The sequence below is a fragment of the Amycolatopsis jejuensis genome (assembly GCF_000717335.1).
Lineage (GTDB): Bacteria > Actinomycetota > Actinomycetes > Mycobacteriales > Pseudonocardiaceae > Amycolatopsis > Amycolatopsis jejuensis.
Map to the genome: position 1 here is coordinate 397,229 of NZ_JNYZ01000012.1, position 56,353 is coordinate 453,581.

Genomic DNA, 56,353 nt, shown 5'->3' on the forward strand with positions numbered 1-56,353 from the left:
CTCGACATCTACCGCAAGCTGCGCCCCGGCGAGCCGCCCACGAAGGAGAGCGCGCAGACGCTGCTGGAGAACCTGTTCTTCAAGCCGAAGCGCTACGACCTCGCCAAGGTCGGCCGCTACAAGGTCAACAAGAAGCTCGGCCTCGACACCCCGTACGAGACCGGCACGCTCACCGAAGAGGACATCGTCTCGGCCATCGAGTACCTGGTCCGGCTGCACGCCGGCGAGGACAAGATGACCAGCGTCTCGAACGTCGAGGTGCCGGTCGAGACCGACGACATCGACCACTTCGGCAACCGCCGCCTGCGCACGGTCGGCGAGCTGATCCAGAACCAGATCCGGGTCGGCCTCTCCCGCACCGAGCGTGTCGTGCGGGAGCGCATGACCACGCAGGACGTCGAGGCGATCACGCCGCAGACCCTGATCAACATCCGCCCGATCGGCGCGGCGATCAAGGAGTTCTTCGGCACCTCGCAGCTGTCGCAGTTCATGGACCAGAACAACCCGCTGTCGGGGCTCACCCACAAGCGCCGCCTGTCGGCGCTGGGCCCGGGTGGTCTGTCCCGTGAGCGCGCCGGCATGGAGGTCCGCGACGTCCACCCGAGCCACTACGGCCGGATGTGCCCGATCGAGACGCCGGAAGGCCCGAACATCGGCCTGATCGGCTCGCTGTGCTCCTACGCGCGGGTCAACCCGTTCGGCTTCATCGAGACGCCGTACCGCAAGGTCGTCGAGGGCCAGGTCACCGACCAGGTCGACTACCTCACCGCGGACGAGGAAGACCGTTACGTCAAGGCGCAGGCCAACGCGCCGCTCACGGACGACGGGCACTTCGAGGAGAACAAGGTCCTCGGTCGCCGCAAGGGCGGCGAGGTCGAGCTGATCGACCCGCTCGAGATCGACTACATGGACGTGTCGCCGCGGCAGATGGTCTCCGTCGCCACCGCGATGATCCCGTTCCTGGAGCACGACGACGCGAACCGCGCGCTGATGGGCGCGAACATGCAGCGCCAGGCCGTCCCGCTGCTGCGCAACCAGGCGCCGTACGTGGGCACCGGCGTGGAGCTGCGTGCCGCGGTCGACGCCGGGGACGTCCTGGTGGCCGAGCAGGCAGGCGTGGTCGAGGAGCTGTCCGCGGACATCATCACGATCATGCACGACGACGGCACGCGGAAGAGCTACGGACTGTACAAGTTCCGCCGCTCCAACCACGGCACGTGCTTCAACCACCGGCCGATCGTCAACGAGGGCGACCGGGTCGAGCAGGGCCAGGTCATCGCCGACGGGCCGTCCACCGAGAACGGTGAGATGGCGCTCGGCAAGAACCTGCTCGTGGCGGTCATGCCGTGGGAAGGCCACAACTACGAGGACGCGATCATCCTCTCCGAGCGCCTGGTGCAGGACGACGTGCTCACGTCGATCCACATCGAGGAGCACGAGATCGACGCCCGCGACACGAAGCTGGGCGCCGAGGAGATCACCCGGGACATCCCGAACGTCTCCGAGGAGGTGCTCGCCGACCTCGACGAGCGCGGCATCATCCGGATCGGTGCCGAGGTCCGCGACGGCGACATCCTGGTCGGCAAGGTCACGCCGAAGGGCGAGACCGAGCTGACCCCGGAGGAGCGCCTGCTCCGCGCGATCTTCGGCGAGAAGGCGCGCGAGGTCCGCGACACCTCGCTGAAGGTGCCGCACGGCGAGACCGGCAAGGTCATCGGCATCCGGGTGTTCTCCCGCGAGGACGACGACGAGCTGCCGCCCGGCGTCAACGAGCTGGTCCGCGTCTACGTGGCCCAGAAGCGCAAGATCCAGCCGGGCGACAAGCTCGCCGGACGGCACGGCAACAAGGGTGTCATCGGCAAGATCCTGCCGGTCGAGGACATGCCGTTCATGGAGGACGGCTCCCCGGTCGACATCATCCTGAACACCCACGGTGTCCCGCGCCGGATGAACATCGGCCAGATCCTCGAGCTGCACCTCGGCTGGCTGGCCTCGCAGGGCTGGACGATCGAGGGCAACCCGGACTGGGCGAAGAACCTGTCCGAAGAGCTCTACGACGTCGCGCCCGGCACGAACACCGCCACCCCGGTGTTCGACGGCGCGAAGGAAGAGGAGCTCACCGGGCTGCTCGGGGCGACCAAGCCGAACCGCGACGGCGAGCGCATGGTCAAGGAGAACGGCAAGGCCACGCTGTTCGACGGCCGCTCCGGCGAGCCGTACCCGTACCCGGTGTCGGTCGGCTACATGTACATCCTGAAGCTGCACCACCTGGTCGACGACAAGATCCACGCCCGCTCCACCGGCCCGTACTCGATGATCACGCAGCAGCCGCTGGGTGGTAAGGCGCAGTTCGGCGGCCAGCGCTTCGGCGAGATGGAGTGCTGGGCGATGCAGGCCTACGGCGCGGCGTACACGCTGCAGGAGCTGCTCACGATCAAGTCGGACGACGTGGTCGGCCGCGTCAAGGTGTACGAGGCGATCGTGAAGGGGGAGAACATCCCCGAGCCGGGTATCCCGGAGTCGTTCAAGGTGCTCCTGAAGGAGCTCCAGTCGCTGTGCCTCAACGTCGAGGTGCTCTCCAGCGACGGTGCGGCCATCGAGATGCGCGACTCCGACGACGAGGACCTCGAGCGCGCCGCCGCGAACCTCGGCATCAACCTGTCCCGCAACGAGTCGCCCTCGGTGGACGACGTCGTGCACTGACCCGCGATGAGGCGGGGCTCCCCTCCCGCGAGCCCCGCCTCACCGCCACCCCCTCTAGCCGAAACAACCCCAAGGGGAACAAGACGTGCTGGACGTCAACTTTTTTGATGAACTTCGGATTGGCCTTGCGACTGCCGACGACATCCGTCAGTGGTCCTTCGGTGAGGTGAAGAAGCCGGAGACCATCAACTACCGCACCCTCAAGCCGGAGAAGGACGGGCTCTTCTGCGAGAAGATCTTCGGCCCCACCCGGGACTGGGAGTGCTACTGCGGCAAGTACAAGCGGGTCCGCTTCAAGGGCATCATCTGCGAGCGCTGTGGCGTCGAGGTCACCCGCGCCAAGGTGCGCCGTGAGCGGATGGGCCACATCGAGCTGGCCGCGCCGGTCACCCACATCTGGTACTTCAAGGGTGTCCCGTCGCGTCTCGGCTACCTGCTGGACCTGGCGCCCAAGGACCTCGAGAAGATCATCTACTTCGCCGCGTACGTCATCACCGGCGTGAACACCGAGCTGCGGCACAACGACCTGCCGACGCTCGAGAACGAGATCGGGGTCGAGCGCAAGAACCTCGAGACCAAGCGCGACGCCGACATCGAGACCCGCGCGCAGAAGCTGGAAGCCGACCTGGCCGAGCTGGAGGCGGAGGGCGCGAAGTCCGACGTGCGCCGCAAGGTCAAGGAGGGCGGCGAGCGCGAGATGCGGCAGCTGCGCGACCGCGCCGGCCGCGAGCTCGACCGTCTCGAAGAGGTCTGGACCACCTTCACCAAGCTCGAGCCGCGGCAGCTGATCGCCGACGAGCTGCTGTACCGCGAGCTGATCGACCGCTACGGCGAGTACTTCACCGGCGGCATGGGCGCGGAGGCCATCCAGAAGCTGGCCACCGAGTTCGACGTCGCCGCGGAGGCCGACAGCCTGCGCGACACCATCCGCAACGGCAAGGGGCAGAAGAAGCTCCGTGCGCTCAAGCGGCTCAAGGTCGTCGCCGCGTTCCAGGCGACCGGCAACGACCCGCGCGGCATGGTGCTCGACGCCGTCCCGGTCATCCCGCCGGACCTGCGCCCGATGGTGCAGCTCGACGGTGGCCGGTTCGCCACGTCGGACCTGAACGACCTGTACCGCCGCGTGATCAACCGGAACAACCGGCTCAAGCGGCTGATCGACCTCGGCGCGCCCGAGATCATCGTCAACAACGAGAAGCGGATGCTGCAGGAGGCCGTCGACGCGCTGTTCGACAACGGCCGCCGCGGGCGTCCGGTCACCGGACCGGGCAACCGGCCGCTGAAGTCGCTGTCCGACCTGCTGAAGGGCAAGCAGGGCCGGTTCCGCCAGAACCTGCTCGGCAAGCGCGTCGACTACTCCGGTCGTTCGGTGATCATCGTCGGTCCGCAGCTGAAGCTGCACCAGTGCGGCCTGCCGAAGGACATGGCGCTGGAGCTCTTCAAGCCGTTCGTGATGAAGCGGCTGGTCGACCTCAACCACGCGCAGAACATCAAGTCCGCCAAGCGGATGGTGGAACGTTCGCGCCCGCAGGTGTGGGACGTGCTCGAAGAGGTCATCACCGGCCACCCGGTGATGCTGAACCGCGCACCGACCCTGCACCGCCTCGGCATCCAGGCCTTCGAGCCGCAGCTGGTGGAAGGCAAGGCCATCCAGCTGCACCCGCTGGTCTGCGAGGCGTTCAACGCGGACTTCGACGGTGACCAGATGGCGGTGCACCTGCCGCTGTCGGCCGAGGCGCAGGCCGAGGCACGGATCCTGATGCTGTCGGCGAACAACATCCTGTCGCCTGCGTCGGGCCGTCCGCTCGCCATGCCGCGGCTGGACATGGTCACCGGCCTCTTCCACCTCACCCGGCTCAGCGAGAACGCCGACGGTGCGGGCAACGCGTACTCCTCGCCCGCCGAAGCGATCATGGCGTTCGACCTCAAGGCGCTGAGCCTGCACGCCCCGGTCAAGATCCGCATCACCGACCGTCAGCCTGCCAAGGCCGACGAGCCGCGGCTGGCCGAGGCGGGCTGGGAGCCGGGCAGGGCGTGGCTGGCCGAGACCACCCTTGGCCGCGTGCTGTTCAACGACCTGCTGCCGGCGGACTACCCGTTCATCAACGAGCCGATGCCGAAGAAGCGGCAGGCCGCGATCGTGAACGACCTCGCCGAGCGGTACTCCATGACGCAGGTCGCGCAGACGCTCGACAAGCTCAAGGACGCCGGGTTCTACTGGGCGACCCGCTCGGGCGTCACGGTGGCGATCTCGGACGTGCTGACCCCGGTCGGCAAGAAGGCCATCCTCGACGAGTACGAGGGCAAGGCCGACCAGGTCGAGAAGCGGTACCAGCGTGGTCAGCTGTCGCACGCCGAGCGCAACAACGAGCTCGTCAAGGTGTGGACGCAGGCCACCGAAGAGGTCCACAAGATCATGGAGACGGCGCTGCCGGACGACAACCCGATCGCGATGATCGTGAAGTCGGGCGCGGCGGGCAACATGACGCAGGTCCGGTCGCTGGCCGGGATGCGTGGCCTGGTGTCGAACCCGAAGGGTGAGTACATCCCGCGTCCGATCAAGGCCAACTTCCGTGAGGGCCTGTCGGTGGCGGAGTACTTCATCGCGACGCACGGTGCCCGGAAGGGCCTGGCGGACACGGCGCTGCGGACCGCGGACTCGGGTTACCTGACCCGGCGTCTGGTGGACGTGTCGCAGGACGTCATCGTCCGAGAGGTCGACTGCGGCACCACGCGCGGCATCATGATGCCGATCGGCGAGGACGTCGGCGACGGCAAGGTCGTCCGTGACCAGCACGTCGAGACCAGCGTGTACGCGCGCAACCTCGCGACGGACGCGGTGGACGCCAAGGGCAACGTCGTGCTCAACGCGGGCGACGACATCGGCGACCCGGCGCTGGACCGCCTCATCTCCAGCGGTATCACCAAGGTCAAGGTCCGTTCGGTGCTCACCTGCGAGTCGGCGGTCGGCGTGTGTGCGACCTGCTACGGCCGTTCGATGGCGACGGGCGAACTCGTCGACGTCGGCGAGGCCGTCGGTATCGTCGCGGCCCAGTCGATCGGTGAGCCGGGTACGCAGCTGACGATGCGTACGTTCCACCAGGGTGGCGTCGCCGGTGACGACATCACGACCGGTCTGCCCCGCGTCACCGAGCTTTTCGAGGCTCGGGTGCCGAAGGGCAAGGCGCCGATCGCGGACGTCGACGGCCGCGTGCGGATCGAGGAGAGCGAGCGGTTCTGGAAGATCACCCTGATCCCGGACGACGGGTCGGAGGAGATCGTCTTCGACAAGCTGTCCAAGCGGCAGCGGCTCGCCAACACCCCGAACGGCCCGCTGGGCGACGGCGACCGCGTCAACGTCGGCCAGCAGCTGCTCGAGGGCACGCCGGACCCGCACGAGGTCCTGCGGGTCATGGGTCCGCGCGAGGCGCAGATGCACCTCACCGACGAGGTCCAGAAGGTGTACCGGGCGCAGGGTGTGTCGATCCACGACAAGCACATCGAGGTCATCGTGCGGCAGATGCTGCGCCGCGTGACGATCATCGACTCCGGCGCCACGGACTTCCTGCCGGGCGAGCTGCCCGAGCGGACGAAGTTCGAGGCGAAGAACCGGGCCTCGGTCGCCGAAGGCGGCGAGCCCGCTTCGGGCCGTCCGGTGCTGATGGGCATCACGAAGGCGTCGCTCACCACGGACTCGTGGCTGTCGGCGGCGTCGTTCCAGGAGACCACGCGAGTCCTCACCGACGCGGCGATCAACGGCCGCTCGGACAAGCTCGTGGGCCTCAAGGAGAACGTGATCATCGGTAAGCTGATCCCGGCCGGTACCGGCATCAACAAGTACCGGAACATCCAGGTGCAGCCCACCGAGGAAGCCCGGGTCGCGGCATACGCGATCCCGTCCTACGACGACGGCTACTACACCCCGGACGTGTTCGGTTCGGGTACCGGTGCCGCAGTTCCGCTGGACGACTACGACTTCGGTCGCGATTTCCGCTGAGCGTAAGCAAAAACGCCCCCTGCCTTTCCGGCGGGGGGCGTTTTGCGTTGGTGGCTAAGCGGTGGCGAGGGTCTTGCGCATCTTGCGGACCCGCCGGGGTGGGCGGGGCAGGTAGGTTCGCTTCGCGAGGTACAGGCCCACCAGCGGCCAGATCAGGCCGATCAGCAAGTCGAGGGCGGCGTAGGACCGGATGCCGCTCTGGTAACCCGGGTGCCCCCACAGCGGGCCGACCGCCAGCTCGACCACGTCCCCTCGGCTGGGCAGGTCCCCGAGCCAATCCGCGGAGATCTCCCGGGTGCCGCCGTCCTCTTCATAGGTTCCCCGGATGCTCGCCCGGTCCACCGAACAGGAGAACCCGCCGGTGGTGTTGATGCAGTGCCGGGTACCGCCTGCGCCGATCCCGGTGACTTTCACCTGAACCTGCGGCGCCAACCCGGTGAGGGCGGCTGCCGAGTTGCCCACCGCCCCGAACCCCAGCGCGATCAGGCCGAGCGCGATCAGCGACCGCATGGTCAGCGAAATCGACGTCACCGGCTGCCGGTCCGCGGCTTCCCGGCGGCGGTTCACCGGGGTCCGGATGAAGCCGCCGCGCTTGCCGAACCAGGCGTCGTAGCTCGGGTCGGACCGGGTGGTCAGGTCGTGGAAATCCCGGTCCCCGCCCCAGACTTCCCACACCGGCGCCGGAACCGCGGCGGCCAGCATGGCGAGGCGGCGGGAGTTGCCGAACATCCGGTCCTCGGTCAGGCCGCCGGTGTCCGTGGTCCAGATCGCCGTGCCGTGGAAGGCGACCTCGTGCACGCGGAACCACAGGTCGTTCATGATCATCTCGCGGCAGGCGCCGGTGAGCACGGCCGCGGCGAACTCCGGGTCGGACGTCATGACGGTGAACCGGCGGTCGAAATCCGGGTCGATCTCGACGCTGTCGACCGCGGTGTCCGGGCGCAGCCAGCCGAAGTGGTTACGGGTGATCCGCGCGTCCTCGAACGGGGTGAAGAACTCCGGTTCGAACGCGCCCTGCTTCGGCGAAATCCACAGCGCGGGGACTGCCGGGATCCGCAGTTCGACCACCGCGTTGACCGAGTCGATCTCCTCGGCGACCTTCGCGACCCCGGCGAACGATTCGCCTTCGCGCGGCGGATTGGACGAGTATTCGATGCCCAGGAGCCAGTGGCCCTGGTGCGTGAACTCGACGGTCGTGCGCCGCGGTCCGGGATCGGGATGGTCCAGCGGCACCGCGCGACCCCGGTGCGGCAGGAAGCCGAACGTCGGCTCACTGCCCGCGCCGAGACGGTTGACCCAGCTTCGCTGATGCCACCCACGCCACGCGATCAGCGCGGTGATTACGAGCGGGAACGCGATCCAGACCAGCTGCGGGAGGTCGCTTCCGGTGCCGGCGGCGAGCCAGTACAGCGTGGTCTCGGAGACCGCGATTCCGCACAGCGCATAGCAAACTGCCGAAACGGTCGGGTTTCTGCGTTCGGCCCACCCGGCAAGCCAGAGCAGGGCGAAGCTGAGCAGATACCCGCCGACGATGAACCAGGGGCCGAGCAGGTCGTCCATCCGGCGACCCTACTGGTCCATGTCGAGGTTCTCGTGGGTCTCCTTCTCGGTGCGGTGGCCGGACTCGTCGCCCGCCGCACCAGCCTTGCCGAAGTCCTTCGTGTTGTCGTAGGCCTTCCCGGCCATGTCCACCACGGCTTTGCCGGTGTAGGCCGAACCTTTCATGAAATCTGCCGGACCCGCGCCCATCACCGACTTGAACGCCTCGTTACCGCCGTTCTTGAGCGCTTCCACGGCGCCCTCGCCGGTCGCCTTCAACCGGGTGCCGACGCTTTCGGACTTGCCGAGGATGCCGGTGATCGCCTTCTGCTCGCCCGGCATGAGCCGGGTGCCGCCCGCGGTGAGCTTCGAACCCTGCTTGACGAGGTCGTCGGTCCACTTCAGGAGGAAGCCCATGAACTTGTCGAGCAGCTTGCCGAGCTTGCCGAGGTGCTTGGTGATCTTGCTCATCACGCTCGCGGCCTTCGCCACCGACGCCGCCATCGCGCCGGCGACCGACGAGCCGAGGCTCACGATCGACGCGGCGAGCGCGGGCAGCCACAGGTAGATCAGCCAGCTGACCAGCTCGGTGATGATGGCCTTGATGACGTCCTCGATCACCTGCATGACCATGGACCACATCTGGAGCGTCTCGGCCACCGAACCCGCGCTGGAGCCGATGCCCTTGATGCCGTCGGAGAACTGCGCCAGCGCCTTCTTGGCCGCCTCGCCGCCCTCGCCGGTCCACTCCTTGAGCGAATCGTCGCCGGTCTTCACGAAATCGTCGGCCAGCTTGACGAAACCCACACCGATCGAGCTGAAGTTGCCTGCCGCGTCCTTGAGCGCCGGACCGTCTCCGGTCACGAAGTGCAGCGCGTCCTGCAACGGCTGGATCAGCTCCAGCAGCATGTTGAGGCCGTTGCTGACGAGCCAGCCGACCGGGTCGAGCGCGAAGCTCGCCATGTCCATGCCCGCGCTGGCGACGAACCCAGCGCCGTCCTTGATCAGGTCGGTTCCGGCGAGCGCGACGTCACCGGCATTCTTCGCCGAACCGAGGTTCTCGGTGAGGTTCGCGATCGTCTTGACGCCCTTGCCGACCACCGGGGCCTGCTCGGCCACCTTCAGTGCGCGCGGCTTGTCGTCCTTCTTGAGCTTGATGTCGTCGGCGACGCTGTCCTGTCCCATGCTGTCCCCCTGCTCAGAGCGGTCCGTCGATCTTCGCCTGGAACTTGCCGAAGGTCATCACGGTGTCTTTCTCGTGCCCGTCGTAGATCTCTGCCGCCTTGTTGAGCTTGGTCTGCAGTGCCTCGACGCCGGTCTTCATCTCCTCGAGCAGCTGCTTGAGGTCGTCGAGCTTGCTCGTGTACGTCTGCTTCACCGCGAGGCCGATCACGCCCCACGACTTGTCGCCGACGTCGGCCTGGCCCACGAGGTTGCCGAACTTGGCCGCCTCGCCCTTGTAGTGGTCGAGTGCGGTGGAGTACTTGGTGATCGCGGTGGTGACGACGGTGTGGCTCACCGGTGGTCCTCCTCGTCGTTGAACAAGTTCTTGAGGAACTGGTCACCCGCCGACGCCGCGGGTGGCGTCGCGGTGGCCGGGGCCGGTTTGTCGTCCGCCCGCAGCAGGTTGTCGTTCGCGAAGTCCTCGTCGTCGCTGCGGCGGGCGGCCCGCTGCGGCTGCTCCTCCGGAAGCTTGGACTGCAGTTCCTCCGCCGTGGTTCCCATCGCTTCGGCCTGTGCTTCGAGCACCTGGTCGGACACGTTGATCCCGAACGCCTGCCCGACGTGTGCGTCGACGATCCCGGCCTGCTTGCGCGCCGCCTCGGCGACCGCCTGGTGCAGGGTCGACATGATCGTGGCGGCCAGCTGCTGCGGCTGCTGCCGGAGCGCGTCCGGGGTGAGCCGGAGGTCCTTGACCGACCCGCTCGGTCCGGCGATCACCGTGACGGCCCGGTCGGGCGACACCACCTCCGCCTCGAGCGCGGTCAGCTCCTGCTGCATGTCGCCGACCTTCGCGAACTGGGTCTCGGCCTGCTTGAGCTTCGTCTGGAACTTCTCGAACTCCGCGACGAGACGGTCCATCTCTGCCGACACGGCGGTCACACCTTCCCCTGCACGTCACCTGATGTGCGGATTATGCCGCTTCCGTCACCTTCGCGCTGCGGGGTCGGCAAATCCGCGGTGGGAGATTCGCCGGAACCCGTCGGACCACCGGGTGGGAGAGTTCCCGGCTGCTGGTCACGAAATGGTCACGAACATATCGGGCAAACGGGCGGCTGCCGGACGCCATTGTGTGGTGCGCGCCTGCGGCCGAATGGAGTAACGCAGGTCAGCGGCACCTTTTCGGCCGGGACGCTGGGCGGGAGCGGGCAACTCGGCCCAGTTGGTGAGATATTCACTCATTCGGGGCACGTTCCCACGGTTGATCACCGCATTGACAGTCCGTCCGGTTCGCCAGAGTATTTCGCGCATGTCCTCTCCTGTCGCCTTGGTATGGCGCCGGCACGTCGATCTGCGCCAGCAGGCCAGCGCGCTGTGTAGGAATTCCTGAGCTTGTCCTCGGTCACCGTTCGGTGGCTGGATTTTCTTGCCCCGTAACGGGTTCCGTGGCCCGCGGGGGTTGATGCTTCCCCTGTTTCGCGCGGGTTTCGTGCTGCCCGGAAAACGGGGGGAGAAGTGCCTTCGCGGCGCTTCACGTGAATAGAAACAGGGAGACACAATGCGATTCAGCTCCTCCTCGGGAGCGCCGCCCCGATGGCGGAAAGCGCTGACGTTCGCGGGCGCCTTGGCGCTCTCGATCGGTGCGGTGACCTACACCGGGTCCACCACGAGCGCCTACGCCGACGTACAGGTGGTCACCGACGCGAAGACCGCGTCCGACGGCAAGCAGTACTGGGTGCAGAACCACCTGGTCAGCAAGGATGTCGCCCGTTCGGCGAACGGCACGCCGAAGAAGTGGCTGCTGGTGTGGGCCGGTGACGAGAACATCGCCGACACCGCGGTCAAGGACATCAAGAACCTGCCGGGTTCGCTCGGCGGCGGGCTGAACAAGGTCAAAAATGCGTTGCCCGGCCCCGATTTCCTCGCGGTGGTCGACGCGACGCAGGGGTCGCCGACGTACGGCAAGGTGGTGAACACCGCGACCGTCGGACCGCTCGTCGAGAACGAGCCGCACCACATGCAGTACGTGTGGCACAAGGGCGACACGATCTACGCGGGCGCGTTGTTCGCCGCGGCGACGTACGCGTTCGACGTGAGCGCGCTGCCGCAGCTGAAGCTCAAGGGCATCAGCCTGCCGACGCAGACGCTCGGTGGCTCCGTACCCGACGCGTACTGGGTGCTGAAGGACGGCACCGCGTACGGCACGTACATGGGCGGTCCGGTCGTGCCGGGTCCGCACGCGTACCAGGACGGTTCCACGCAGATCGGCAACGGCTTCGCCGGCAGCCCCGGTGAGGTCGTGCGCTTCGACCAGAACGCGCAGGTGCTGTCGGAAAGCCCGGCGGCGACTCCGCAGGGCGACAACGCGAAGCTGTGCGACAACCTTCCGCAGCTGGGTAAACCGTCGTGCGCGAACCCGCACGGCATCCAGGCGCGCGAGGACCTCAACACGCTGGTCACCAGTGACTACGCCGAACCGCGCAACATCATCCTCGACCCGGTGAAGCAGCCGTCGCCGTACCTGCGCCGGCCGACGATCCGCACGTGGGACATCTCCGACCGCAACCACCCGAAGCTGAAGGCGGTGTCGTACCTGCCGGACGGGCCGCGGGCGAACCCGGCGGACCCGCTGCACTCGGAAAGCCGCGCGGTCATGGAGACCACGGTGACGAACCTGCCCGGGCACAAGGGCGCGTTCGCCGAGACGATGCAGGGCGGGGCGATCTTCTACACGCCGGACATCACGGCGAAGGAACCGCACTGGATCGAGGTGTTCGACGACGGCACCGCGGGCAAGCCGATCTACGCGCAGAACGACTCGAACGGGGCCAGCTCCAACGGCGGCTGGATCCAGACCAGCCCGGACGACCGGTTCCTGTACCACGCGGTGCAGGGGCGGCAGAAGGGCGCGCTCGGGCCGGACGACCCGGGTACGACCGGCGGCGTGTACGTGCTCGACATCCAGAAGCTGGTGAACGCCGGCGACAAGGTCGAGGACATCAAGGGTCGCGTCGACACCAAGGAGAAGGCACAGCAGGGCGGCGGGGGAGACCTGCCGACGGTGGTCGGGTCCGCGCCGATCAACCCGGGCGTGCCGGGTGCCGGTCCGCACTGGGGCGCGTACGACAACTTCGTGCTCGGCCCGGACGGGCTCTACCACGAAACCCAGCAGCCGCAGCACATCGCGGTGTCGAACTACTTCGTCGCCCGGTCCGGTTTGGACGGTGACCACAAGGTCAACCTGCTGAACCTTTCGCCGGACGGGAAGCTCGCGGTCGACCAGAACTTCCGGGACGAGTTCACCGGGCAGGTCGGCCTCAACTTCAACCGCAAATCGTGGCCGCACGGGGACTTCGGCAATGCCAAGCCGCACTCCGAGCTCTTCGTGGTCGCGGACGCCGACGTGAAGTAACCCTCTTTGCCCAGTTGTCCGTGAAGGGAACCATCACGGAATCTGATTCCCTCATGGTTCCCTTCACGGACTTCGGGCGAGTCTTGCGAAAGGTCGGAAATGGATCACCACATCGCCCCGGTGGCCACCGGTTCGTCCGGGGTGGACAGTGCCGCCCTGGTCCTGCGGCTCGTGTTGCTGCTCGCGACTGCATTCCTTGCCGGGACCGGGGTGTTGCGCCCGCTCGTCGGCGTACTGCCCCGTAAGTTGTGGCTCACCACCGGTGCGCTGGGCCTGGTTTCGGCGGTGCTGGCGGCGGTTTCCGCGGCGACGGTGGACGTCAACCTCGTCGCGCTGATCATCCACGTCGTGCTCGCGCTGGCGGTGCCGGTGCTGCTGCGCTGGCCGACGGCGGGGCGATGGGCGTCGCTGGCGCTGGTGGTGCTCGTGGTGCTGGAGACGTCGGTCGGCGGCTCGGGGATCTCGTTCGCCATTGACACCGTGTACGTCGCCGCGGCCGCGTTGTGGTTCGGCGTCACGCTGCTGTCGGCGTGGGTGCCGGTGGAGCAGTGGCGGTCGACGCCGTTGCGCGTCGGGCCGTTGTCGGTGACGCTCGGCGGATTGCTGACGCTGGCCGGGGTCGTACAGCTCGGCGTGTCCGGCATTGCTTTAGACCGGCGGCTGTACGGGACGCTGTTCGGGATCTCGTTGCTGGTGGTGGTTTTGCTGCCCGCGGTGGTCACCGTGGTGTCGGCGATCTTGTTGTCCCGTAACGTTTCTCTCCGGTCTTATCGCTACGGTGTTGCCGGTGTCGCGCTTGGTTTTGTTGCCTGGAGCGCGCTTGCCGCGGTGCCGCAGCCTGCGCCGTTGCCGGTTCCAGGCGTTCCGTTGCTGACGGACGCTGCTGTCGGCGGCGCGACCGTGCCGGTTCTTGTGAGCCCGCAACGGCCTGGCCGCAACCTCGTGCACTTCCCGGCGAGTGCGGGTACGGACCTGTCCGCCGGGGTCGAGGGCGGGATCGTCTCGTCCGCGGTGGCGCGGGGCGGTGCCGAGGGTAGCTGGGCCGAGGTCGACCTCCCGGCCGGGCGCAGCACTCTCGTGGTACGCAAGGGCGCCGCGACGGTGTCGCTGGACGTGGATGCCGGTACCGACCCGGGTCCGGCCATCTCCGACGCCGACGCGCCGGAATGCGCCGAAGCCGCGCTGGGCAGTTTGGTGGCGCAAAAGCCTGCGGTGCTGACCAGCTGCCCGGCGGACGCGTTGTCGCCGGAGGACCGCGGTTCGCTGGTGAAGCTGGTCGAATTCCTGGCCGGACGGAAGCCGTCCGCGATCACGCTGGTCGAAGACCGTTCGCCGCGCGGGGTACAGGCCGCGCAGCTCGTCCGCGAGACGGCGGCGCGCAACGGCCTGCCGGTACGCCCCGATGCGGCGGCTGACACGGCGCTGGTGGTCGTCTCGGGTTGGAGCGACGGGTACGTCGCGATGAGCCGAGCGGCCGAATCGCAACGGCTGAAGCCGACGCACCAGTACGGCCTCTATCTCGCGCCGTGGTTGCTGAACGGACCCATCGTGAACGCCGTGGCCAGCGCGGCAATGCCACTGCGGTTCGACCCGCGGGACCAGCTGGCTGTGTCGTATGCAGTCGCGGTCGGCAATGCCTTCGGCGGCGAAAGCCCTTCGCTGGGCGGATTCCGCACGTGGCTGGGTCCACAGTGGACGTCGGTGAACGGCGAGGTGCAGCTGTACGCGGCCGCGCAGGTGAATGCGATGCCGATGTACCCGAACGAACCGCATGCGCCGGGAATGCAGGCCGCCCGCGACTACGCAGGCCAGTGGATCCCGGACGGAACGATTGTCCCGATCAGCGGTGTCCTCCGCTGATTTTCTCCCCGAGGAAAGGAAACCCATGAAACGCATTGCCGCCCGGATCCTGCTGCCCCTGACCGCGGCGGGAGCATTCGCCGCGTTGGCAGGCGGTGTGGCGGATGCCGCGGTACCGGGCCTGCCTGCGGTACCTGGTGTGCCTGCTTTGCCGACCGGTGGCCTGCCTGCCTTGCCGACGGGTGGTTTGCCTGCTTTGCCGACCGGCGGTTTGCCCGCGTTGCCGACGGGTGGCTTGCCTGCTTTGCCGCCCGGCGGGCTGCCCACCGGTGGCCTGCCTGCCTTGCCGACCGGCGGACTTCCCGCGGTGCCCGGCCTTCCCGCGGCGGGGGTGCCCTCCGTGCCGGGCTTGCCCGCTCTCCCGGGAGTTCCCGGTGCACCGGGGCAGCCCACCGGTGGCACAGCGCCGATCTGGGTTGTGCCCGGGCTGGACGTCGGCGGCGTCCTCGCGCCGACCACCCAGCTTCCCCAGCAGGCGCTCGCGCCGGTGGTCAACCTCGTCACCCCGCTGTCCTGACCCCCGATTTCCCGATCAGCGAAGGAGAAACCCATGAAGAAGACCGTCATCCGGGCCGTTGCGGCCACCCTGCTCGCCGGGGCCGCCGTGCTCGGGGCCGCTGCGCCCGCGCTGGCTGCGGCGCAGGACGGGGTCGTCGTAGTCGACGAGCCGGACACCACGAACCTGACCAACATCTGGACGTTCGCGCCGCTCGGCGTGCCCGTGCTGGGTGCGATCCAGTCGCTCAACGGCGTGCCCGGACGGATTCTGCCCGCCGGCTGACCGCGTCCGCCGGTGGTTCCCACGGGAGCCACCGGCGGGTGGCCCGGAAAGAACGAAGGACATGGACAGACAGCTGATCGGCCGGCTCGCGATCGCCGGTATCGCCGTGGCCGCAGTGGCCGCGACCGTGGTGATCCTCGGCACCGGCGACGACCCCGCTCCCGTCGCCGTCGCCGCCCCGGCACCCACCTCCGCACCCCCGCAACGCGCCCCCGACCGCACGGTCACGAGCACCCTGCCCCCGACGACGTCGGTCGCGCCCGCGCCGTCGGGCCTGCAGATCACGTACGAACTCACCGGCTCCGGCACCGCCACCGTGGTCTACGACGACAACGGGCTCGGCCTGGTGCATCAGGAACTGTCCGTACCGCTGCCCTGGCGCAAGGACCTGACCTGGCCGAAGACGTCCGTCCCGCCGACCGTGCAGCTCATGGGCCAGTCGACCGGCCCGCTCGAATGCCACGTTCTGGTGAACGGCGTGGAGGTCCGCACGGCGAAAGCCGCCGCCGGAGAGGTCGCGACCTGCACGGGACGGCTCACCTGACTTCTCGGCCGGTGGATTCCGCGGGCAGGTAGCGTGCGGAACCGCAGGGAAACCGATTCGAGGAGTGCGTCATGGACGGCGACGAGACCGCCCAGCCGAAGGACAAGAAGGCCGAGGGAAGCCACGCCGCGCCGGAGGGGGCCGGGGTGCACCCGCTGATCGACCTGTCGAGGGACCCGAACCCGGGCCACCCCGACCACGCCAAACCGGACGAGGACTGACCGCGCCCCATCCCCGAGCCGGGGTGGGGACCGAGTCGCCTCGACCCCGGCTCATCCAGGCAGTTGAACGGCCCGGTCCCGCCAAACCGGGCGGGCCGTGGCCGCCTCGACCCCGCTGGGCCAGGTTGGGACGAGCAGCCCTGACCAGGCGAAGCCGGGCAGGACGGACCGCTCTCTCACACTGCACCGGGGCCGGACGACCGCCCCGCCCACATCCGGCTGGGGTGCGTCGGCCCTGCGCGGCCGAGCGGGATGCAGCCGTCCGGCTCGGGTCGAGCCGGTGGGGACACCCCGACCACGCGCAGCCGAGCGGGGTGCAGCCGCCCGGCTCAGGTCGAAGACGGGCCGCCCCGGCCATGCGCTGCCGAGCGGGGCACAGCCGCCCGACTCGGGTCGAGCCGGTGGATACACCCCGGCTGAGCGGGGTGCAGCCGCCCTACTCGGGTCGAGCCGGTGGAAACACCCCAGCCGAACAGGGCACTGCCACCCGACTCACGTCGAGCCGGTAGAAACCCCAACCACGCGAACCGGGCAGGGAACGCCAGCCCCTCACCCCGTCGCAAGGGCGGAAACCGGCCCACCCCAACCACCCGACCCCCGGCGCCGCCAACCCCGCACCCCCGACCCAGCCCAGGGGGAATAGCCGCCTCCCGCACCGCGTTCCCCATCCCGGGAGTCCAGCGCGGCACCTGTGCGCGGCCTCGATCTGGGGTTACGATGGCCGGTCGGTGACCGTCAACGACCCCCCGCCCGGACCACCCCGTGAGTGGACGGGTATCTTTGGAGACCGTGCCCGGCAGGCGTCGGGCCGCTCCGCGTGCCGTTGGGCATGAGCGGGGTGCTTTCGCACCCGGTTCACCGGCCTCGCCACGTGGGGTTCCGACGGAAAACCCCTCCGGGAAGTTACCGGTCGCGAGACCGTGACGCGGGCCGACACGCCCGACCGCGGGGGCCGGTGAAGACACACGAAGAAGCAAGATCGCGACAGAAAGCTGGTCCATTGCCCACGATCCAGCAGCTGGTCCGCAAGGGCCGCCAGGACAAGGCTGCCAAGCAGAAGACCGCGGCCCTCAAGGGGAGCCCGCAGCGTCGTGGCGTGTGCACTCGCGTGTACACCACGACCCCCAAGAAGCCGAACTCTGCGCTGCGCAAGGTTGCTCGTGTGAAGCTGACCAGCGGCATCGAGGTCACGGCTTACATCCCCGGTGAGGGCCACAACCTGCAGGAGCACTCGATGGTGCTCGTGCGCGGCGGCCGGGTGAAGGACCTGCCGGGTGTTCGCTACAAGATCATCCGCGGTTCCCTCGACACCCAGGGTGTGAAGAACCGCAAGCAGGCGCGCAGCCGGTACGGCGCGAAGAAGGAGAAGAGCTGATGCCTCGCAAGGGTCCGGCCCCGAAGCGGCCGCTGATCTCCGACCCCGTCTACGCCTCGCCGCTGGTCACCCAGCTGGTGAACAAGGTGCTGAAGGACGGCAAGCGGTCCCTGGCCGAGCGCATCGTGTACGGCGCGCTGGAAGGCGCTCGCGAGAAGACCGGCACCGACCCGGTCGTCACGCTGAAGCGTGCCCTCGACAACGTGAAGCCCACCATCGAGGTGAAGAGCCGCCGTGTCGGTGGTGCCACCTACCAGGTGCCGATCGAGGTCAAGCCCGGCCGCTCCACCACGCTGGCCCTGCGCTGGCTGGTCTCCTTCTCGCAGCAGCGCCGCGAGAAGACGATGATCGAGCGTCTCCAGAACGAGCTGCTCGACGCGAGCAACGGCCTTGGCGCCAGCGTCAAGCGCCGCGAGGACACGCACAAGATGGCCGAGTCGAACAAGGCCTTCGCGCACTACCGCTGGTGATTACTGCCCGGCTGCCGATCGAAGCCTTGCCGGGCCCCACGTTCAAGACAGGGGAACATTCTCGTGGCACGTGAAGTGCTGACCGACCTGAACAAGGTCCGCAACATCGGCATCATGGCGCACATCGACGCCGGTAAGACCACCACCACCGAGCGGATCCTGTTCTACACCGGGATCAACTACAAGATCGGTGAAGTCCACGACGGCGCTGCCACCATGGACTGGATGGAGGAGGAGCAGAAGCGGGGGATCACCATCACCTCGGCTGCCACCACCACCTTCTGGAACGACTACCAGATCAACCTGATCGACACCCCCGGGCACGTCGACTTCACCGTCGAGGTGGAGCGGAACCTGCGGGTGCTCGACGGGGCGGTCGCCGTCTTCGACGGCAAAGAGGGTGTCGAACCGCAGTCCGAGCAGGTCTGGCGGCAGGCCGACAAGTACGACGTCCCGCGCATCTGCTTCGTCAACAAGATGGACAAGCTCGGCGCGGACTTCTACTACACCGTGAAGACCATCGAGGACCGCCTCGGCGTCCGGCCGCTGCCCATCCAGCTGCCGATCGGCGCGGAGAACGACTTCGAAGGTGTCGTCGACCTGGTCCGGATGAAGGCACTGGTCTGGAAGGGCGATGTCCAGAAGGGCGAGGACTACGCCGTCGAGGACATCCCCGCCGACCTTGCCGACCGTGCTGCCGAGTACCGCGAGAAGCTCATCGAGGCCGTCGCCGAGACCGACGACGCGCTGATGGAGAAGTTCCTCGAGGGCGAGGAGCTCACCGAGGACGAGATCAAGAGCGGCATCCGCAAGCTCGTGGTCACCCGGGACGCGTTCCCGGTCCTCGCCGGCTCCGCGTTCAAGAACAAGGGCGTGCAGCCGATGCTGGACGCGGTCATCGACTACCTGCCGTCCCCGCTGGACGTGCCTGCCGTCGAGGGCACGCTGCCCGACGGCGAGACCCCGGTCACCCGGCACGCGACCACCGAGGAGCCGTTCTCGGCGCTGGCGTTCAAGATCGCCGCGCACCCGTTCTTCGGGAAGCTGACCTACATCCGGGTCTACTCGGGCAAGGTCTCCTCCGGCGCGCAGGTCATCAACGCGACCAAGGAGCGCAAGGAGCGCATCGGGAAGATCTTCCAGATGCACTCCAACAAGGAGAACCCGGTCGACGAGGCACTGGCCGGCCACATCTACGCGGTCATCGGCCTCAAGGACACCACCACCGGTGACACCCTGGCCGACGCGCAGAACCCGGTCGTGCTCGAGTCGATGACCTTCCCGGACCCGGTCATCAAGGTGGCCATCGAGCCGAAGACGAAGGCCGACCAGGAAAAGCTGTCCCTGGCGATCCAGAAGCTGGCCGAAGAGGACCCGACCTTCCAGGTCAACCTCGACGAGGACACCGGCCAGACGATCATCGCGGGGATGGGCGAGCTCCACCTCGAGGTGCTCGTCAACCGGATGAAGTCCGACTACAAGGTCGAGGCGAACATCGGCAAGCCGCAGGTCGCCTACCGCGAGACGATCAAGAAGACGGTGGACAAGCTCGACTACGTCCACAAGAAGCAGACCGGTGGTTCCGGCCAGTTCGCGAAGGTCATCGTGAAGCTGGAGCCGCTCGAGCGCACCGACGGTGCCCTCTACGAGTTCGACAACAAGGTCACCGGTGGCCGCGTGCCGCGGGAGTACATCCCGTCGGTCGACGCGGGCGCACAGGACGCCATGCAGTACGGCGTGCTGGCCGGCTACCCGCTCGTCGGGTTGAAGTTCACCTTGTTGGATGGCGCGTACCACGAGGTCGACTCTTCGGAGATGGCGTTCAAGATCGCCGGTTCCATGGCGATGAAGGAAGCCGCGAAGAAGGCAGGCCCGGTCATCCTCGAGCCGATGATGGCCGTCGAGGTCACGACTCCCGAGGACTACATGGGAGACGTGATCGGCGACCTCAACTCCCGCCGTGGCCAGATCCAGGCCATGGAGGAGCGCGCCGGTACCCGTGTCGTCAAGGCACTGGTCCCGCTGTCGGAGATGTTCGGCTACGTCGGCGACCTGCGGTCCCGTACCCAGGGCCGGGCGAACTACTCGATGGTGTTCGACTCCTACGCCGAGGTTCCCGCGAACGTCGCGAAGGAAATCATCGCGAAGGCGACGGGGGAGTAATCCCCTCCGCTCGCGGGCTGTAAGGAATTCTCCTGAACGTCCGCAGCACGACGAGATAAACGAATCGGGGATCGGCAGCCACGTCGGCCCCCGAGCACAAAGCGAAATCCAGTCCAGGAGGACATTCCAGTGGCGAAGGCGAAGTTCGAGCGGAGCAAGCCGCACGTCAACATCGGCACCATCGGTCACGTCGACCACGGCAAGACCACGCTGACCGCGGCGATCACCAAGGTTCTGCACGACGCGTACCCGGAGCTGAACGAAGCCCGTGCGTTCGACCAGATCGACAACGCGCCGGAAGAGAAGCAGCGCGGGATCACGATCAACATCTCGCACGTCGAGTACCAGACCGAGAAGCGTCACTACGCACACGTGGACGCCCCCGGTCACGCGGACTACATCAAGAACATGATCACCGGTGCCGCCCAGATGGACGGCGCGATCCTGGTGGTCGCCGCGACCGACGGCCCGATGCCGCAGACCCGCGAGCACGTGCTGCTCGCCCGCCAGGTCGGCGTGCCCTACATCGTGGTGGCGCTCAACAAGGCCGACATGGTCGACGACGAGGAGATCCTCGAGCTCGTCGAGCTCGAGGTCCGTGAGCTGCTCTCCTCGCAGGAGTTCCCTGGCGACGACGCGCCGGTCGTGCGCGTGTCCGGCCTCAAGGCCCTCGAGGGCGACGAGAAGTGGGGCCAGGCCGTGCTCGAGCTGATGCACGCCGTCGACGACAACGTGCCGGACCCGGTGCGTGAGCTCGACAAGCCGTTCCTGATGCCGATCGAGGACGTCTTCACCATCACCGGCCGCGGCACCGTGGTGACCGGTCGCGTGGAGCGTGGCGTGGTCAACGTCAACGAAGAGGTCGAGATCGTCGGCATCAAGGAGAAGTCGCAGAAGACGACTGTCACCGGTGTCGAGATGTTCCGCAAGCTGCTCGACACGGGCCAGGCGGGCGACAACGTCGGCCTCCTGCTGCGTGGCATCAAGCGCGAGGACGTCGAGCGCGGCCAGGTCGTCGTGAAGCCGGGTACCACCACCCCGCACACCGACTTCGAGGGCCGGGTCTACATCCTGTCGAAGGACGAGGGCGGTCGCCACACCCCGTTCTTCAACAACTACCGCCCGCAGTTCTACTTCCGCACCACCGACGTGACCGGCGTCGTGACCCTCCCCGAGGGCACCGAAATGGTCATGCCGGGCGACAACACGGACATCTCGGTCCAGCTGATCCAGCCGGTCGCGATGGACGAGAACCTGCGGTTCGCCATCCGTGAGGGTGGCCGTACCGTCGGTGCGGGTCAGGTCACCAAGATCATCAAGTGACGTCGGCGCCCTCGATCCGGGCACTACACCCCCGGATCGAGGGCGTCAACTCACGTGTGCGACACTATTCAGGTTGCTCGTCCTGGGGCGGCCGAATCCTTGCCGGTTTTCGAATCGACTGGGTTCCGGCCGCCCCGGCGCGAGTGGCCACGGTCCGTGGAGCTCTTCCTTCGGGTGCGGCTGACGGGCAAGGCCAGTAGGGACGGCATGCCGGCCCGTGGCCTCCTCACGTTGAGGAAGACCAGGCAAGACGACGATCCTTAGGGATCCGTCTGTGCGGCGGGCGCGACACGCCCGACCGCGTGGACCGGGGACAGGGCCGTTGAACTGCTGAAACCCGGGCTTCGGCTCAGGTTGACGAGACAAAGCGGCACGAGACGACAAGGAACGCAGCCACCATGGCGGGACAGAAGATCCGCATCCGGCTCAAGGCCTACGACCACGAGGCGATCGACACCTCGGCTCGCAAGATCGTGGAAACGGTCACGCGCACCGGCGCCCGTGTTGTCGGGCCGGTGCCGCTGCCCACCGAGAAGAACGTTTACTGCGTCATCCGCTCGCCGCACAAGTACAAGGACTCGCGCGAGCACTTCGAGATGCGCACGCACAAGCGTCTGATCGACATCCTCGACCCGACGCCGAAGACGGTCGACGCGCTCATGCGCATCGACCTGCCGGCGAGCGTCGACGTCAACATCCAGTAGCGGCTGGCGAGCGGCGGAGAGTAAGAGACTCATGTCTGACAGGCAGGTAAAGGGCATCCTGGGCACGAAGCTCGGCATGACCCAGGTCTTCGACGAGCAGAACCGGATCGTCCCGGTCACCGTCGTGAAGGCCGGTCCGAACGTGGTCACCCAGGTCCGGACCAACGACAAAGACGGCTACGCGGCCGTGCAGCTGGCGTTCGGCGCGGTCGACCCGCGCAAGGTGAACAAGCCGCGCACCGGCCACTTCGACAAGGCGGGCGTGACCCCGCGGCGGTACCTCGCCGAGCTGCGCACCACCGACGCCGAGACCTACGAGGTCGGCCAGGAGATCACCGCCGAGGTGTTCGACGCCGGCTCCGCGGTCGACGTGACCGGGACCAGCAAGGGCAAGGGCTACGCCGGTGTCATGAAGCGCCACGGCTTCAAGGGCCAGGGCGCGAGCCACGGTGCGCAGGCCGTGCACCGCAAGCCGGGTTCCATCGGTGGCTGCGCCACTCCCGGCCGCGTGTTCAAGGGCCTGCGGATGGCGGGCCGGATGGGTAGCGACCGGGTCACCACGCAGGGCCTCACCGTGCACGCCGTGCGTGCCGAGGACGGCCTGCTGCTGATCAAGGGCGCCGTGCCCGGTCCCAAGGGCGGCCTGCTGTTCGTGCGCAGCGCCGCGAAGGGTGGTAACTGACCATGACGAGCGTCGAGCTGAAGACTCCGGCCGGTAAAGCCGACGGCACCGTCGAGCTCCCCGGGGAGATCTTCGACGTGCAGGCCAACGTCGCGCTGATGCACCAGGTCGTGGTGGCCCAGCTGGCCGCCGCGCGCCAGGGCACGCACGACACGAAGACCCGCGGTGAGGTCTCCGGTGGCGGCAAGAAGCCGTACCGGCAGAAGGGCACCGGGCGGGCCCGTCAGGGTTCCACCCGCGCGCCGCAGTTCACCGGCGGTGGCGTCGTGCACGGCCCCACGCCGCGCGACTACAGCCAGCGGACCCCGAAGAAGATGAAGGCAGCCGCCCTGCGTGGCGCTCTCTCCGACCGGGCCCGCGCCGGCCAGCTGCACGTGGTCACGGAACTGGTCACCGGCGAGAAGCCGTCCACCAAGACCGCGAAGACCGCGATCGCCGGTGTCACGCAGGCCAAGCGCGTGCTCGTGGTGCTGCACCGCGACGACGAGCTGTCCTGGGTGTCGCTGCGCAACCTGCCGAACGTGCACCTGATCTGGGCCGACCAGCTCAACACCTACGACGTGCTGGTCAACGACGACGTCGTGTTCACCAAGGCCGCTTACGACGCATTCGTGGCGGGCCCCGTGCGGGGCAAGGCCGTCAAGGCCTCGGCTCGCTCGGGTGAGATTTCGGAAGGGAGTGACGAGAAGTGAGCTCGATCGCCATTCCGGACCCCCGCGACATCCTGCTCGCGCCGGTGATCTCCGAGAAGTCCTACGGGCTGCTCGAGGACCACAAGTACACGTTCATCGTGCGTCCGGACGCCAACAAGACCCAGATCAAGATCGCGGTCGAGAAGGTGTTCGGCGTGAAGGTCGTCAGCGTCAACACGGCCAACCGCCAGGGCAAGCGGAAGCGGACTCGTACCGGCTTCGGCAAGCGCAAGGACACCAAGCGCGCCATCGTGACTCTTTCGCCCGAGAGCAAGGCGATCGAGATCTTCGGCGGACCCACCGCGTAAAGGACTGAGCTGACAATGGGCATCCGCAAGTACAAGCCGACGACCCCGGGTCGTCGCGGTTCGAGCGTCTCGGACTTCGCCGAGATCACCCGGTCCACGCCGGAGAAGTCGCTGCTGCGTCCGCTGAGCAAGACCGGTGGCCGCAACTCGTCGGGCAAGATCACCACCCGGCACAAGGGTGGTGGCCACAAGCGCGCCTACCGCGTGATCGACTTCCGTCGCCACGACAAGGACGGCGTGCCTGCCAAGGTCGCGCACATCGAGTACGACCCCAACCGCACCGCGCGCATCGCGCTGCTGCACTACGCCGACGGCGAGAAGCGCTACATCATCGCCCCGGACAAGCTGAAGCAGGGCGACACCGTCGAGAACGGGCCGCGCGCGGACATCAAGCCGGGCAACAACCTGCCGCTGCGCAACATCCCGGTCGGCACCGTGATCCACGCGATCGAGCTCCGCCCCGGCGGCGGCGCGAAGATGGCGCGGTCCGCGGGCGCGAAGGTGCAGCTCGTCGCCAAGGACGGTCCGTACGCCCAGCTGCGTCTCCCCTCGGGCGAGATCCGCAACGTGGACGTGCGCAACCGCGCCACGGTCGGCGAGGTCGGCAACTCCGAGCACGCCAACATCAACTGGGGCAAGGCGGGCCGCAACCGCTGGCGCGGCAAGCGCCCGACCGTCCGCGGTGTCGTGATGAACCCGGTCGACCACCCGCACGGTGGTGGTGAGGGCAAGACCTCCGGTGGTCGCCACCCGGTCAACCCCAACGGCAAGCCCGAAGGCCGTACCCGCAAGAGCAAGCCGTCCGACAAGATGATCGTCCGCCGCCGGCGCACCGGCAAGAAGCGCTGAGCAGGGAGGTAGAAGAATATGCCACGCAGCCTCAAAAAGGGCCCGTTCGTTGACGACCACCTGCTCAAGAAGGTGGACGCACTCAACGAGTCCGGCAAGAAGACCGTGATCAAGACCTGGTCGCGCCGCTCCACGATCATCCCGGACTTCCTGGGTCACACGATCGCGGTGCACGACGGCCGCAAGCACGTCCCGGTGTTCGTCACCGAGGCGATGGTGGGTCACAAGCTGGGCGAATTCGCCCCGACGCGGACCTTCAAAGGCCACATCAAGGACGACCGCAAGTCGCGCCGCCGCTGAGCGGGCCAGAGAAAGTTAAGGGAAGCAGATGAACGCCCAGTCAAACGCCACGGCCACGGCGGCAGAGCTGCCCACGGCCGTCGCGCGGGCTCGTTTCGTCCGGGACTCGCCGACCAAGGTGCGCCGGGTGATCGAGCTCGTCAAGGGTCGTAGCGTCAGCGAGGCCTTGGCCGTGCTCCGGTTCGCGCCGCAGGCGGCCAGCACGCCGCTCGCGAAGGTCATCGCCAGCGCGGCGGCCAACGCCGAGAACAACCTCCAGCTCGACCCGGATTCGCTCTGGATCAAGTCCGCGACGGCCGACGAGGGCCCCACCCTCAAGCGCATCCGCCCGCGGGCACAGGGCCGTGCGTACCGGATCCGCAAGCGCACCAGCCACATCACCGTGGTGGTCGAGTCGCGGCCTGCGGAGAAGAAGAGCAACAAGAAGGCAGGTGGCCGGTAGTGGGCCAGAAGATCAACCCGCACGGCTTCCGCCTGGGGATCACCACCGACTGGAAGTCGCGCTGGTACGCCGACAAGCAGTACGCGGAGTACGTGGCCGAGGACGTCAAGATCCGCAAGCTGCTCTCCACCGGCATGGAGCGCGCCGGGATCTCCAAGGTCGAGATCGAGCGCACCCGTGACCGTGTCCGCGTGGACATCCACACCGCCCGGCCGGGCATCGTCATCGGCCGCCGCGGCGCGGAGGCCGACCGGATCCGTGGCGCGCTGGAGAAGCTGACCAAGAAGCAGGTCCAGCTCAACATCCTCGAGGTGAAGAACCCCGAGGCCGACGCGCAGCTGGTCGCACAGGGGGTCGCGGAGCAGCTGAGCAACCGCGTGGCGTTCCGTCGCGCGATGCGCAAGGCGATCCAGACCTCGATGCGCTCGCCGCAGGTCAAGGGCATCCGCGTGCAGTGCGGCGGTCGTCTCGGCGGTGCCGAGATGTCGCGTTCCGAGCATTACCGCGACGGCCGGGTCCCGCTGCACACGCTGCGCGCCGACATCGACTACGGCTTCTTCGAGGCCAAGACGACGTTCGGCCGCATCGGCGTCAAGGTGTGGATCTACAAGGGCGAGCTGGTCGGTGGCCTGAAGGCCCGCGAGGCGCGTGACGCCGCCGCGGCTGCCGAGCGGGCCCCGCGCCGCGACCGTGGCGACCGGCCGTCCCGTCCGCGCCGCTCCGGCGCGTCGGGCACCACCGCGACCTCCACCGAGGCGGGCCGGGCTGCCGCTGCTGCGAAGAGTGACACCGCGACCGAGGCCGCTCCGGCTGCCGAAGCCGCTGAAAAGACGGAGGGCTGAGACGTGCTCATCCCGCGCAAGGTCAAGCACCGGAAGCAGCACTCCCCGAAGCGCCACGGCGCCGCCAAGGGCGGCACGAAGGTCAACTTCGGCGAGTTCGGCATCCAGGCGCTTGAGCACAGCTACGTGACGAACCGGCAGATCGAGTCTGCCCGTATCGCCATGACCCGGCACATCAAGCGTGGCGGCAAGGTCTGGACCACGATCTACCCGGACCGTCCGCTCACCAAGAAGCCTGCCGAGACCCGGATGGGTTCCGGTAAGGGTTCGCCCGAGTGGTGGATCGCCAACGTGAAGCCGGGCCGCGTGATGTTCGAGATCAGCTTCCCGAACGAGGAGACCGCCCGTGAGGCGCTCCGCCGCGCGATCCACAAGCTGCCCATGAAGTGCCGCATCGTGACCCGGGAAGGTGAGTTCTGATGGCGAGCGGAGCCGTTCAGGCATCCGAGCTGCGCGAGCTCACCGCGGAAGAGCTCGTGCTGCGTCTGAAGGAATACAAGGAGGAGCTCTTCAACCTCCGGTTCCAGATGGCCACCGGGCAGCTGGACAACAACCGTCGGCTGCGCACCGTCCGCACGGACATCGCGCGGATCTACACGGTCATGCGTGAGCGCGAGCTCGGCCTGTCCGTGGCCCCCGACGCCGAAAGTGAAGGTGCCGCATGAGCGAGGCTGCCCCCGAGAAGGCCCGCAACTACCGCAAGGTCCGCGAGGGCTACGTCGTCTCGGACAAGATGGACAAGACGATCGTGGTCGAGCTCGAGGACCGCAAGAAGCACCCTCGTTACTCGAAGGTTCTCCGCAGCACCACCAAGGTCAAGGTGCACGACGAGAACAACGAGGCGGGCATCGGCGACCGGGTCACCCTCATGGAGACCCGCCCGCTGTCGGCGACCAAGCGCTGGCGTCTGGTGCAGGTCGTGGAGAAGGCCAAGTAAGCAGGGCTCCTCGGAGTCCTTGGTTCCGCAAGGCTCGCCGGCAGGCGAGAACCAGCGCGACATACAGGAGTTGACGTGATCCAGCAGGAGTCGCGGCTACGGGTTGCCGACAACACCGGTGCGAAGGAGATCCTTTGCATCCGGGTGCTCGGCGGTTCCGGGCGGCGCTACGCGGGTATCGGCGACATCATCGTCGCCACCGTGAAGGACGCCATCCCGGCTGCCGGGGTGAAGAAGGGCGATGTGGTCAAGGCCGTCATCGTCCGCACGGTCAAGGAGCGCCGTCGTCCGGACGGTTCCTACATCCGCTTCGACGAGAACGCCGCCGTGCTCATCAAGAACGACAACGAGCCCCGGGGCACCCGCATCTTCGGCCCGGTGGGCCGCGAGCTGCGCGACCGAAAGTTCATGAAGATCATTTCGCTCGCGCCGGAGGTGTTGTAAAGCCATGAAGGTGAAGAAGGGCGACACGGTCGTCGTCATCGCCGGCAAGGACAAGGGTGCCAAGGGCAAGGTCATCCAGGCCTACCCGGAGCGCGAGCGCGTGCTGGTCGAGGGCGTGAACCGGATCAAGAAGCACACCCGGATCACCCAGACCCAGCGCGGTGCCCAGTCCGGCGGCATCGTGACCCAGGAAGCGCCCATCCACGTGTCGAACGTGATGGTCGTGGACTCGGACGGCAAGCCGACCCGGGTGGGCTACCGCATCGGCGAGGACGGCAAGAAGGTCCGGGTTTCGCGCCGGAACGGCAAGGACATCTGACATGACCACTGAGACCATGCTCGAACCCGCAAGCGGTTCTTCGGGTGAGAAGATCGTGCCGCGTCTCAAGACCCGGTACCGCGAAGAGATCAAGGGCCAGCTCCAGCAGGAGTTCTCGATCCCGAACGTGCACCAGATTCCCGGCGTCGTGAAGGTCGTCGTGAACATGGGTGTCGGGGACGCGGCCCGCGACAGCAAGCTGATCGAGGGTGCGATCCGCGACCTCGCGGCCATCACCGGTCAGAAGCCGGAGGTCCGCAAGGCCCGCAAGTCCATCGCGCAGTTCAAGCTGCGTGAGGGCCAGCCGATCGGTGCGCGCGTCACGCTGCGCGGCGACCGGATGTGGGAGTTCCTCGACCGGCTGCTCACCATCGCGCTGCCCCGTATCCGCGACTTCCGCGGGCTCTCGGCCAAGCAGTTCGACGGCAATGGCAACTACACGTTCGGTCTCAACGAGCAGTCGATGTTCCACGAGATCAACCCCGACGACATCGACCGCCCCCGTGGCATGGACGTCACCGTCGTCACCACCGCCACGACCGACGACGAGGGCCGGGCGCTGCTGCGCAAGCTCGGCTTCCCGTTCAAGGAGAACTGAGCCGATGGCCAAGAAAGCGCTGATCACCAAAGCCGCGCGGAAGCCGAAGTTCGCGGTGCGCGGTTACACCCGCTGCCAGCGGTGCGGGCGTCCGCACTCGGTGTTCCGCAAGTTCGGGCTGTGCCGGATCTGCCTCCGGGAGATGGCGCACGCGGGCGAGCTGCCCGGTGTCCGCAAGTCCAGCTGGTAAGGCTCGAAACTCTATTTCCCAGTTCGCCACAGGCCCCGCCGCCCCGGTCCGCTCCGGATCGGGCCGGGCGGGGAACCAGGCGAGAAAGGTTGACTGGTCACCATGACGATGACCGACCCCATCGCAGACTTCTTGACCCGTCTGCGCAATGCGAACTCGGCGTACCACGACGAGGTCGTGCTTCCGCACTCGAAGATCAAGGCGAACATCGCCGAGATCCTCAAGCGCGAGGGCTACATCGCGAGCTACCGCGACGAGCCGGGCGAGAAGCACAAGAACCTGGTCGTCGAGCTGAAGTACGGCCCCAACCGCGAGCGGAGCATCGCCGGCCTTCGCCGCGTCTCCAAGCCGGGTCTGCGGGTGTACGCAAAATCGACCGAACTGCCTTCCGTGCTCGGTGGCCTCGGCGTCGCGATCATCTCGACGTCCGGCGGGCTCCAGACGGACCGGCAGGCCAAGCGCAACAATGTGGGCGGGGAAGTCCTCGCCTACGTCTGGTAAGGAAGGGGGCAGGAGACATGTCACGCATCGGAAAGCTGCCGGTCGCCGTCCCCTCCGGGGTCGAGGTGACCATCGACGGCCAGCAGATCAAGGTCAAGGGGCCGAAGGGCACCCTGGAGCACACCATCGCCGAGCCGATCACCGTCGAGCGCGGTGAGGACGGCCAGCTCCTGGTGAAGCGCCCGGACGACGAGCGCACGAGCCGCGCCCTGCACGGTCTCACCCGCACGCTGGTGAACAACCTCGTGGTGGGCGTCACGGCCGGGTACGAGAAGAAGCTCGAGATCCACGGCGTCGGTTACCGCGTGCAGGCCAAGGGTTCGGACCTCGAGTTCGCCCTCGGCTACAGCCACCCGGTCAAGATCGAGGCGCCGGACGGCATCACCTTCAAGGTGGAGTCGCCCACCCGGTTCTCGGTGTCCGGCATCGACAAGCAGAAGGTCGGCCAGACGGCTGCGGTCATCCGCAAGCTGCGCCGCCCGGACCCGTACAAGGGCAAGGGCCTGCGCTACGAGGGTGAGAAGATCCGCCGCAAGGTCGGAAAGACGGGTAAGTGATGAGCGACACGACTACCACAGCGTCTTCAGTGCGCAGGCGCACCATCGGCAAGGACATCTCGACCCGCCGCCGCGTCGCCAAGACCCGTCGGCACTTCCGCCTCCGCAAGAAGATCAGCGGTACGCCGACGCGTCCGCGCCTGGTCGTCAAGCGCTCCTCGCGGCACATCGCCGTGCAGGTGATCGACGACCTCGCCGGCCACACCGTGGCTTCGGCCTCCACTCTCGAAGCCGACCTGCGGTCGTTCGAGGGGGACAAGAAGGCCAAGGCCGCGAAGGTGGGCGAGCTGGTCGCGGCGCGGGCCAAGGAAGCCGGGATCGAGTCCGTGGTGTTCGACCGTGGCGGCAACGCCTACCACGGCCGCATCGCCGCTCTTGCCGACGCCGCCCGCGAGGCGGGGTTGAAGTTCTGATGCAGATGCTCGCGAATGGAAGGAAAGCCTGATGCCGGGACGTACACGGCAATTCGGCGGCGGCCAGGGCGGACCGGGTCAGGGCGGCAACGACCGCGGTGACCGTCGCGACCGCCGTGACCGGCGCGACAGCGGCCGTGGCGGGGCGGCCCAGGACAAGACCCCGCACCTCGAGAAGGTCGTGACGATCAACCGCGTCGCCAAGGTCGTCAAGGGCGGTCGTCGCTTCAGCTTCACCGCTCTGGTGGTCGTCGGTGACGGTGACGGTCAGGTCGGCGTCGGCTACGGCAAGGCCAAGGAAGTTCCCGCGGCCATCGCCAAGGGCGTCGAGGAAGCGAAGAAGAACTTCTTCCGCGTGCCTCGCGTCGCCGGCACCATTCCGCACCCGATCCAGGGTGAGGAAGCCGCCGGGGTCGTGCTGCTCCGTCCGGCGTCCGCCGGTACCGGCGTCATCGCCGGTGGCCCGGTGCGCGCGGTGCTGGAGTGCGCGGGCGTCCACGACGTGCTGTCGAAGTCGCTCGGCTCCGACAACGCCATCAACATCGTGCACGCGACCGTGGCGGCCCTGAAGGGCCTGCAGCGTCCCGAAGAGGTGGCGGCCCGCCGTGGCCTGCCGCTCGAGGACGTCGCCCCGGCCCGGATGCTGCGTCAGCGTGCCGGCCAGGGGGTCTGACATGGCTCAGCTGAAGGTGACCCAGGTCAAGAGCAAGATCGGCACGAAGCACGCGCACCGCGAGTCGCTGCGTACCCTCGGGCTGCGCAAGATCCGCCAGAGCGTCGTGCGTGAGGACACCCCCCAGGTGCGTGGTCTGATCCACACCGTCCGCCACCTGGTGGAGGTCGAGGAGGTCAAGGCATGACCGCCATCAAGATCCACCACCTGCGTCCGGCGCCGGGCGCCAAGCGCGACAAGATCCGCGTCGGCCGTGGTGAGGGTTCGAAGGGCAAGACGGCCGGTCGCGGCACGAAGGGCACCAAGGCCCGCAAGAACGTGCCCGCCGGGTTCGAGGGTGGGCAGATGCCCATCCACATGCGGCTGCCGAAGCTGCGTGGGTTCAAGAACCGGTTCCGCACCGAGTACCAGCCGGTGAACGTGGGCGACATCGCCCGCGTGTTCGCCGACGGCGGCAAGGTGGGTCCGGAGGAGCTGGCTGCGCGCGGTTTGGTGCGTAAGGGCAAGCTTGTGAAGGTTCTCGGTAACGGGGACCTGAACGGGGTGAAACTGGACGTCACCGCCGACGCCTTCTCCGGTTCCGCCAAGGAGAAGATCGAGGCGGCAGGCGGTTCGGCCACCGTCAACTGATCGGTCAAGCGATGCGGGCCCGTCCGGACTTCCCCGGACGGGCCCGCATGCGTTTTCCCGCCCAGGACAACGGAATCCGCCGAACGGCGCGGGCCGATCAGGTGATCATCTTCGCGCCTGCCGACCCTACCTGCGGTTGGGTGCCGCAGGGTGAGACGTAAAACGCACACACGCTGCGGGTGCATGATGCGATGCTGTTAGAGTCGGCGGCACGCTTCCGGGCCCTGTTGCCCTGAAGCGTTCCTGGCTTGCCTGCCAGTGAGTCAGACATCCCGCCGGTCCCGTGCCGGCCAAGCCGATCGTCGGTTGGGACGACCGACGACGCCGAGGAGGTCCCCCGCGTGCTCAGCGCATTCCGCTCGGCTCTCGCGACGCCGGATCTACGCAAGAAGATCCTGTTCACGCTGTTCATCGTCGCGGTCTACCGGGTCGGTGCAGCCATCCCGGCTCCGGGGGTCTCGTTCTCCGCCGTGCAGGCCTGTACCGCTCAGGCCGATCAGCAGGGCGTGTACCAGCTGCTCAACCTGTTCAGCGGCGGGGCGCTGCTGCAGCTGTCGCTCTTCGCGACGGGCATCATGCCCTACATCACGGCAAGCATCATCATCCAGCTGCTCACCGTCGTGATCCCGCGGTTCGAGGAGCTGAAGAAGGAAGGCCAGTCCGGCCAGAACAAGCTCACGCAGTACACCCGGTACCTCACCATCGCGCTCGCGATCCTGCAGGCCACCGGCGTCATCGCGCTGGCCGACCGCGGCAGCCTCTTCCAGGGCTGCTCGGAGCCGGTCATCCCGGACAACAGCATCTACTCGCTCACGCTGATCGTGGTCACCATGACCGCGGGCACCGCGGTGATGATGTGGCTCGGCGAGATGATCACCGAGCGCGGCGTCGGCAACGGCATGTCGGTGCTGATCTTCCTGAACATCGCGGCCCGCATCCCGGCCGAGGGCGCCAACATCATCAGCAACGGCGGCGGCGTCGCGCTGGTCGTGGTGTGCGCGTTCGGACTGGTGATCATCGCCAGCGTCATCTTCGTGGAGCAGGGGCAGCGCCGGATCCCGGTGCAGTACGCCAAGCGGATGATCGGCCGCCGGATGTACGGCGGCACATCGACTTACCTGCCGATCAAGGTGAACCAGGCCGGCGTCATCCCGGTGATCTTCGCGTCGTCGCTGCTGTACCTTCCGCAGCTGCTCAGCCAGATCATCGGCGACCCGAACAGCAACTCGGGCTGGCAGTCGTTCATCCAGAACTACCTGGTCAACCAGAGCAGCTGGGTGCACATCCTGCTGTACTTCCTCTTGATCATCTTCTTCACCTACTTCTACATCACCATCACGTTCAACGTCGACGAACGTGCCGAAGAGATGAAGAAGTTCGGCGGTTTCATCCCGGGCATCCGCCCCGGGCGTCCCACCGCCGAATACCTGAGCTTCGTGCTGGGCCGGATCACCCTGCCGGGCTCGCTGTACCTGGGCATCATCGCGATCCTCCCGAACTTCTTCCTGTCCCTCACCGGCAGCGGGAACAACCAGAACTTCCCGTTCGGTGGCACGGCTGTGCTGATCATGGTCGGGGTTGGCCTCGACACCGTGAAGCAGATCGAAAGCCAGCTGATGCAGCGCAACTACGAAGGGTTCTTGAAGTGACGCGACTGGTTCTCGTCGGACCGCCAGGTGCAGGCAAAGGTACGCAGGCGGTTGCTCTTTCCGAGCAGCTGCGGATCCCGCACATCTCCACGGGTGACCTCTTCCGGGCGCACGTCGGCCAGGAGACCCCGCTCGGCCAGGAGGCCAAGCGGTACCTGGACTCGGGCGAGCTCGTGCCCGACTCGGTGACCAACGAGATGGTCCGCGAGCGGCTGGCCGAACCGGACGCGAAGGCGGGCTTCCTGCTCGACGGCTTCCCGCGCAACACCAAGCAGGCCGAGGTGCTCGGGCAGATGCTGTCCGAATCGGACACGAAGCTCGACGCCGTGATCCAGCTGCAGGTGCCCGAGGACGTCGTCGTCGGCAGGCTCATGTCGCGTGGCCGCTCGGACGACACCGAGGACGTCATCCGCCGCCGCCAGCAGGTGTACGTGTCGGAGACCGCGCCGCTGCTCGAGTACTACGCCGACATCCTGGTGTCGGTCGACGGCGTCGGCGAGGTCGCCGAGATCTCCGACCGCGTGCTGAAAGCGCTGCGCGACCGCACGTGAACGTCGGAGGACTGCGTGTTCTGCAAGTGCTTCGCCGCGGGCGCATGATCGAGGTCAAGACCCGCGGTGAGCTGCAGGCGATGCGGGCGGCCGGGCTGGTCGTCGCCGCCACCCTCGCCGCGGTGCGCGAGCGCGCCCGCGCCGGGGTCAGCACGGCCGAGCTCGACGAGCTGGCCGAACAGACGATTCGCGACGCCGGGGCCGTGCCGTCCTTCAAGGGCTACCACGGGTTCCCGGCGTCGATCTGCGCGTCGGTGAACGAGCAGATCGTGCACGGCATCCCGGCCAAGGAGCAGGTACTGGCCGAGGGCGACCTGATCTCGGTCGACTGCGGCGCGATCCTCGACGGCTGGCACGGCGATTCCGCCGTCACGCTGGCCATCGGCGAGGTGAGCGAGAAGGACCTGGCGCTGTCCGCGGCCACCGAGGCGGCGATGTGGGCGGGGATCGAGGCAGTCCGCGCGGGTAACCGGCTCACCGACATCTCGTACGCCGTGCAGACCGCCGCCGAGAAGGCAGGCCGGGACGACGGGCACGCGTACGGGATGATCCTGGAGTACGGCGGTCACGGCATCGGCCGTCAGATGCACATGGAGCCGTTCCTGCCGAATGTCGGCAAACCGGGCAAAGGTCCCCGGCTCAAGCCCGGGATGGCGCTCGCGGTGGAGCCCATGCTCACCGGGGGAGAAGGCGAAACGCTGGAGCTGGACGACGGCTGGACCGTGGTCACGGCCGACGGCTCGCGGGCCGCGCACTGGGAGCACACCGTCGCGATCACCGAGGACGGTCCCTGGGTGCTCACCGCGCCCGAAGAGGCCTGAAGCTTCGAGCAGGGCACTCACACGGGTCTACCTGCACCCCCGGTCGACGCCGTACTGCACGGGTTGCGTACACTGTCAAGTCGGCGCGCTCATGCGCCGGTTCCAGCATGCTCGTGAATTCTCGCGAACCTCATGGACCCGGGGCCGAGTGTGGCCGAGCAACACCAGGTAAGCAAGGACTCGAGCTCAAAACCGATCACGCTGAGTGCATCAGGCGTCGATCAGGGATTGCGGAGGACATGGCTAAGAAAGACGGGGCCATCGAGGTCGAAGGCCGCGTGGTCGAGCCGCTCCCCAACGCGATGTTCCGCGTCGAGTTGGAGAACGGCCACAAGGTCCTGGCACACATCAGCGGCAAGATGCGGCAGCACTACATCCGCATCCTGCCGGAGGACAGGGTTGTCGTGGAGCTGTCGCCGTACGACCTCACCCGTGGTCGCATCGTCTACCGCTACAAGTGATCACACTGAGCCCGAGCAGAGCAGGAAGCAGGAAGACGTGAAGGTCCAGCCGAGCGTCAAGAAGATCTGCGACAAGTGCAAGGTGATCCGTCGTCACGGCCGGATCATGGTGATCTGCGAGAACCTGCGTCACAAGCAGCGTCAGGGCTGATCACCGCACTGCAGCAGGCCGATTGACGGCTACCCACCTCCCCGCACCTGCCGGGCCGCAGCACGCGGTCCGGTACACCCCCGGACTTCAGGCCGGGGCCGGGACACCCGGGGCGCAAGCCACGGGCACGACAGGCGAGTCGGTTCCGGAACCGGACGGGGAGCAGACCTGAAGACGAATGCGAAGAAGGAGTACCAGTGGCACGACTCGCTGGCGTAGATCTTCCCCGCGAGAAGCGGTTGGAGATCGCGCTGACCTATATCTACGGCATCGGCCGTACGCGCTCGAAGCAGATGATCGCTGCTGCCGAGCTCAACGCGGACACCCGCGTGAAAGACCTCAGCGACGAGGACCTCGTCAAGCTGCGGGACTACATCGACGAGAACTTCAAGGTCGAGGGTGACCTTCGCCGTGAGGTGAACGCCGACATCCGGCGCAAGATCGAGATCGGCACCTACCAGGGCCTGCGCTGGCGTCGTGGTCTTCCGGTCCGCGGGCAGCGGACCAAGACCAACGCCCGTACCCGCAAGGGCCCGAAGAAGACGGTCGCCGGCAAGAAGAAGGCAGGCAAGAAGTGAGCGTCCAGGGCAAGAAGGTCGTACGCATGGGTGGTGCGGTCCGCCGCTCCACGGCGTGTGTCTCGCCCAAGGCGCTCTACGCCCGCCCGATGGCGCTGCGCAACCTGTACACCGACGCCGGATCCATCATCCGCCGCGGGCAGCAGGAAGCGGTTGTCGCTCACCAAGAGAACGCGCGCTAACAGGAGAACCCTCAGACAATGCCACCCAAGACCCGCACCGGCGGGGCCAAGAAGGTCCGCCGCAAGGAAAAGAAGAACGTCGCGCACGGTCACGCGCACATCAAGAGCACCTTCAACAACACCATCGTCTCGATCACGGACCCGACCGGCGCCGTGATCGCGTGGGCCTCGAGCGGGCACGTGGGCTTCAAGGGCTCGCGCAAGTCCACCCCGTTCGCCGCGCAGATGGCCGCCGAGAACGCCGCCCGCAAGGCGGCCGAGCACGGCATGAAGAAGGTCGACGTGTTCGTGAAGGGCCCGGGTTCGGGCCGCGAGACGGCGATCCGCTCGCTGCAGGCGGCCGGCCTCGAGGTCGGCACCATCCAGGACGTGACCCCGCAGCCTCACAACGGCTGCCGCCCGCCCAAGCGGCGCCGGGTCTGAGGAACGGGGAGGAGTACTAAGAAATGGCTCGTTACACCGGCCCCGCGACGCGCATCTCGCGTCGCCTCAAGGTCGACCTCATCGGTGGCGACCAGGCTTTCGAGCGGCGCCCTTACCCGCCCGGCCAGCACGGCCGCGGCCGGATCAAGGAGTCCGAGTACCTCCTGCAGTCGCAGGAGAAGCAGAAGGCCCGCTACACCTACGGCGTGCTCGAGCGGCAGTTCGTCCGGTACTACAAGGAAGCCGTGCGGCGTCCTGGCAAGACCGGTGAGAACCTGCTGCAGATCCTCGAGTCGCGGCTGGACAACGTGATCTACCGCGCCGGTATCGCCCGCACCCGCCGTCAGGCGCGGCAGCTGGTGAGCCACGGGCACTTCGTGGTCAACGGCGTCAAGGTCAACGTGCCGTCGTACCAGGTGTCCAAGTGGGACATCATCGACGTGCGGCCGAAGTCGATGGGCATGCTGCCGTTCGTGGCGGCCAAGGAGTCCTTCGGCGACCGTCCGATCCCGGCGTGGCTGCAGGTCGTCGCTTCGAACCTCCGCGTGCTGGTCCACCAGCTGCCGGAGCGCGCGCAGATCGACGTTCCGGTTCAGGAACAGCTGATCGTGGAGCTCTACTCGAAGTAGTGATTTACCGGGCGGCGGCGCCCCGAGTGCGCCGCCGCCACGCCATCCCTTCGGCGTCATATGGCGGGCGCCGTCTGGAAAGGAACAAGGAACAATGCTGATTTCCCAGCGGCCGGCTCTCGGCGAAGAGACGGTCAACGAGACCCGCTCCCGGTTCACCATCGAACCGCTGGAGCCCGGCTTCGGCTACACGCTCGGCAACTCGCTGCGGCGCACGCTGCTGTCGTCCATTCCGGGCGCGGCCGTGACGAGCATCCGCATCGACGGCGTGCTGCACGAATTCACCACCGTTCCCGGGGTGAAGGAAGACGTCACCGACATCATCCTGAACCTCAAGGAGCTCGTGGTGTCCTCGGAAGAGGACGAGCCGGTCACCATGTACCTGCGCAAGCAGGGCCCCGGTGAGGTCACGGCTGCCGACATCGTGCCGCCCGCGGGCGTCACCGTGCACAACCCGGATCTGCACATCGCGTCGCTGAACGGCAAGGGCAAGCTCGAGATCGAGCTCGTCGTCGAGCGCGGCCGCGGGTACGTTCCGGCCCTGCAGAACAAGCAGGCGGGCGCGGAGATCGGCCGGATCCCGGTCGACTCGATCTACTCGCCGGTGCTGAAGGTGACCTACAAGGTCGAGGCCACCCGTGTCGAGCAGCGCACCGACTTCGACAAGCTGATCCTTGACGTCGAGACCAAGCCGTCGATCACGCCGCGCGACGCGGTCGCGTCGGCGGGCAAGACGCTGGTGGAGCTGTTCGGTCTCGCCCGCGAGCTGAACATCGACGCCGAGGGCATCGAGATCGGCCCGTCGCCGCAGGAGGCGGACACCATCGCCGCCTACGCGATGCCGATCGAGGACCTGGACCTCACCGTCCGGTCGTACAACTGCCTGAAGCGCGAAGGTATCCACACGGTGGGCGAGCTCGTCTCGCGCAGCGAGGCGGACCTGCTCGACATCCGCAACTTCGGCGCCAAGTCGATCGACGAGGTCAAGCTGAAGCTGGTCGGCCTCGGCCTCGCGCTGAAGGACAGCCCGCCCGGGTTCGACCCGACCGCGGCTGCCGCCAGCTACGACGGTGAGGGCTGGTCGGAAGGCGTGGCCGGCATCGGCGGCGGGATTTCGGACGACGGCCACGACGATGGCCAGGACTACGCAGAGACCGAGCAGCTCTGAGGCCTCGTGCCTGGACGCTGTGAGCTGAACTAGGAGAAAGTCATGCCCACCCCTACCAAGGGAGCCCGGCTCGGCGGGTCCGCCGCGCACGAGCGGCTGATCCTGGCCAACCTGGCCACGCAGCTGTTCGAGCACGGCAAGATCACCACGACCGAGGCGAAGGCCAAGCGGGTGCGCCCGCTGGCCGAGAAGCTGATCACCAAGGCGAAGCGGGGCGACCTGCACAACCGCCGTCAGGTGCAGCGCGTCGTCCGCGACAAGGACGTCGTGCACAAGCTGTTCGCCGAGATCGGCCCGCACTTCGCGGAGCGCGCGGGTGGCTACACCCGGATCACCAAGACGCTGCCGCGCAAGGGTGACAACGCGCCGATGGCGGTCATCGAGCTGGTCGCGGAGAAGACCGTGACGTCGGAGGCCGAACGGGCACGCAAGACGAAGTTCGCGAAGGACGAGGCGCCTGCCGCTCCGGTGGTCGAGGAAGCCGCTTCGGAAGAGGCTGCTGTTTCGGAGACTCCCGAGGCTGCTGCTTCTTCGGAGGAGACGGCTCCGGCTTCGGAAGAGGCCGCTGCTTCGGACGCCGACGCCAAGAAGGACTGACGTCCTGCCTGCACTGTCTACATCGGATGAGCCCGCCACTCCCTCCGGGGAGGGCGGGCTCGTTCGTCTGCGCCTGGACGTGAGCTACGACGGCACGGAGTTTTCCGGCTGGGCCCGGCAGCCCGGGCGGCGCACCGTGCAGGCCGAGCTGGAACAGGCGTTGCAGCGTCAGCCACCTGGTGCTGCGGTGCCGAAATCGGTGGTCGTGGCGGGCCGGACGGACGCCGGGGTGCACGCGACCGGACAGGTCGTGCACGTCGACGTGGTTCCTCTTTCCCCGGACGCGCCGGGCCGGATTCCCGTTGATGCGCAAGGAATTCCGGACTTGACCCGGATGCGTGGCCGGTGGAACAAACTGCTGCCCGCAGATGTGCGGGTACTGCAGGCGTCGGTGGCCCCGTCCGGTTTCGACGCCCGGTTCTCGGCCATCCGGCGGCACTACCGGTACCGCGTCTCGGACGCACCGTGGGGGGTGGATCCGTTGCGCCGCAACGACACTCTCGCGTGGGGCCGTCCATTGTCGACGGACCGGATGAACGCGGCCGCGCAGTCGTTGCTGGGACTCCAGGACTTCGCCGCGTACTGCAAACAGCGGGAGGGCGGCACCACGATCCGCGAGCTGCAGAGTCTGGAGTGGACGCGGATCGACGAGTACCTGCTGGAGATGCAGGTAAGCGCGGACGCGTTCTGCCACTCGATGGTCCGCAGCCTGGTGGGAGTCCTGCTGCTGGTCGGCGACGGTCGGCGCGGCACCGAATGGCCCGGTGACGTGCTGGCAAGCGGCGAGCGAGACAGCGCCGTCGCTCCGGCGCACGGCCTCACCCTGACCGCCGTCGACTACCCGCCGGACGCCCTCCTCGCCGCCCGCGCCGAACAAACCCGCAACGTGCGCACCCCACCCGCTCCGTGAAGGTCCGTGAAGGGAACCATCAGGGAATCAGATTCCCTCATGGTTCCCTTCACGGACTTCAGTCGCCGCGGCGGACCGGGCCAAGGAGCTGCTGTTCCTTCTGCGTCGTGACCAGGCGCAGCGGGCGCCACAGGTTGCGGCCCAGCGCGACGACCTGGTCGTCCTTCAGCGTGGTCAGCTGACGCATCATCTGCGGCGGCAGGCGCCAGATGCGGGCCGCCAGCTCGGCCTGTCCGGCCGGAAGACGTTGCATCAGCACGAGGTCCGCGGCGTTGGCGGTGGCACCGGCCTGCGGGTGCAGGTACGGCAGCACGTACACCGTGGTCTGCCAGGGCGAACGCGGTGGGAACAGGTCTTGCGGAGTCGGGCCGCCGTCGGTGACCACGAGGAGCGGCGCGTCTTCCGACGGCCGCGGCAGCTCGACCGGCGACAGCCGCCGGATCTGCACCAGCGGCGACGGGCGTCCGTCCGGGCTTCCGGCGGCCTGTGACAGCACCTGCCACGCCGCCGGACGTCCGGTGGCCACCACGACCCACGCACCCACCGCCATCGCGCGCAGGGCGACCTGACGGGCCAGGTAGAGCCCGCCGACGAGCACGATGCGGGTCGGCGTGGACCGCAGCGCCGACACGGTCAGCGGTTCGCCCTTGAGCCCGGACCCGAGAACGATGCCGCCGCGGTCGCCGGACGGGCTGATGGCGTCGAGCATTGCCGGGTCGACGGTGAATTCCGGTGCTACGCCTGCGTTCTGCCCGGCGTCGCGAAGACGCGTGCTCATGCCGTCGCCTCCTTGAGGAGTTGCACACTGGCCGTCTTGGAGGCGACGGCATGAATAACCATGATTCGCTGGCAAGCGGCGCTCATGCGGTCCCTCCGATCGGCAGGGTCGAGGCGAAGGCCGAAACCTGCAGCCCCCGCAACGGGGTGAGGTCGACGTCGAGCCGCTCGGCGATGCTCTGCAGCCGCTGGTCGGCCGCGTCCAGCTCACGTGGGTTGCGGGCACTCAGCCGGACCACGCCGCGCAGGCCGATGCGACCCTCGTCGGCGGACGGGGAAATCGACATGGCGACCGTCGCGGACAGCGCCCGCACGCTCGTGAGCGCGTTGAGGCTGCCGCTGATCTTTCCCTTGGGCCAGCTGGTGATCGCGTAGCTGGAGTGTCCGATACCGGCCGCGGTGACGCCGGTCCAGCTCTCCGAGAGCGTGACCTTGTCGGCCGAACCGGCGACCGCGGTGAGCTCGGCCGCGGAGATGCTGGCGCGCAGCAGCTCGTCCGGGTCGAGCGGCCGGGTCGGCACCCCTTGGGACTCCAGCGCGTTGCGCACCCGCGACAGCGCACCGATCAACGCCCGATGCGCCCCGACGACGCCGCCCCCGCGCTCCCGGATCGCCTCCGGACACCGCCGCGGGTCGAGCCGGATCGCGATCCAGGTGGTCCGCCGGGCGGCCGCGGGCAGCGGGCCGAGCACCTCGAGGTACGAGCTGAGCGCAGGCGAGTCCGCGGGCAGGGCCGCCGAACCGGGGTAGCTGTGCCAGATCATCTGAATGGAGTCGAGCAGCACGCCGCGGTCTTCCAGGCACGGCGCCAGCGCGGACAGCGGAAGGCTGGTACCGCCACCGGCCTGGGTGATCATGGCCGGCGTCGGCTCGACGAGGAGTACCGCGGTCCAGGTCCCGTCGTTCCAGGCAATCCCGACCTGCTGCCGCTCGTGGTCGACGCCATGCGCCACCACGAGGTCCGGCACGGCAAGCCGCAGCAGGTTCACGCGCGCATCATCGGGCCCGGTGACTGCCGTTTCTTCGGCAAGCTCCTCGATACTGCCGGGCGGCGGCGGAATCGCAACGCGCCCGTGCGAGCGGAACCGGTACCGCAACGTGAGCCCGAGCCACTGGGTGAACCAGCGCCCACCCCAGCGCAGAAACGCCAGAACGAGCCCGACGGCAGCAACCCCGATCGCGACATACTTCAGCGACATGTCGATCGCCAGCAGAATCAACCCGATCGCGACGCCGACTTCGAGCACCACGAGGTTCGCCACGGGCAACGGCCCGAGCGAGATCCCACCGGACCGGTGACGTGACGGAGGCGCCATCCGCAGCGCCGTGGCAACTCCGCCGGGGGCGGGTTCGCCACTGCCTTCGGGACCTCCGCTGCCCCCGCTACCGCCGGGGCCTCCCGGGCCACCCGGGCCGCCGCCAGGACCTCCCGGGCCTCCGGGACCGCCGCCACCAGGACCTCCTGGGCCTCCGGGACCGCCACCACCTGGGCCTCCGGGACCGCCACCGCCAGGACCGCCACCTCCGGGCCCGCTGGGCCCGTTTCCTCCAGGACCACCGGGCCGAGGCCCGCCAGGGCCGTTACCGCCAGGACGCCCGGTCCGCGGGCCGGTAGGCCCACCGGGACCACCCGGGCCGGTAGGCCCGCCCGGACCACTCGGGCCTCCGGGCCCACTAGGGCCACCGGGCCCGCCCGGCCCATTCGGACTACTGGGACCGCTCGGTCCGCCAGGCCCTCCGGGTCCGCCAGGACTGCCGGGCCCATTCGGGCCTCCAGGCCCGCTCGGCCCCGTGGGCCTGCCCGGCCCACTCGGCCCACTCGGCCCACCGGGCTGGGGCACACCGGGCTGGGGCACCCCGGGAGGCGGGGTGTTGGGGCCAGGAACACCAGGCCGCCCAGGACCACCCGGCCCACCCGGGCCCCCAGGACCACCAGGTGCCCGAGGAGGCACGCCAGGCCCACCGGGACCCCCGGGCCCGCCCGGCCCACCCGGACCCCCAGGCACGCCCGGCCCACCAGGTCCCCCCGGCCCACCGGTTCTGCCCGGCCGCTGCGGCCCCTGAGGACGCCCCCCAGGCGGCGGTGGCGGCCCCTGCGGTCCCGGTGGCCCTTGCGGACCGGATGGACCAGGCGGACCAGGCGGACGTGGAGGCGTGCTGACGGACATCCGCGCGTTCTCTTCCCCTCGTGGCTGCTGCGTACCCGGAAAGCCGGTCCCGGGATGCCTGACCCTAGCCGGAGTTGGTAGAAACCCCACACCAGACGGTCCCCGTACGGCTATCCTGCGGAACCGTACCGCGACGGGGAGGACTGTAGGTCGAGAATGCCATCAACGCCCACGACTAAGTCTCAGGTCCAGGCCTACAAGTTCGTCCTGCGCCGGATGCAGTCCGCCCTGGTCCGCCGCGATGCGGTGATGCTGCACGACCCCATGCGCACGCACGGGCGCGCGACCATGGTCGGGGTCATCCTCGGCGTGCTCGGCGCGGTCGTTTTCGTCCTGTGGGGCCTGCTGAGCCCCGCCCCGTCGGTGCCGTCGTCGGACAACATCGTGATCGGCGAGCAGTCGGGCACGGTGTATGTCGTCACGGGTAATCCGCAGCGGCTCATCCCCACTTTCAACCTCGCGTCGGCGCGGCTGATCCTCATGGCGCAGAAGCAGCAGGCCCAAAAAGGCCAGGGCGGTCCCCAGCAGCAGGCGGCCGAGGTGAAGAACCCCAGCGTCGTCTCGGATGAACAGCTCAAGAACATCCCGCGCGAGAAGCTCACCGGGATTCCGGACGGACCGCAGCTGCTGCCGTCGGCGGAGCAACGGATTTCACCCAACTGGGCGGTCTGCGACCAGGTGAAGCTCGACCCGCAGCTGCCGCAGCCGGACAGCATCAACCAGACCGGCACCGACGTCATCGCGGGCGTCGCGAACCTCGGCGCGGAGCTGCAGGAGAAGCAGGCCCTGCTCGGCGACGCAGGCAACGGCAAGACGTACCTCATCTACCGCCTCGGGGCCACGCAGAGCCGCCCCAACGCGAACACCGTGCGCGCCGAGGTGCCGTCCGGTACCAACGACCCGGTGCGCTCCGCGCTGCAGCTGCCGGCGAAGTCGCGCAAGGTTTCGCAGGCCTTCCTGAACGCGATCCCGGAGGTCACGAAGCTGGTCCCGCCGCTGGTCGACGGCGACGGGTCGACCCCGCCGAGCAACTTCGACGGCCTCACCGTCGGCAACGTCTTCTCGACCCAGCCTGCCGGTTCGGCGCCGGAGTTCTGGCTCATCGCGAAGAACGGCATCCAGAAGGTGTCGCCGGCCGTCGCGGACATCGTGCGTACGGCCAAGAGCGGCGGCACGGCCACCACGCCCACGCTGGGCCTCGACCGGATCAGCAACGTCAAACAGCTGCGCGCGGGCGACCAGGGATACGTGAAGGTCGACGACTACCCGAAGGAGGTGCCGACCGTCCTCGACGCCACCCAGGGCTCGCCGGTCGCGTGCCTCGGCTGGTCGCTCAACGCCGACCGCACCCAGGCGCACACGTCGGTGTACATCAACAACCGGATCCCGGTGGAGGCGAACGCGGACGGCTCGTCGCGCGTCCTGAGCGTCGGCAACACCGGCCCGAACGGCTTGCCCATCACCGGTTTCTACCTGCCCGCGGGGTACGGCGCGGTGGTGCAGTCGGCCACCGAGAGCAGCGCGACCTTCGGCAAGGGCCCGATCCAGCTGATCTCCGACCGGGGGATCCGCTACGGCGTGCCGGACGCGGCGACCGCCGACACGCTCGGCCTGGACAACCGGCTGCCCGCGCCGGAGTCGATCATCGGGCTGCTGCCCACCGGCGCCTCGCTGAACACGCAGAACGTGCTGAAGCAGTTCGACTCGGTGCCGATCGACCCCAACGCCGGGTCGTTCCCGCAGGCCGCCGGACAGCAGAAACCGGCAGGGAACTGATCGCGGGTCCCGTCCGTCACACTCGAACACAGCCGGGTGAGCGGAGGGATGTCGTGAGAGCGCCGGAAAGCAGTCCGGGTACGAACGCCGTGCGGATCGAGAGCGCGGTCGTCGGCGGCTACGCGGCGAAAGTCGCGCGGGCCGCCGACGAGCTGGAGACCGCCGCAGGCGAGGTCGGCGCGGGGGCAACCACCGCCGAGGCGTACGGCGAAGCCGGTGCCGAGCTGGGCGTCCCGCAGTCGTACGCACAGGCGTCGCAAACGCTGCGCGGGCAGCTCACCGCGGGGGTGGCGGCGCTGCGGTCGGTCACCGCGGCGCTGGAGCAGCTCACCACCGGGCACGTCGAGCGGGACGCGGATGCGGCCGAGCGGATCGAGCGTGCCGGGAGGATTTCGTGACCGAGGCATCGCTGGCGTACGTGACCGATCTCGCGCGTGAGCTCGGCGTCACCGACCCGGTCGGCACCTACTACCGGCCGATCACCGGACGCTGGGAAGACCTTGGCGCAGAAGCGGAACGCCTGCGTGGCGCGGCCCGCACGGCCGCCCGGGTCTCCACGGATCTCGCCGACGACCTCGGCCGGATCGACGCGTCGTGGTCCGGTCCGGACGCCGACGCATTCGTGGCTTACCTCGGCGAAATACGCGCGGCGAGCGAGGGCGCGGAGGATGCGCTCGACGCCCTCGCCGGTTCGCTCGACCAGCTCACGGAATCGCTGCGCCGGATCGCGGGCGCGGCGGAGGAAGTACTGGTGGACGCGGCGGATCTGCTGTCGGAGTCGGCAATGTTGCCTGCCGGCGGAACCCGGGCGCGTTCGCAGCTGCGGGAAACCGAGCAGTCGCTGAAGTCCCTGCACGAATCGGCCATCGAGGTGTTACGCCAGTTCGGCACGTTGTGCGACGGCGTCGACGCTCCGGCCGGGCGGCAGGCGAGCATCGAGCTGCGCCACCACTATCCGGCGCACCAATTCCGGCTGCACGACGCGGATACCGGCGGCGCCGACGAAGTGGTCAGTGCTTCTTCCGCCGAGAATTCCCCTCCGGACAAGGAAACCGCAGCCGCTCCGCAGCCGGACTCGGATCAAGGGTCAGGCATGTCGGTGATGCCGATGATGGGCTTCGCCGGGATCGGCGGCATGGGTGGCTTGGGCGGGGGCGGTCGCTCCCGCAAGCCGAAGCAGCGGACGGCAGGCACGACCTCGGAGCTCTTCGGCGAGCCGGCACCGGCTGCTCCGCCGTTGATCGGCCAGGACCCGCCCGTGAAGAAGGACGAAAAACCGCAGAAATAAGGGCCGCCCGCCGCGGAGAATGCGGTGAGCGGCCCTCTCCGGATCAGTGCTCCGGGCGGTTGCGCCGGATCGTGTGCATCACGAACAGCGTGATGATCAATGCGGCCAGCCCGCCGCCGGTTCCGGCGAGCGCGACGATCATCGGCGTCGAGCTTCCTCCGTCGGCCGGGGGCAGATTTGCCGCCTGTACCACGGGTTTCGGCGGGGCGAGGTTGCCGACGTCACCGGGCAGGTTGGCGGTGAGGGCGGCCACCGGGTCGATCACGCCGTAGCCGACGAAGTTGTCGCGGCCACCGGGTGCGGCGGGGTGCTGCGCGGTCGCCTCGATGCGCTTGATCACCTCGCGGGCGTTGAGGCGCGGGTACATTGAGCGGACCAGCGCGGCGACCCCGGCCACGTACGGCGCGGCGAAGCTGGTGCCCTGGATCGGCGACGGGTTGCCGCCCGCGATGGTGAGGTTCGCGAGCCCGGTCGAGCCCACCGCCGGGTCGAGCGACACGATCTTGGTGCCCGGCGCCGCAACGCCGACCCACGGGCCGTGCACACTGAAGCTCGCGACGCCACCGCCGTCGTCGATCGCGCCGACCGACAGCACGTCGTCGGAGAACCACGGCGGCGTGACGATGGACTTGGGCTTGTTCGGGTCGGCCTGGTCGTTCTGCGGGCAGCTGTCCGAGACGTTGCCTGCCGCCGCGACCACGACGACGTCGCGATCGGCCGCGTAGCGCACCGCCGCCTGTACCTCGCGCTCGCCGGTCTGGATGTCGCCGGGTCCGGTCGCGGCCCGGCAGTGGTCCACCGACATGTTGATCACCCCGGCGCGGTGGCCGTCGGCGATGTTGCGGATGATCTGGGCGAGCGTGTGCAGGGTGCCGGCGGTGCCTTTCTTCTGCAGCTGCCGGTTGTCCCCCTTGTCGTTCTGCTGTTTCGCCGTGCCACCCGGCGCGCCGCCGCCGTTCTCCGGAGGCAGCGCGGTACCGGTGTTGCCCCCGGGCGGCTGCCCGGTGTTGCCTGCGGGCGGCTTGTTCCCCCCGGACGGCGGCTGCCCGGTGCTGGGCGTTCCCGCCCCGGCGCTGTCGTCCTCGGCGTAGTTCTCGCTGAGCTGCCGGTACGAGACGATCCGGGCGTCCGGCGCGACGCCGATGAAGCCGACCTTCGGATCCTGCGGGTTGGCCGCGATGATCCCGGCGACCTCGGTGCCGTGGCCGTCGCAGTCCTGCAGGCCGCCGGGCTGCCCGTTGTCCGGGTTCGCGACGTAGTCCCCGCCGCTTTCGACCCGGCCCTGGAACCACGGATGCGGTGTGACCCCGGTGTCGATCACGGCGACTTTCTGGTTGCCACCAACCGATCCGGTGGTCGCGCGCACGATGTCCTGCGCTTTCTGCAGCTGCAGGTAGTCCTGGCCCCACGGGCGGAAGTTGATCTCGACATTCTGCCCGAGACTGCGTTGCACGCATTCGGTTTTCTTCTTGTACGTCTTGTCCGGGCCGCCGGTGTCGGTGGGTGGCGAATCGCCGGGGGACAGCGGTGGCGGCGTGGCCCAGGTCCCGGCGAGAGTGCCCGCTGTCTGCGCCGACGCCGGGGCGGCGGCGATCGGGGACAGCACGCCGAGCCCGGCCACCAGCACCGCGACCCCGGCCCGGCCAGGCAGGCCGAGCCGGCGGCGGAAGGCGTGCATCCGGGCGCTCACTTGAGGTTGAGGTGGCGCAGCGTCGAGTAGAGGTCCATCACGCCGAGCGCGAGCGGCAGCACCACGGCGATGCAGATCGCCTCGATGATCTCGACCGTGCGCCGCAGCGGCGGCGAGAACCGCTGGTCCGGGAACACCACGCCGACCACCAGCGAACCCGCGGCGACCAGCACCAGCGCCGCGAACACGTACAGCAGCCGGTGCTCCGCGGTGGCCGCGAAGAGCCAGCCGAGCAGGATGCCCGCGGCGGCGACCATGCCGGTGGTGAGCAGTGCGATGGCCTGCGCGCCGTTGGCGTAGGACCGCGCCCGCAGCAGCAGTACCAGCGTGGCGACGACGCCGAGGATGATGCCGAAGACGTTGGGCGCGGTGGCCGCGAGCACGGCCGCGACCGCGGTGGTGGCGCCGCAGCCGATCATCAGGCCGGTCATGTAGTCGTGCGCGACCGCGGTGCGCTGCTCGATCGCCTGGTAGTCGGGGAAACCGGAGTCTTCCTTGAGTTCCTCGGCGGTACCCGGCACGTGCGGCAGCGGCAGCTTCGCGAGCCAGATGGTGGCGCGCGGCAGGAACGAGATGCAGGCGAGGGCGACCGCGACGGCACCGGCCGCGACCGAGGCGGTGGAGGCGTTCGTGACCAGCGTGGCCACCAGGAAGGCGATCGCGCCGAACACGCCCGCGGTGGCGGTGGCGATGAACACCCGGATTCCCGCGCCCATGATGAGGATGCAGACCGCCGAGACGATCAGCACGAGCACTGCGCCGAGCAGCAGGTTCGCCCGGACGGACAGCCCGGGGACGATGTAGAAGCCGCTCACGAAGGCCAGTGGCAGGCCGCCCGCCGCGGCGATCAGCACGCCGGTGGCCTCCGCCTGGTACGCCTTGGCGAGCGTGGCGCCGACCGCGACGCAGGCGATTGCGCCGAGGCCGCCCGCGATGGCCGGGCCGAGCGCCGAACCGCCGTAGAGGGAACCGCTGAAGAACAGGGCCAGCGCCGAGAAGAAGAGCGCGAGCCCGCCTGCGACGTGCCCGAAGCGGCGCGCGGTTTCCTTGGTCCACGGGCGGAAGGTGTCCGGATCGGCTTCCGCGATGGCGTCGACCACGTCGTCGTACAGCGGGGGCGGCGGGTTCTCGTTGCGCTTGCGCAGCTGCAGGAGCTCGCCGTCGACCACGCCGAGGGAGGCGAGCGTGCGGCTCGGGTCGAGCGGGGCGTCGCCGAGCTTGGCCAGCGCCCATCCGCCGTGCCGGGCACCGCCGTCCGGGGTGACCTCCTTGGCCATCTCCAGGAGCATGGGCAGCAGGTCGGCGACCGCGACGTCGGCCGGAAGTGCGACGTCGATGCGTGTGGTCGGTGCGACCACCGTCACCCTGCTGAATACCGTCGTGCCCGTTGCCACTCGATGCCCCCGCTCTGCTGAGTCAACTCCCCGGGAACTTATACCGAACCTGGTGACAGGTTTCAGGGCGTGTCCGTAAATCGTCGGCGAAAATACCCGTCCAGGCCGGTTCGGAGCGCTTTTCTCCTGCGGGTTCGTCCGCCGGGGCCGTTTACTGTCGGTGGTGGTCCCTACACTCGGGCGCACTGTGAGGACGGGTCCCGCCGGGGCCCGGGGAGGGGAGTGCGCGGTGCCGATCCAGGAGTTGGCCGGATTTCCGGGGCGACGTTCGATAGGTTGTCCCGCGCACCCGGGTGCAGGCGTCGAGCAGGAATAGAGGGGTCCCTTCGATGAGCACGCTGCAGTTCAAGAAGTCGCCGCGGCTGGCCGCGCCGCGCCCGCCCGGCGGCGAGGTGCACCTGGAACCCCCACCCGAGGTACCCCGCACGATCCCGGGCAACATCGTCGCGAAGGCCATTCCGGGCGTCATGATCTTCGCGTCGCTCGGGATGATGGTCTTCATGTTCACGGCCGGCGGCCGCAACCCCACCACGATCATGATGAGCGGCATGATGCTGATGGGCACCGTCGGCATGCTGGCAGGCGGTGGCGGCAAGGGCGGTGGTCAGAAGCGCGCCGAGATGGACGAGGACCGCAAGGACTACCTGCGGTATCTCGGCCAGATGCGAGACCGCGCCCGCGAGGCGATGGTCGACCAGCGGGCCGCGCTCGAATGGGTGCATCCCGATCCGCAGTCGCTGTGGTCGCTCGCGGCCAGCCGCCGGATGTGGGAACGAAGGCAGAACGACCAGGACTTCCTGCACCTGCGCGTCGGCCGCAGCTCGCACCGCCTCGCCACCCGGCTGGTCCCGCCCCAGACCGGCCCGGTCGACGAGCTCGAGCCCATTGCCACCCTCGCGCTGCGCCGGTTCGTGCGCGCGCATTCGATCGTGCCCGACCTGCCCACCCAGATCACGCTGCGCGGGTTCGCCGCGGTCAGCATGCAGGGCGAACGCGTGCTCACCCGTGCGCTGGCCCGCGCGATGGTCGCCCAGCTGGTCACCTTCCACAGCCCGGACGACGTGATGATCGCGGTCGCCACCGCGGGCCGGGCGAAGGAGGAGTGGGAGTGGGCGAAGTGGCTCCCGCACGTCCAGCACCCCACGCTGGCCGACGGCATCGGCCAGCTGCGCATGATGGCCGGGTCGCTCAAGCAGATCGAGACGTGGCTGGACGACGACCTGCGGGACCGGCAGCGGTTCTCCCGCAACGCCACGCCCGCGCCCGACCAGCCGCACGTCGTGATCATCATCGACGACGCGGAGGTCACCCGCGAGGAGCAGATCATCCTCGAGGAGGGGCTGGTCGGCGTCACGCTGATCGATCTGTCCGACTCCATCGGCAACCTCGCCGCCCGCCGCGGCCTGCGGCTCGTGGTGGAGGAGGAGCGGCTCGGCGCGCGCAGTGCGGGCGGGGTCGAATGGTTCGGCCGTCCGGACTGGTTGTCGGTGGTCGAGGTCGAGGCGCTGTCCCGGCTGATCGCGCCGTACCGCGTCGGCGGTGGCGGCGGGCAGGACGTCAGCGAGGAAGAACCGCTGCTGTCCAATCCCTCGCTGCTCGAGCTGCTCGGGATCCCGGGCGACCCGATGACGTTCGACGTGCAGGGGGCGTGGCGGCCGCGGCCGATCCGCGACCGCTACCGCGTCCCGTTCGGTGTCGGCGAATACGGCCAGCCGGTGGAGCTCGACATCAAGGAGGCCGCGGCCGAGGGCATGGGCCCGCACGGGCTGTGCATCGGCGCCACCGGTTCCGGCAAGTCGGAGTTCCTGCGCACGCTGGTGCTGGGCATGCTGGCCACGCACTCGTCGAGCACGCTCAACTTCGTGCTGGTCGACTTCAAGGGTGGCGCGACGTTCCTGGGGCTGGACAAGGCGCCGCACGTGTCCGCGGTCATCACCAACCTCGCGGACGAGGTCACGCTGGTCGACCGGATGAAGGACGCGCTGGCCGGCGAGATGAACCGGCGGCAGGAAGCGCTCAAGAACGGCGGCAACTTCAAGAACGTCTGGGAGTACGAGAAGGCCCGGGAGAACGGGGCCGACCTCGACCCGCTGCCCGCGCTCTTCATCGTCTGTGACGAGTTCTCCGAGCTGCTGGCCGCGAAGCCGGACTTCATCGACCTGTTCGTCGCCATCGGACGGCTGGGCCGGTCGCTGCAGATGCACATGCTGCTCGCGTCGCAGCGGCTGGAAGAAGGCAAGCTGCGTGGTCTCGACTCGCACCTGTCGTACCGGATCGGCCTCAAGACGTTCTCCGCGGCGGAGTCCCGCGCGGCGATCGGCGTGCCGGACGCGTTCGAGCTGCCGTCGGTGCCCGGTGGTGGCTATCTGAAGTACGACACGTCCACGCTGGTGCGGTTCAAGGCGTCTTACGTGTCGGGCCCGTACCGGCCCGCGGGCATCAAGGCGGCCGGTCCCGCGGCCACCGTGGTGCGGGCGGACAAGCGGCCGCAGCTGTTCGTCCCCGATTTCGTGGAGCTGCCCCGGGAACCCGAGCCGGAGCAGAGCGAAGAGGAAGCGCCGAAGCAGGAGGCGCCGCAGCAGCCCGAGGAGGCGGTGGAGCCCAGCGAGCTGGACGTCATCGTCAGCCGCCTGATCGGCCAGGGCCCTCCCGCGCACGAGGTCTGGCTGCCCCCGCTCAACGAGCCCAACTCGCTCGACACGATGCTGCCCAACCTCAACCCCACCGACGACCGCGGGCTGTCCCCGGTCGGGTTCTTCGGGAACGGGCGGCTGCAGGTGCCGATGGGCATCGTCGACCGGCCGTACGAGCAGCGGCGTGACCTGCTGTGGGCGGACTTCGCCGGGGCGGCAGGGCACGGTGTCATCGCCGGTGGGCCGCAGTCGGGCAAGTCCACCATGCTGCGCACGCTGATCATGTCGATGGCGCTCACCCACACGCCAGAGGAAGCGCAGTTCTACTGTCTCGACCTCGGTGGTGGCACGCTCGCCGGGCTGTCCGACCTGCCGCACGTCGGCGGGGTCGCGGTGGCCAGGCGCGAGCCGGACAAGGCCCGCCGGATCGTCGCGGAACTCACCACGCTCATGACCGAGCGCGAAGGCCGGTTCGGGGCGATGGGCATCGACTCGATGACCGAGTTCCGCAACCGCAAGCGCCGTGGCGAGATACCGCCGGAGCAGGACCCGTTCGGCGACGCGTTCCTGGTCGTGGACAACTGGCGGGCGCTGCGCGACGACTTCGAGGAACTCGAAATCTCGATCACGCGGCTGGCCACGCAGGGTCTTGCCTACGGCGTGCACGTGATCATCTCGGCCAACCGGTGGGCGGACCTCCGCCCGGCGATCAAGGACATGATCGGCACGCGGTTCGAGCTGCGCCTCGGTGACCCGACGGAGTCCGAAATGGACCGCCGGATCGCGGTCAACGTGCCTGCCGGGCGGCCGGGCCGCGGGCTCACCCGCGACAAGCTGCACATGCTCACCGGGCTGCCGCGGATCGACGGGTCGAGCGATCCGGAGACGGTCGCCGCCGGGGTCGCGGACGCGGTGGCGAAGATCCGCGGGGCATGGCGGGGCCGGGTGGCTCCGCAGGTGCGGCTGCTGCCGGAGATGGTCACCTACGACGAGGTGCTGCAGATCGACGGCAGGCGGGACACGAAGCTGGTCCCGATCGGGGTCAACGAGGAGGACCTGGCACCGATCTACCTCGATTTCGACGCGGATCCGCACTTCTTCGCGTTCGCCGACGGCGAGTCCGGCAAGACGAATCTGCTGCGGCAGATCGCGCGCGGCATCTCCGAGCGCTACACGCCGCAGGAGGCCGTGATCCTGCTGGTCGACTACCGGCGCACGATGCTCGGGTTCCTGGAGGGCGATTCGCTGCTCGGGTACGCGGTTTCGTCGGCGCAGCTGGAGAGCATGGTCACCGACGTGTTCGGGTCGATGACGCGGCGGCTGCCGGGTCCGGACGTCACGCAGGAGCAGCTCAAGAACCGGTCGTGGTGGACCGGGCCGGAGCTCTTCGTGCTGGTCGACGACTACGACCTGGTGGCAACGCAGACGTCCAACCCGCTCAAGCCGCTGTCGGAGTTCCTTGCCCAGGCGAAGGACGTCGGGCTGCACCTGATCGTCGTGCGGCGCAGCGGTGGTGCGTCGCGGTCCACGTACGACCCGGTCATCGGCAAGCTCAAGGAGCTCGCGGCTCCCGGCATGGTGATGAACGGCTCGAAGGACGAGGGCGTGCTGATCGGCAACATCCGCCCTGGCCCGATGCCGCCGGGCCGGGGCAACCTGCTCACGCGCAAGGCGGGCAAGCAGCTCGTGCAGGTGTCGTGGATCCAGCCCGACTGACCGGCGTCCGCGCGCCCGGCGGCGGGGGTGCGTGGTGACGGTGCGGGTCGCGGTGGACTTCGGGACGTCGAGCACGTGTGTCGTCGCCTCGGTCAACGGCCGCGAGCCGCAGGTCGTGGTGGTCGACGGGCAGCCGCTGATGTCCTCGGCGGTGTACGCGGCGGCCGACGGCACCCTGTTCGTCGGCCAGGAGGCCGAACGGCAGGCGGCTGTCGACCCGTCGCGCTACGAGCCGAACCCGAAGCGGCGCATCGACGAGGGCGAGCTGCTGCTGGGTGAGGCCGTCCTGCGGGTCACCGACGTCGTGCACGCGGTGCTGGAGCGGGCCGTCACGGAGGCCCGGCACATCGCCGGCGACGCCGAGGTCGACCTGCTGGTGCTCACGCACCCGGCCGACTGGGGCGCGATCCGCACCCGCCTGCTGCGGCAAGCAGCGGGACGGCTGGCGCGGGAAGTCGCGCTCGTCCCGGAGCCGGTGGCCGCGGCGGTGTATCACGCGGCCACGTTCGCCCCGGTGGCCACGCCGGACGGGCGCACGGTCGAATTCTCCGGCAGCCCCGGTGACGCGCTGGCCGTACTCGATCTCGGTGGCGGCACGGTGGACGTGAGCGTGGTCCGCCGCTCGCCGGAAGCCGCCCGCGCGGCGCGGGTGCCAGGCAGCCCACCGCAACGCGGCGGATTCCAGGTACTGGCCACCCGCGGCGACCCGAGCTTCGGCGGTGCCGACATCGACCAGGCCCTGCTGGACCACGTCGGCTCCCTGGTGTCGGGCACGGACCCGGAGGCATGGCAGCAGCTCGTCGAAGGCCGGGAACTGGCCGACCGGCGCCGCCGCCGGGTGCTGCGGCAGGACGTCCGCGGCGCGAAGGAAACGCTGTCCCGGCACGTGTACACGGACGTCCCGCTACCCCCGCCGTTCGCCGACGCACACGTCACGCGCGAGGACCTGGAACGCCTGATCGGCACGCCGCTGGGCCGCGTGGTCGAACTGACGGTCGCCGCCATCACTGACGCAGGTCTGCGCCCAAGGCAGCTCACCGCGATCTTCCTGGTCGGCGGCTCGAGCCGGATCCCGATGATCTCCCGCTTGGTCCACGAACGCACCAGCGTGGTCCCGACGAGCCTGGACCAGCCGGAGACGGTGGTCGCCCGAGGCGCCCTCCGGGCAGTCCAGCTGGACCCGGACCGCACCGGCGCCCTCCCAGGCACCCGAGGAGACCACCGAACGGAAATCGTCCAGGGCGATGGGCCCGGCGGTGATCCACGCTTCCGCCGCGGTGCGCCTTCCCCGTCGAGCGCCCCGCTGCCCGCACAGCCGCATGGCGGGCTGCTGAACTCGGGATTGCCGAATGCCGGGCGCTCGAACATTGGACCTTCGAACGCTGGGCCGTCGAACGCTGGGCCGTCGAATATTGCAACGCCGAACGCCGGGCCGCGGAACGCTGCGATGCCGAACGCTGGGCCGCCACACGCTGCCTCACCGACTGCCGGGCCACCGACTGCCGGGCCGCTGAATGCCGGGTCCGCGGGCACGGCCTCGCCGAACGCCGGGCCGCCGAATGCCGGCACCCTGAACCCCGCGTCGCCGAACGCCGGGCAGTTGAACGCTGCACCGCCGAGCGGCCCCTTGTCAGGCGGCGGGCAGGCGCCGAACGCCTTGTCCCCGAATGCTTCGCCATCGAGCGGTCCGCTGCCCCACTTCCCGCCCGGCGCTGCCCGGCCACCATCCGGCCAGCCGCCGCACTCACCGCGACCGCACACCCCGCCGCCGAATGGTCCGCGGGCGAATATCCCGCAAACCCCATCACCCGGCCGATTCTCGCCCGCCCCATCCGGCGGCGACGCTCAGAACGCGAGCTCCGGCAAGGGCGGGTCCTCGAATAAGCGGCGCTGGTGGATCACCGGAGCGGCGGTAGCGCTCGTCGCGGTGATCGCGGCCGGGGTCGTCTTCTTCCTGAACCGCGACCGCGAACCCGAAGGCCGCACGTTCGCGCAGTACGACTTCAGCCTCGTCGCCCCGGTCGACTGGGTGCAGACCACCGACCAGGTCGCCGACCGGCAGGTCATCCTGCACCCGCCGGACGCGCTCGCGGGCAACGATCTCGTGCTGGCGCAGGAGTTCGTCATGGACTACGACGCCACCGCCGATCGGCAGCGGATCGTCACGGATCTGCAGTCCAGGACAAGCAAAAGTGCGGATTACACTGCGTTCCAGGCGAACCTGACCTACGGTGGCCGGAGTGTGATCGGCTACCACGAGCGCAAACCGGACGGGATCAACGTCCGCTGGTATGTGCTGGTGCAGGGGCGGATCAGGGTGCACGTCGGGTGCCAGTTCCAGGTTCCGGCGTTGCAGCAGCGTGTCGACGCCGCATGTGAACAGGTCGTGCGGACGTTGAAGATCACCAGCTGAAGGAGTGCCGCGTGCCGCCCGAACCGGAGTCCGCCCCGGCGGCGTTCACCCGAGCGGGGCAGGACGCGGTCACGTTCTCCCGTCGCGTCGCCGGCAGCGCTCTCGCCCGAACGGAACGGCACCGCAGCGAGAACCGGGAACTGCTGAAGGAATTCGGCCGCCGCCGGCTCTCCGGTGCCGCGGAACCGCCGCCGTCGGCACTGCGCGGGGCGGCCCGCCGGTTCCGGGCAGCCCGCGGGTTGCCGATCCCGGCAGTGCCGAGCACCCCCGAAGCGGTTCCCGTTCCGCCCCCGGTTCCGTCCCCTTCGGCACGAACGGGTGACGAGGACGAGGACTTTTCGCAGTCGCGAATCATGCGCCGGGAAGCGTGAAATCGCCCTGTGCGTGTGCTAACCGCACTGGTGGACAACGTTTTTCCGGATTCCGCGAATACCGGAGCGAGCGGGTCGCGGCGCGCGGTTCCCTGATCCGGCGTTCCCGCAAGCAACTACTTGCGGATAAATCGCGACAACCGTGAACCGAGCTGGCACTGTCAGCGTCGTAGCTTGCGTACCGGAGAGACAGAGCCGGTGCGCACAACCACTTGACGAAGGGGGCAATCCCATGACTACGGGCTTCACCGGGACTCCGGAACAGTTCACCGCGGCAGAGGGCCGCGTGGTCGACGTCCGCACGCAGATGGACCAGCAGCTCGGCAAGCTCGAGGGCGAGATCGAGGCCACGCGAGCCGGCTGGGAAGGCGACGCGC

General features: G+C 68.6%; 61 protein-coding genes (2 of these 61 cut by a window edge). 52 read left to right on the forward strand and 9 right to left on the reverse strand.

All coding sequences use genetic code 11. From position 1 onward, the window contains the following. Both rpoB and OO71_RS19370 read left to right on the forward strand, forming a co-directional pair. Positions 1-2,703: the 3' portion of a DNA-directed RNA polymerase subunit beta gene (gene rpoB / locus OO71_RS19365; protein WP_033291170.1), read on the forward strand. The gene continues 801 nt to the left of window position 1, outside the view; only the last 2,703 of its 3,504 coding nucleotides appear in the window; its start codon lies beyond the left edge, outside the window; it ends in the stop codon at positions 2,701-2,703. An 85-nt stretch (positions 2,704-2,788) separates the two neighbouring features. Then, positions 2,789-6,700 carry a DNA-directed RNA polymerase subunit beta' gene (locus tag OO71_RS19370; protein WP_033291171.1) on the forward strand — a complete coding sequence of 1,304 codons (3,912 nt, stop codon included), beginning with the start codon at positions 2,789-2,791 and terminating at the stop codon, positions 6,698-6,700. 54 nt (positions 6,701-6,754) lie between these two features. On the opposite strand, the gene OO71_RS19375 is transcribed toward OO71_RS19370, so the two are convergent. The 5 genes from OO71_RS19375 to OO71_RS50175 all read right to left on the reverse strand — a co-directional run bounded on the left by OO71_RS19375 (position 6,755) and on the right by OO71_RS50175 (position 10,711). After that, positions 6,755-8,260, reverse strand: a complete 1,506-nt coding sequence (locus OO71_RS19375; RefSeq protein ID WP_033291172.1) for a hypothetical protein — start codon at positions 8,258-8,260, stop codon at positions 6,755-6,757. Between the two features lie 9 nt (positions 8,261-8,269). Then, a complete protein-coding gene (locus OO71_RS19380; protein WP_033291173.1) occupies positions 8,270-9,424 on the reverse strand; it encodes a hypothetical protein in 1,155 nt (384 codons plus the stop codon). A 13-nt stretch (positions 9,425-9,437) separates the two neighbouring features. Further along, a complete protein-coding gene (locus OO71_RS19385) occupies positions 9,438-9,758 on the reverse strand; it encodes a type VII secretion target (protein WP_033291174.1) in 321 nt (106 codons plus the stop codon). After that, the gene (locus OO71_RS19390; RefSeq protein WP_033291338.1) at positions 9,755-10,333 is read right to left on the reverse strand and encodes a YbaB/EbfC family nucleoid-associated protein; all 579 of its coding nucleotides are present in this window, start codon (positions 10,331-10,333) and stop codon (positions 9,755-9,757) included. Before OO71_RS19390 ends, OO71_RS19385 begins: the two co-directional genes overlap by 4 nt. Before the next feature lie 144 nt (positions 10,334-10,477). Further along, positions 10,478-10,711, reverse strand: coding sequence for a hypothetical protein (locus OO71_RS50175; protein WP_156096402.1), 234 nt, complete (start codon positions 10,709-10,711; stop codon positions 10,478-10,480). Positions 10,712-10,958: 247 nt separating this feature from the next. Between OO71_RS50175 and OO71_RS19395 the strand changes: the two genes are divergently transcribed. The 43 genes from OO71_RS19395 to truA all read left to right on the forward strand — a co-directional run bounded on the left by OO71_RS19395 (position 10,959) and on the right by truA (position 39,750). Then, the gene (locus OO71_RS19395; RefSeq protein WP_245633717.1) at positions 10,959-12,812 is read left to right on the forward strand and encodes a selenium-binding family protein; all 1,854 of its coding nucleotides are present in this window, start codon (positions 10,959-10,961) and stop codon (positions 12,810-12,812) included. Between the two features lie 99 nt (positions 12,813-12,911). Next, on the forward strand, positions 12,912-14,672 hold the full coding sequence (locus OO71_RS19400) for a hypothetical protein (RefSeq protein ID WP_033291175.1): 1,761 nt from the start codon (positions 12,912-12,914) through the stop codon (positions 14,670-14,672). A 25-nt stretch (positions 14,673-14,697) separates the two neighbouring features. Continuing rightward, the gene (locus tag OO71_RS19405) at positions 14,698-15,189 is read left to right on the forward strand and encodes a hypothetical protein (protein WP_033291176.1); all 492 of its coding nucleotides are present in this window, start codon (positions 14,698-14,700) and stop codon (positions 15,187-15,189) included. 33 nt (positions 15,190-15,222) lie between these two features. Next, positions 15,223-15,453 (forward strand): hypothetical protein, encoded by a 231-nt coding sequence (locus tag OO71_RS19410; RefSeq protein ID WP_033291177.1) that lies wholly within the window; start codon positions 15,223-15,225, stop codon positions 15,451-15,453. A 61-nt stretch (positions 15,454-15,514) separates the two neighbouring features. After that, a complete protein-coding gene (locus OO71_RS19415; protein WP_033291178.1) occupies positions 15,515-15,997 on the forward strand; it encodes a hypothetical protein in 483 nt (160 codons plus the stop codon). A gap of 71 nt (positions 15,998-16,068) precedes the next feature. After that, the gene (locus tag OO71_RS51285) at positions 16,069-16,218 is read left to right on the forward strand and encodes a hypothetical protein (RefSeq protein ID WP_156096404.1); all 150 of its coding nucleotides are present in this window, start codon (positions 16,069-16,071) and stop codon (positions 16,216-16,218) included. A 1,000-nt stretch (positions 16,219-17,218) separates the two neighbouring features. Further along, on the forward strand, positions 17,219-17,593 hold the full coding sequence (gene rpsL / locus OO71_RS19420) for a 30S ribosomal protein S12 (protein ID WP_003102113.1): 375 nt from the start codon (positions 17,219-17,221) through the stop codon (positions 17,591-17,593). After that, positions 17,593-18,063, forward strand: a complete 471-nt coding sequence (gene rpsG, locus OO71_RS19425; protein ID WP_009072291.1) for a 30S ribosomal protein S7 — start codon at positions 17,593-17,595, stop codon at positions 18,061-18,063. The genes rpsL and rpsG overlap by 1 nt, the downstream gene beginning before the upstream one ends. A 63-nt stretch (positions 18,064-18,126) precedes the next feature. Continuing rightward, the gene (gene fusA, locus OO71_RS19430) at positions 18,127-20,226 is read left to right on the forward strand and encodes an elongation factor G (protein WP_033291179.1); all 2,100 of its coding nucleotides are present in this window, start codon (positions 18,127-18,129) and stop codon (positions 20,224-20,226) included. Positions 20,227-20,355: 129 nt separating this feature from the next. Continuing rightward, positions 20,356-21,549, forward strand: a complete 1,194-nt coding sequence (gene tuf / locus OO71_RS19435) for an elongation factor Tu (RefSeq protein ID WP_033291180.1) — start codon at positions 20,356-20,358, stop codon at positions 21,547-21,549. A gap of 398 nt (positions 21,550-21,947) precedes the next feature. Beyond that, positions 21,948-22,253 carry a 30S ribosomal protein S10 gene (gene rpsJ, locus OO71_RS19440; protein ID WP_003102098.1) on the forward strand — a complete coding sequence of 102 codons (306 nt, stop codon included), beginning with the start codon at positions 21,948-21,950 and terminating at the stop codon, positions 22,251-22,253. Positions 22,254-22,284: 31 nt separating this feature from the next. Next, on the forward strand, positions 22,285-22,935 hold the full coding sequence (gene rplC / locus OO71_RS19445) for a 50S ribosomal protein L3 (RefSeq protein WP_033291181.1): 651 nt from the start codon (positions 22,285-22,287) through the stop codon (positions 22,933-22,935). Positions 22,936-22,937: 2 nt separating this feature from the next. Further along, positions 22,938-23,627 carry a 50S ribosomal protein L4 gene (rplD, locus tag OO71_RS19450; protein ID WP_033291182.1) on the forward strand — a complete coding sequence of 230 codons (690 nt, stop codon included), beginning with the start codon at positions 22,938-22,940 and terminating at the stop codon, positions 23,625-23,627. Then, positions 23,624-23,935 (forward strand): 50S ribosomal protein L23, encoded by a 312-nt coding sequence (rplW, locus tag OO71_RS19455; protein ID WP_033291183.1) that lies wholly within the window; start codon positions 23,624-23,626, stop codon positions 23,933-23,935. The genes rplD and rplW overlap by 4 nt, the downstream gene beginning before the upstream one ends. Before the next feature lie 15 nt (positions 23,936-23,950). Then, on the forward strand, positions 23,951-24,784 hold the full coding sequence (gene rplB, locus OO71_RS19460; RefSeq protein ID WP_033291184.1) for a 50S ribosomal protein L2: 834 nt from the start codon (positions 23,951-23,953) through the stop codon (positions 24,782-24,784). A gap of 18 nt (positions 24,785-24,802) precedes the next feature. Further along, the gene (gene rpsS / locus OO71_RS19465; RefSeq protein WP_003102083.1) at positions 24,803-25,084 is read left to right on the forward strand and encodes a 30S ribosomal protein S19; all 282 of its coding nucleotides are present in this window, start codon (positions 24,803-24,805) and stop codon (positions 25,082-25,084) included. A gap of 28 nt (positions 25,085-25,112) precedes the next feature. Beyond that, entirely contained in the window at positions 25,113-25,526 is a 414-nt protein-coding gene (rplV, locus tag OO71_RS19470; RefSeq protein ID WP_033291185.1) for a 50S ribosomal protein L22, read from the forward strand. Then, a complete protein-coding gene (gene rpsC, locus OO71_RS19475) occupies positions 25,526-26,368 on the forward strand; it encodes a 30S ribosomal protein S3 (RefSeq protein WP_033291186.1) in 843 nt (280 codons plus the stop codon). The genes rplV and rpsC overlap by 1 nt, the downstream gene beginning before the upstream one ends. Positions 26,369-26,371: 3 nt before the next feature. Next, positions 26,372-26,788, forward strand: coding sequence for a 50S ribosomal protein L16 (gene rplP / locus OO71_RS19480; protein ID WP_033291187.1), 417 nt, complete (start codon positions 26,372-26,374; stop codon positions 26,786-26,788). Beyond that, a complete protein-coding gene (rpmC, locus tag OO71_RS19485; protein WP_033291188.1) occupies positions 26,788-27,033 on the forward strand; it encodes a 50S ribosomal protein L29 in 246 nt (81 codons plus the stop codon). The genes rplP and rpmC overlap by 1 nt, the downstream gene beginning before the upstream one ends. Continuing rightward, a complete protein-coding gene (gene rpsQ / locus OO71_RS19490) occupies positions 27,030-27,305 on the forward strand; it encodes a 30S ribosomal protein S17 (protein ID WP_033291189.1) in 276 nt (91 codons plus the stop codon). Before rpmC ends, rpsQ begins: the two co-directional genes overlap by 4 nt. 75 nt (positions 27,306-27,380) lie before the next feature. Next, a complete protein-coding gene (gene rplN / locus OO71_RS19495; protein WP_004558867.1) occupies positions 27,381-27,749 on the forward strand; it encodes a 50S ribosomal protein L14 in 369 nt (122 codons plus the stop codon). A 4-nt stretch (positions 27,750-27,753) separates the two neighbouring features. After that, a complete protein-coding gene (gene rplX / locus OO71_RS19500; protein ID WP_033291190.1) occupies positions 27,754-28,068 on the forward strand; it encodes a 50S ribosomal protein L24 in 315 nt (104 codons plus the stop codon). Between the two features lie 16 nt (positions 28,069-28,084). Continuing rightward, positions 28,085-28,666 (forward strand): 50S ribosomal protein L5, encoded by a 582-nt coding sequence (rplE, locus tag OO71_RS19505; RefSeq protein WP_033291340.1) that lies wholly within the window; start codon positions 28,085-28,087, stop codon positions 28,664-28,666. Positions 28,667-28,670: 4 nt separating this feature from the next. After that, the gene (locus OO71_RS19510; RefSeq protein WP_033291191.1) at positions 28,671-28,856 is read left to right on the forward strand and encodes a type Z 30S ribosomal protein S14; all 186 of its coding nucleotides are present in this window, start codon (positions 28,671-28,673) and stop codon (positions 28,854-28,856) included. Between the two features lie 102 nt (positions 28,857-28,958). Further along, on the forward strand, positions 28,959-29,357 hold the full coding sequence (rpsH, locus tag OO71_RS19515; RefSeq protein ID WP_020662789.1) for a 30S ribosomal protein S8: 399 nt from the start codon (positions 28,959-28,961) through the stop codon (positions 29,355-29,357). 17 nt (positions 29,358-29,374) lie between these two features. After that, on the forward strand, positions 29,375-29,914 hold the full coding sequence (gene rplF, locus OO71_RS19520; protein ID WP_033291192.1) for a 50S ribosomal protein L6: 540 nt from the start codon (positions 29,375-29,377) through the stop codon (positions 29,912-29,914). After that, complete coding sequence (rplR, locus tag OO71_RS19525) at positions 29,914-30,327, forward strand: 50S ribosomal protein L18 (RefSeq protein WP_033291193.1); 414 nt, start codon at positions 29,914-29,916, stop codon at positions 30,325-30,327. The genes rplF and rplR overlap by 1 nt, the downstream gene beginning before the upstream one ends. Before the next feature lie 31 nt (positions 30,328-30,358). Beyond that, positions 30,359-31,000: a 30S ribosomal protein S5 gene (gene rpsE, locus OO71_RS19530; RefSeq protein ID WP_033291194.1), complete on the forward strand. Its 642-nt coding sequence runs from the start codon at positions 30,359-30,361 to the stop codon at positions 30,998-31,000. 1 nt (position 31,001) lies between these two features. Beyond that, positions 31,002-31,187 (forward strand): 50S ribosomal protein L30, encoded by a 186-nt coding sequence (rpmD, locus tag OO71_RS19535; protein ID WP_033291195.1) that lies wholly within the window; start codon positions 31,002-31,004, stop codon positions 31,185-31,187. Beyond that, on the forward strand, positions 31,184-31,630 hold the full coding sequence (gene rplO, locus OO71_RS19540; protein WP_033291196.1) for a 50S ribosomal protein L15: 447 nt from the start codon (positions 31,184-31,186) through the stop codon (positions 31,628-31,630). The genes rpmD and rplO overlap by 4 nt, the downstream gene beginning before the upstream one ends. 341 nt (positions 31,631-31,971) lie before the next feature. Next, a complete protein-coding gene (secY, locus tag OO71_RS19545; RefSeq protein WP_033291197.1) occupies positions 31,972-33,279 on the forward strand; it encodes a preprotein translocase subunit SecY in 1,308 nt (435 codons plus the stop codon). Further along, on the forward strand, positions 33,276-33,830 hold the full coding sequence (locus tag OO71_RS19550; RefSeq protein WP_033291198.1) for an adenylate kinase: 555 nt from the start codon (positions 33,276-33,278) through the stop codon (positions 33,828-33,830). Before secY ends, OO71_RS19550 begins: the two co-directional genes overlap by 4 nt. A gap of 44 nt (positions 33,831-33,874) precedes the next feature. Then, positions 33,875-34,651, forward strand: coding sequence for a type I methionyl aminopeptidase (gene map / locus OO71_RS19555; protein WP_033291199.1), 777 nt, complete (start codon positions 33,875-33,877; stop codon positions 34,649-34,651). Between the two features lie 239 nt (positions 34,652-34,890). Next, a complete protein-coding gene (gene infA, locus OO71_RS19560) occupies positions 34,891-35,112 on the forward strand; it encodes a translation initiation factor IF-1 (protein ID WP_010541191.1) in 222 nt (73 codons plus the stop codon). Between the two features lie 37 nt (positions 35,113-35,149). After that, entirely contained in the window at positions 35,150-35,263 is a 114-nt protein-coding gene (gene rpmJ / locus OO71_RS19565) for a 50S ribosomal protein L36 (protein WP_004558882.1), read from the forward strand. A gap of 197 nt (positions 35,264-35,460) precedes the next feature. Then, complete coding sequence (rpsM, locus tag OO71_RS19570) at positions 35,461-35,841, forward strand: 30S ribosomal protein S13 (protein WP_033291200.1); 381 nt, start codon at positions 35,461-35,463, stop codon at positions 35,839-35,841. Beyond that, positions 35,838-36,023, forward strand: coding sequence for a hypothetical protein (locus OO71_RS19575; protein WP_033291201.1), 186 nt, complete (start codon positions 35,838-35,840; stop codon positions 36,021-36,023). The genes rpsM and OO71_RS19575 overlap by 4 nt, the downstream gene beginning before the upstream one ends. An 18-nt stretch (positions 36,024-36,041) precedes the next feature. Next, on the forward strand, positions 36,042-36,446 hold the full coding sequence (gene rpsK, locus OO71_RS19580; RefSeq protein WP_033291202.1) for a 30S ribosomal protein S11: 405 nt from the start codon (positions 36,042-36,044) through the stop codon (positions 36,444-36,446). A gap of 23 nt (positions 36,447-36,469) precedes the next feature. Further along, on the forward strand, positions 36,470-37,075 hold the full coding sequence (gene rpsD, locus OO71_RS19585) for a 30S ribosomal protein S4 (protein WP_033291203.1): 606 nt from the start codon (positions 36,470-36,472) through the stop codon (positions 37,073-37,075). A 94-nt stretch (positions 37,076-37,169) separates the two neighbouring features. Then, complete coding sequence (locus OO71_RS19590; RefSeq protein ID WP_033291204.1) at positions 37,170-38,243, forward strand: DNA-directed RNA polymerase subunit alpha; 1,074 nt, start codon at positions 37,170-37,172, stop codon at positions 38,241-38,243. 42 nt (positions 38,244-38,285) lie between these two features. Beyond that, on the forward strand, positions 38,286-38,840 hold the full coding sequence (rplQ, locus tag OO71_RS19595) for a 50S ribosomal protein L17 (protein WP_033291205.1): 555 nt from the start codon (positions 38,286-38,288) through the stop codon (positions 38,838-38,840). Between the two features lie 73 nt (positions 38,841-38,913). Beyond that, positions 38,914-39,750, forward strand: coding sequence for a tRNA pseudouridine(38-40) synthase TruA (truA, locus tag OO71_RS19600; protein WP_156096406.1), 837 nt, complete (start codon positions 38,914-38,916; stop codon positions 39,748-39,750). 58 nt (positions 39,751-39,808) lie between these two features. Here the strand turns inward: truA and OO71_RS19605 are convergent, their stop codons facing one another. Continuing rightward, positions 39,809-40,528: a hypothetical protein gene (locus OO71_RS19605; protein ID WP_033291206.1), complete on the reverse strand. Its 720-nt coding sequence runs from the start codon at positions 40,526-40,528 to the stop codon at positions 39,809-39,811. An 82-nt stretch (positions 40,529-40,610) separates the two neighbouring features. Next, entirely contained in the window at positions 40,611-41,843 is a 1,233-nt protein-coding gene (gene eccE, locus OO71_RS19610; RefSeq protein WP_033291207.1) for a type VII secretion protein EccE, read from the reverse strand. A 1,008-nt stretch (positions 41,844-42,851) separates the two neighbouring features. Between eccE and eccB the strand changes: the two genes are divergently transcribed. The 3 genes from eccB to OO71_RS19635 are packed head-to-tail and all read left to right on the forward strand — an operon-like array spanning position 42,852 to position 45,759. Beyond that, positions 42,852-44,471, forward strand: a complete 1,620-nt coding sequence (gene eccB / locus OO71_RS19625; protein ID WP_084145045.1) for a type VII secretion protein EccB — start codon at positions 42,852-42,854, stop codon at positions 44,469-44,471. Between the two features lie 53 nt (positions 44,472-44,524). Then, positions 44,525-44,869, forward strand: a complete 345-nt coding sequence (locus OO71_RS19630) for a hypothetical protein (RefSeq protein ID WP_245633718.1) — start codon at positions 44,525-44,527, stop codon at positions 44,867-44,869. After that, positions 44,866-45,759, forward strand: coding sequence for a WXG100 family type VII secretion target (locus OO71_RS19635; protein WP_033291211.1), 894 nt, complete (start codon positions 44,866-44,868; stop codon positions 45,757-45,759). The genes OO71_RS19630 and OO71_RS19635 overlap by 4 nt, the downstream gene beginning before the upstream one ends. A 43-nt stretch (positions 45,760-45,802) precedes the next feature. Here OO71_RS19635 and OO71_RS19640 read toward each other — a convergent pair whose 3' ends face one another. Next, positions 45,803-47,437, reverse strand: coding sequence for a S8 family serine peptidase (locus OO71_RS19640; RefSeq protein ID WP_051791708.1), 1,635 nt, complete (start codon positions 47,435-47,437; stop codon positions 45,803-45,805). Positions 47,438-47,445: 8 nt separating this feature from the next. After that, positions 47,446-48,813: a type VII secretion integral membrane protein EccD gene (eccD, locus tag OO71_RS19645; protein WP_033291212.1), complete on the reverse strand. Its 1,368-nt coding sequence runs from the start codon at positions 48,811-48,813 to the stop codon at positions 47,446-47,448. 359 nt (positions 48,814-49,172) lie between these two features. Between eccD and OO71_RS19650 the strand changes: the two genes are divergently transcribed. The 4 genes from OO71_RS19650 to OO71_RS19665 all read left to right on the forward strand — a co-directional run. Next, positions 49,173-53,192 carry a type VII secretion protein EccC gene (locus OO71_RS19650; protein WP_033291213.1) on the forward strand — a complete coding sequence of 1,340 codons (4,020 nt, stop codon included), beginning with the start codon at positions 49,173-49,175 and terminating at the stop codon, positions 53,190-53,192. A gap of 34 nt (positions 53,193-53,226) precedes the next feature. Continuing rightward, the gene (locus OO71_RS52260; RefSeq protein WP_033291214.1) at positions 53,227-55,605 is read left to right on the forward strand and encodes a type VII secretion-associated protein; all 2,379 of its coding nucleotides are present in this window, start codon (positions 53,227-53,229) and stop codon (positions 55,603-55,605) included. An 11-nt stretch (positions 55,606-55,616) separates the two neighbouring features. Then, positions 55,617-55,976, forward strand: a complete 360-nt coding sequence (locus tag OO71_RS19660) for a hypothetical protein (RefSeq protein WP_033291215.1) — start codon at positions 55,617-55,619, stop codon at positions 55,974-55,976. Between the two features lie 232 nt (positions 55,977-56,208). Then, positions 56,209-56,353: the beginning of a WXG100 family type VII secretion target gene (locus OO71_RS19665; RefSeq protein ID WP_051791709.1), read on the forward strand. It continues 176 nt past the right edge of the window; the window shows 145 of its 321 coding nt (coding positions 1-145); the start codon lies at positions 56,209-56,211; the stop codon falls past the right edge of the window.

What these genes read in the sequence shown, in the direction of transcription:
- OO71_RS19375 (WP_033291172.1), bottom strand. Translation starts at nt 8,260, where the DNA reads ATGGACGACCTGCTCGGCCCCTGGTTCATCGTCGGCGGGTATCTGCTC.
- OO71_RS19380 (WP_033291173.1), bottom strand. Translation starts at nt 9,424, where the DNA reads ATGGGACAGGACAGCGTCGCCGACGACATCAAGCTCAAGAAGGACGAC.
- OO71_RS50175 (WP_156096402.1), bottom strand. Translation starts at nt 10,711, where the DNA reads ATGCGCGAAATACTCTGGCGAACCGGACGGACTGTCAATGCGGTGATC.
- OO71_RS19395 (WP_245633717.1), top strand. Translation starts at nt 10,959, where the DNA reads ATGCGATTCAGCTCCTCCTCGGGAGCGCCGCCCCGATGGCGGAAAGCG.
- OO71_RS19400 (WP_033291175.1), top strand. Translation starts at nt 12,912, where the DNA reads ATGGATCACCACATCGCCCCGGTGGCCACCGGTTCGTCCGGGGTGGAC.
- OO71_RS19405 (WP_033291176.1), top strand. Translation starts at nt 14,698, where the DNA reads ATGAAACGCATTGCCGCCCGGATCCTGCTGCCCCTGACCGCGGCGGGA.
- OO71_RS19410 (WP_033291177.1), top strand. Translation starts at nt 15,223, where the DNA reads ATGAAGAAGACCGTCATCCGGGCCGTTGCGGCCACCCTGCTCGCCGGG.
- OO71_RS19415 (WP_033291178.1), top strand. Translation starts at nt 15,515, where the DNA reads ATGGACAGACAGCTGATCGGCCGGCTCGCGATCGCCGGTATCGCCGTG.
- OO71_RS51285 (WP_156096404.1), top strand. Translation starts at nt 16,069, where the DNA reads ATGGACGGCGACGAGACCGCCCAGCCGAAGGACAAGAAGGCCGAGGGA.
- rpsG (WP_009072291.1), top strand. Translation starts at nt 17,593, where the DNA reads ATGCCTCGCAAGGGTCCGGCCCCGAAGCGGCCGCTGATCTCCGACCCC.
- rpsJ (WP_003102098.1), top strand. Translation starts at nt 21,948, where the DNA reads ATGGCGGGACAGAAGATCCGCATCCGGCTCAAGGCCTACGACCACGAG.
- rplC (WP_033291181.1), top strand. Translation starts at nt 22,285, where the DNA reads ATGTCTGACAGGCAGGTAAAGGGCATCCTGGGCACGAAGCTCGGCATG.
- rplD (WP_033291182.1), top strand. Translation starts at nt 22,938, where the DNA reads ATGACGAGCGTCGAGCTGAAGACTCCGGCCGGTAAAGCCGACGGCACC.
- rplB (WP_033291184.1), top strand. Translation starts at nt 23,951, where the DNA reads ATGGGCATCCGCAAGTACAAGCCGACGACCCCGGGTCGTCGCGGTTCG.
- rpsS (WP_003102083.1), top strand. Translation starts at nt 24,803, where the DNA reads ATGCCACGCAGCCTCAAAAAGGGCCCGTTCGTTGACGACCACCTGCTC.
- rplV (WP_033291185.1), top strand. Translation starts at nt 25,113, where the DNA reads ATGAACGCCCAGTCAAACGCCACGGCCACGGCGGCAGAGCTGCCCACG.
- rpmC (WP_033291188.1), top strand. Translation starts at nt 26,788, where the DNA reads ATGGCGAGCGGAGCCGTTCAGGCATCCGAGCTGCGCGAGCTCACCGCG.
- rpsQ (WP_033291189.1), top strand. Translation starts at nt 27,030, where the DNA reads ATGAGCGAGGCTGCCCCCGAGAAGGCCCGCAACTACCGCAAGGTCCGC.
- rplX (WP_033291190.1), top strand. Translation starts at nt 27,754, where the DNA reads ATGAAGGTGAAGAAGGGCGACACGGTCGTCGTCATCGCCGGCAAGGAC.
- rplE (WP_033291340.1), top strand. Translation starts at nt 28,085, where the DNA reads ATGCTCGAACCCGCAAGCGGTTCTTCGGGTGAGAAGATCGTGCCGCGT.
- OO71_RS19510 (WP_033291191.1), top strand. Translation starts at nt 28,671, where the DNA reads ATGGCCAAGAAAGCGCTGATCACCAAAGCCGCGCGGAAGCCGAAGTTC.
- rpsH (WP_020662789.1), top strand. Translation starts at nt 28,959, where the DNA reads ATGACGATGACCGACCCCATCGCAGACTTCTTGACCCGTCTGCGCAAT.
- rplF (WP_033291192.1), top strand. Translation starts at nt 29,375, where the DNA reads ATGTCACGCATCGGAAAGCTGCCGGTCGCCGTCCCCTCCGGGGTCGAG.
- rplR (WP_033291193.1), top strand. Translation starts at nt 29,914, where the DNA reads ATGAGCGACACGACTACCACAGCGTCTTCAGTGCGCAGGCGCACCATC.
- rpsE (WP_033291194.1), top strand. Translation starts at nt 30,359, where the DNA reads ATGCCGGGACGTACACGGCAATTCGGCGGCGGCCAGGGCGGACCGGGT.
- rpmD (WP_033291195.1), top strand. Translation starts at nt 31,002, where the DNA reads ATGGCTCAGCTGAAGGTGACCCAGGTCAAGAGCAAGATCGGCACGAAG.
- rplO (WP_033291196.1), top strand. Translation starts at nt 31,184, where the DNA reads ATGACCGCCATCAAGATCCACCACCTGCGTCCGGCGCCGGGCGCCAAG.
- map (WP_033291199.1), top strand. Translation starts at nt 33,875, where the DNA reads ATGATCGAGGTCAAGACCCGCGGTGAGCTGCAGGCGATGCGGGCGGCC.
- infA (WP_010541191.1), top strand. Translation starts at nt 34,891, where the DNA reads ATGGCTAAGAAAGACGGGGCCATCGAGGTCGAAGGCCGCGTGGTCGAG.
- rpsK (WP_033291202.1), top strand. Translation starts at nt 36,042, where the DNA reads ATGCCACCCAAGACCCGCACCGGCGGGGCCAAGAAGGTCCGCCGCAAG.
- rpsD (WP_033291203.1), top strand. Translation starts at nt 36,470, where the DNA reads ATGGCTCGTTACACCGGCCCCGCGACGCGCATCTCGCGTCGCCTCAAG.
- OO71_RS19590 (WP_033291204.1), top strand. Translation starts at nt 37,170, where the DNA reads ATGCTGATTTCCCAGCGGCCGGCTCTCGGCGAAGAGACGGTCAACGAG.
- rplQ (WP_033291205.1), top strand. Translation starts at nt 38,286, where the DNA reads ATGCCCACCCCTACCAAGGGAGCCCGGCTCGGCGGGTCCGCCGCGCAC.
- OO71_RS19605 (WP_033291206.1), bottom strand. Translation starts at nt 40,528, where the DNA reads ATGAGCACGCGTCTTCGCGACGCCGGGCAGAACGCAGGCGTAGCACCG.
- eccE (WP_033291207.1), bottom strand. Translation starts at nt 41,843, where the DNA reads ATGGCGCCTCCGTCACGTCACCGGTCCGGTGGGATCTCGCTCGGGCCG.
- eccB (WP_084145045.1), top strand. Translation starts at nt 42,852, where the DNA reads ATGCCATCAACGCCCACGACTAAGTCTCAGGTCCAGGCCTACAAGTTC.
- OO71_RS19640 (WP_051791708.1), bottom strand. Translation starts at nt 47,437, where the DNA reads ATGCACGCCTTCCGCCGCCGGCTCGGCCTGCCTGGCCGGGCCGGGGTC.
- OO71_RS19650 (WP_033291213.1), top strand. Translation starts at nt 49,173, where the DNA reads ATGAGCACGCTGCAGTTCAAGAAGTCGCCGCGGCTGGCCGCGCCGCGC.